General features: G+C 71.9%; 62 protein-coding genes (2 of these 62 only partly in view). 28 read left to right on the forward strand and 34 right to left on the reverse strand.

Translation table 11 applies throughout. The annotated features are described in order from the left end of the window. Nucleotides 1-273: the 5' end (the start) of a CHAP domain-containing protein gene (locus BM236_RS01865; RefSeq protein ID WP_139229995.1), read on the reverse strand. The gene continues 1,401 nt to the left of window position 1, outside the view; only the first 273 of its 1,674 coding nucleotides appear in the window; the start codon lies at nt 271-273; the stop codon falls past the left edge of the window. A gap of 127 nt (nt 274-400) precedes the next feature. Between BM236_RS01865 and pepN the strand changes: the two genes are divergently transcribed. After that, nucleotides 401-2,947 (forward strand): aminopeptidase N, encoded by a 2,547-nt coding sequence (pepN, locus tag BM236_RS01870; RefSeq protein WP_091119506.1) that lies wholly within the window; start codon nt 401-403, stop codon nt 2,945-2,947. Between the two features lie 188 nt (nt 2,948-3,135). Here pepN and BM236_RS01875 read toward each other — a convergent pair whose 3' ends face one another. Both BM236_RS01875 and BM236_RS18825 read right to left on the reverse strand, forming a co-directional pair. Then, the gene (locus tag BM236_RS01875) at nt 3,136-3,501 is read right to left on the reverse strand and encodes a DUF5130 family protein (protein WP_175507498.1); all 366 of its coding nucleotides are present in this window, start codon (nt 3,499-3,501) and stop codon (nt 3,136-3,138) included. Continuing rightward, nucleotides 3,488-3,838 carry a hypothetical protein gene (locus tag BM236_RS18825; RefSeq protein WP_175507499.1) on the reverse strand — a complete coding sequence of 117 codons (351 nt, stop codon included), beginning with the start codon at nt 3,836-3,838 and terminating at the stop codon, nt 3,488-3,490. Before BM236_RS18825 ends, BM236_RS01875 begins: the two co-directional genes overlap by 14 nt. Before the next feature lie 73 nt (nt 3,839-3,911). Between BM236_RS18825 and BM236_RS01880 the strand changes: the two genes are divergently transcribed. Continuing rightward, nucleotides 3,912-4,931, forward strand: coding sequence for a mechanosensitive ion channel family protein (locus tag BM236_RS01880; RefSeq protein ID WP_245750080.1), 1,020 nt, complete (start codon nt 3,912-3,914; stop codon nt 4,929-4,931). Nucleotides 4,932-5,015: 84 nt separating this feature from the next. Here the strand turns inward: BM236_RS01880 and BM236_RS01885 are convergent, their stop codons facing one another. Beyond that, entirely contained in the window at nt 5,016-5,441 is a 426-nt protein-coding gene (locus tag BM236_RS01885) for an OsmC family protein (RefSeq protein WP_091119510.1), read from the reverse strand. 96 nt (nt 5,442-5,537) lie between these two features. Between BM236_RS01885 and BM236_RS01890 the strand changes: the two genes are divergently transcribed. The 3 genes from BM236_RS01890 (at nt 5,538) to BM236_RS01900 (ending at nt 7,768) form a co-directional block, all read left to right on the forward strand. Then, nucleotides 5,538-5,927, forward strand: coding sequence for a globin (locus BM236_RS01890; protein ID WP_281247610.1), 390 nt, complete (start codon nt 5,538-5,540; stop codon nt 5,925-5,927). Nucleotides 5,928-6,014: 87 nt separating this feature from the next. Next, nucleotides 6,015-6,542: a hypothetical protein gene (locus tag BM236_RS01895; protein WP_091119512.1), complete on the forward strand. Its 528-nt coding sequence runs from the start codon at nt 6,015-6,017 to the stop codon at nt 6,540-6,542. 680 nt (nt 6,543-7,222) lie between these two features. Next, a complete protein-coding gene (locus BM236_RS01900) occupies nt 7,223-7,768 on the forward strand; it encodes an RNA polymerase sigma factor (RefSeq protein WP_091119514.1) in 546 nt (181 codons plus the stop codon). Nucleotides 7,769-7,770: 2 nt separating this feature from the next. Here BM236_RS01900 and BM236_RS01905 read toward each other — a convergent pair whose 3' ends face one another. Beyond that, nucleotides 7,771-8,628 carry an acyl-CoA thioesterase gene (locus tag BM236_RS01905; RefSeq protein WP_091119516.1) on the reverse strand — a complete coding sequence of 286 codons (858 nt, stop codon included), beginning with the start codon at nt 8,626-8,628 and terminating at the stop codon, nt 7,771-7,773. A 92-nt stretch (nt 8,629-8,720) separates the two neighbouring features. Here BM236_RS01905 and BM236_RS01910 point away from each other — a divergent pair, with 92 nt between their 5' ends. Further along, nucleotides 8,721-9,944, forward strand: a complete 1,224-nt coding sequence (locus BM236_RS01910) for an acetyl-CoA C-acetyltransferase (protein ID WP_091119517.1) — start codon at nt 8,721-8,723, stop codon at nt 9,942-9,944. Nucleotides 9,945-9,966: 22 nt separating this feature from the next. Further along, on the forward strand, nt 9,967-10,461 hold the full coding sequence (locus BM236_RS01915; protein WP_091119520.1) for a MarR family winged helix-turn-helix transcriptional regulator: 495 nt from the start codon (nt 9,967-9,969) through the stop codon (nt 10,459-10,461). Between the two features lie 144 nt (nt 10,462-10,605). Here BM236_RS01915 and ettA read toward each other — a convergent pair whose 3' ends face one another. The 10 genes from ettA to BM236_RS01965 form a co-directional block, all read right to left on the reverse strand. Beyond that, nucleotides 10,606-12,288: an energy-dependent translational throttle protein EttA gene (ettA, locus tag BM236_RS01920; protein WP_091119523.1), complete on the reverse strand. Its 1,683-nt coding sequence runs from the start codon at nt 12,286-12,288 to the stop codon at nt 10,606-10,608. 76 nt (nt 12,289-12,364) lie between these two features. Then, nucleotides 12,365-12,802: a single-stranded DNA-binding protein gene (locus BM236_RS01925; protein ID WP_091119525.1), complete on the reverse strand. Its 438-nt coding sequence runs from the start codon at nt 12,800-12,802 to the stop codon at nt 12,365-12,367. 184 nt (nt 12,803-12,986) lie between these two features. Beyond that, nucleotides 12,987-13,913: an ABC transporter substrate-binding protein gene (locus tag BM236_RS01930; RefSeq protein ID WP_091119528.1), complete on the reverse strand. Its 927-nt coding sequence runs from the start codon at nt 13,911-13,913 to the stop codon at nt 12,987-12,989. 40 nt (nt 13,914-13,953) lie between these two features. After that, on the reverse strand, nt 13,954-14,601 hold the full coding sequence (locus BM236_RS01935) for an ABC transporter permease (RefSeq protein ID WP_091119530.1): 648 nt from the start codon (nt 14,599-14,601) through the stop codon (nt 13,954-13,956). Then, entirely contained in the window at nt 14,598-15,242 is a 645-nt protein-coding gene (locus BM236_RS01940) for an ABC transporter permease (RefSeq protein ID WP_091119532.1), read from the reverse strand. Before BM236_RS01940 ends, BM236_RS01935 begins: the two co-directional genes overlap by 4 nt. Continuing rightward, entirely contained in the window at nt 15,239-16,066 is an 828-nt protein-coding gene (locus tag BM236_RS01945) for an ABC transporter ATP-binding protein (protein ID WP_091119534.1), read from the reverse strand. The genes BM236_RS01940 and BM236_RS01945 overlap by 4 nt, the downstream gene beginning before the upstream one ends. Continuing rightward, complete coding sequence (locus BM236_RS01950; RefSeq protein ID WP_091119536.1) at nt 16,063-16,473, reverse strand: rhodanese-like domain-containing protein; 411 nt, start codon at nt 16,471-16,473, stop codon at nt 16,063-16,065. Before BM236_RS01950 ends, BM236_RS01945 begins: the two co-directional genes overlap by 4 nt. A 171-nt stretch (nt 16,474-16,644) precedes the next feature. Beyond that, entirely contained in the window at nt 16,645-18,306 is a 1,662-nt protein-coding gene (locus BM236_RS01955) for a YfjP family GTPase (RefSeq protein WP_091119538.1), read from the reverse strand. A 9-nt stretch (nt 18,307-18,315) separates the two neighbouring features. Further along, nucleotides 18,316-20,067, reverse strand: coding sequence for a dynamin family protein (locus tag BM236_RS01960; protein ID WP_245750081.1), 1,752 nt, complete (start codon nt 20,065-20,067; stop codon nt 18,316-18,318). Further along, nucleotides 20,064-21,206, reverse strand: a complete 1,143-nt coding sequence (locus BM236_RS01965) for a PrsW family intramembrane metalloprotease (RefSeq protein WP_091119540.1) — start codon at nt 21,204-21,206, stop codon at nt 20,064-20,066. The genes BM236_RS01960 and BM236_RS01965 overlap by 4 nt, the downstream gene beginning before the upstream one ends. 43 nt (nt 21,207-21,249) lie before the next feature. Between BM236_RS01965 and BM236_RS01970 the strand changes: the two genes are divergently transcribed. Genes BM236_RS01970 through BM236_RS01985 form a run of 4 tightly spaced genes read left to right on the forward strand, consistent with a single transcriptional unit; the run spans nt 21,250 to nt 24,620 of the window. After that, nucleotides 21,250-22,689: an aminopeptidase P family protein gene (locus BM236_RS01970; RefSeq protein WP_091119543.1), complete on the forward strand. Its 1,440-nt coding sequence runs from the start codon at nt 21,250-21,252 to the stop codon at nt 22,687-22,689. A 4-nt stretch (nt 22,690-22,693) separates the two neighbouring features. Beyond that, nucleotides 22,694-23,200, forward strand: coding sequence for a polyketide cyclase (locus BM236_RS01975; RefSeq protein WP_091119545.1), 507 nt, complete (start codon nt 22,694-22,696; stop codon nt 23,198-23,200). An 8-nt stretch (nt 23,201-23,208) separates the two neighbouring features. Further along, entirely contained in the window at nt 23,209-23,979 is a 771-nt protein-coding gene (locus tag BM236_RS01980; RefSeq protein WP_091119547.1) for a thioesterase family protein, read from the forward strand. Between the two features lie 38 nt (nt 23,980-24,017). Next, on the forward strand, nt 24,018-24,620 hold the full coding sequence (locus BM236_RS01985; protein WP_091119549.1) for a TetR/AcrR family transcriptional regulator: 603 nt from the start codon (nt 24,018-24,020) through the stop codon (nt 24,618-24,620). Between the two features lie 18 nt (nt 24,621-24,638). Here BM236_RS01985 and paaK read toward each other — a convergent pair whose 3' ends face one another. Genes paaK through paaA form a run of 9 tightly spaced genes read right to left on the reverse strand, consistent with a single transcriptional unit; the run spans nt 24,639 to nt 31,887 of the window. Then, a complete protein-coding gene (gene paaK / locus BM236_RS01990) occupies nt 24,639-25,946 on the reverse strand; it encodes a phenylacetate--CoA ligase PaaK (protein WP_091119552.1) in 1,308 nt (435 codons plus the stop codon). Nucleotides 25,947-25,987: 41 nt separating this feature from the next. Next, nucleotides 25,988-26,407 (reverse strand): hydroxyphenylacetyl-CoA thioesterase PaaI, encoded by a 420-nt coding sequence (gene paaI, locus BM236_RS01995; RefSeq protein WP_245750082.1) that lies wholly within the window; start codon nt 26,405-26,407, stop codon nt 25,988-25,990. Continuing rightward, complete coding sequence (locus BM236_RS02000) at nt 26,404-27,252, reverse strand: 3-hydroxyacyl-CoA dehydrogenase family protein (RefSeq protein WP_091119553.1); 849 nt, start codon at nt 27,250-27,252, stop codon at nt 26,404-26,406. Before BM236_RS02000 ends, paaI begins: the two co-directional genes overlap by 4 nt. Then, nucleotides 27,249-27,998, reverse strand: a complete 750-nt coding sequence (locus tag BM236_RS02005; RefSeq protein ID WP_091119556.1) for an enoyl-CoA hydratase/isomerase family protein — start codon at nt 27,996-27,998, stop codon at nt 27,249-27,251. The genes BM236_RS02000 and BM236_RS02005 overlap by 4 nt, the downstream gene beginning before the upstream one ends. Nucleotides 27,999-28,008: 10 nt before the next feature. After that, complete coding sequence (gene paaE / locus BM236_RS02010) at nt 28,009-29,097, reverse strand: 1,2-phenylacetyl-CoA epoxidase subunit PaaE (protein ID WP_091119558.1); 1,089 nt, start codon at nt 29,095-29,097, stop codon at nt 28,009-28,011. 1 nt (nt 29,098) lies between these two features. After that, nucleotides 29,099-29,605 (reverse strand): 1,2-phenylacetyl-CoA epoxidase subunit PaaD, encoded by a 507-nt coding sequence (gene paaD, locus BM236_RS02015; RefSeq protein ID WP_091119979.1) that lies wholly within the window; start codon nt 29,603-29,605, stop codon nt 29,099-29,101. A 2-nt stretch (nt 29,606-29,607) separates the two neighbouring features. After that, nucleotides 29,608-30,561, reverse strand: a complete 954-nt coding sequence (gene paaC, locus BM236_RS02020) for a 1,2-phenylacetyl-CoA epoxidase subunit PaaC (RefSeq protein WP_091119560.1) — start codon at nt 30,559-30,561, stop codon at nt 29,608-29,610. A 7-nt stretch (nt 30,562-30,568) separates the two neighbouring features. Continuing rightward, entirely contained in the window at nt 30,569-30,859 is a 291-nt protein-coding gene (gene paaB / locus BM236_RS02025; RefSeq protein ID WP_091119563.1) for a 1,2-phenylacetyl-CoA epoxidase subunit PaaB, read from the reverse strand. Continuing rightward, entirely contained in the window at nt 30,856-31,887 is a 1,032-nt protein-coding gene (paaA, locus tag BM236_RS02030; protein ID WP_245750083.1) for a 1,2-phenylacetyl-CoA epoxidase subunit PaaA, read from the reverse strand. The genes paaB and paaA overlap by 4 nt, the downstream gene beginning before the upstream one ends. Nucleotides 31,888-32,015: 128 nt before the next feature. Here paaA and paaZ point away from each other — a divergent pair, with 128 nt between their 5' ends. From paaZ to BM236_RS02080, 10 genes are all read left to right on the forward strand, one after another. Then, nucleotides 32,016-34,043, forward strand: a complete 2,028-nt coding sequence (paaZ, locus tag BM236_RS02040; RefSeq protein ID WP_245750102.1) for a phenylacetic acid degradation bifunctional protein PaaZ — start codon at nt 32,016-32,018, stop codon at nt 34,041-34,043. After that, nucleotides 34,043-34,339, forward strand: a complete 297-nt coding sequence (locus BM236_RS02045) for an EthD family reductase (protein WP_139229996.1) — start codon at nt 34,043-34,045, stop codon at nt 34,337-34,339. The genes paaZ and BM236_RS02045 overlap by 1 nt, the downstream gene beginning before the upstream one ends. A 3-nt stretch (nt 34,340-34,342) precedes the next feature. Then, complete coding sequence (locus BM236_RS02050) at nt 34,343-35,131, forward strand: enoyl-CoA hydratase/isomerase family protein (RefSeq protein WP_091119569.1); 789 nt, start codon at nt 34,343-34,345, stop codon at nt 35,129-35,131. A gap of 32 nt (nt 35,132-35,163) precedes the next feature. Further along, entirely contained in the window at nt 35,164-35,319 is a 156-nt protein-coding gene (locus BM236_RS18830; protein ID WP_175507500.1) for a hypothetical protein, read from the forward strand. Between the two features lie 86 nt (nt 35,320-35,405). Beyond that, on the forward strand, nt 35,406-36,317 hold the full coding sequence (locus BM236_RS02055; RefSeq protein ID WP_091119571.1) for an SDR family NAD(P)-dependent oxidoreductase: 912 nt from the start codon (nt 35,406-35,408) through the stop codon (nt 36,315-36,317). A gap of 85 nt (nt 36,318-36,402) precedes the next feature. Further along, nucleotides 36,403-37,365 (forward strand): non-homologous end joining protein Ku, encoded by a 963-nt coding sequence (gene ku / locus BM236_RS02060; RefSeq protein ID WP_091119573.1) that lies wholly within the window; start codon nt 36,403-36,405, stop codon nt 37,363-37,365. Then, nucleotides 37,366-37,995, forward strand: a complete 630-nt coding sequence (kynB, locus tag BM236_RS02065) for an arylformamidase (protein ID WP_091119576.1) — start codon at nt 37,366-37,368, stop codon at nt 37,993-37,995. Continuing rightward, nucleotides 37,992-39,251: a kynureninase gene (gene kynU / locus BM236_RS02070; protein WP_091119578.1), complete on the forward strand. Its 1,260-nt coding sequence runs from the start codon at nt 37,992-37,994 to the stop codon at nt 39,249-39,251. The genes kynB and kynU overlap by 4 nt, the downstream gene beginning before the upstream one ends. Next, complete coding sequence (locus BM236_RS02075; RefSeq protein ID WP_091119581.1) at nt 39,251-40,042, forward strand: tryptophan 2,3-dioxygenase; 792 nt, start codon at nt 39,251-39,253, stop codon at nt 40,040-40,042. The genes kynU and BM236_RS02075 overlap by 1 nt, the downstream gene beginning before the upstream one ends. A 25-nt stretch (nt 40,043-40,067) precedes the next feature. Then, entirely contained in the window at nt 40,068-40,547 is a 480-nt protein-coding gene (locus tag BM236_RS02080) for a DUF2505 domain-containing protein (protein WP_091119583.1), read from the forward strand. Here BM236_RS02080 and BM236_RS18620 read toward each other — a convergent pair. The 4 genes from BM236_RS18620 to BM236_RS02095 form a co-directional block, all read right to left on the reverse strand. Beyond that, nucleotides 40,504-40,725 (reverse strand): hypothetical protein, encoded by a 222-nt coding sequence (locus BM236_RS18620; RefSeq protein WP_139229997.1) that lies wholly within the window; start codon nt 40,723-40,725, stop codon nt 40,504-40,506. The two genes, BM236_RS02080 and BM236_RS18620, sit on opposite strands and share 44 nt — an antisense overlap. Before the next feature lie 50 nt (nt 40,726-40,775). Next, nucleotides 40,776-41,498 carry a hypothetical protein gene (locus BM236_RS02085; protein WP_091119584.1) on the reverse strand — a complete coding sequence of 241 codons (723 nt, stop codon included), beginning with the start codon at nt 41,496-41,498 and terminating at the stop codon, nt 40,776-40,778. Nucleotides 41,499-41,620: 122 nt separating this feature from the next. Then, entirely contained in the window at nt 41,621-41,968 is a 348-nt protein-coding gene (locus tag BM236_RS02090; protein ID WP_245750084.1) for a DUF6912 family protein, read from the reverse strand. Further along, a complete protein-coding gene (locus BM236_RS02095) occupies nt 41,968-43,425 on the reverse strand; it encodes a WS/DGAT/MGAT family O-acyltransferase (RefSeq protein ID WP_091119587.1) in 1,458 nt (485 codons plus the stop codon). Before BM236_RS02095 ends, BM236_RS02090 begins: the two co-directional genes overlap by 1 nt. A 124-nt stretch (nt 43,426-43,549) precedes the next feature. Here BM236_RS02095 and BM236_RS02100 point away from each other — a divergent pair, with 124 nt between their 5' ends. Both BM236_RS02100 and BM236_RS02105 read left to right on the forward strand, forming a co-directional pair. Beyond that, the gene (locus tag BM236_RS02100; RefSeq protein WP_091119589.1) at nt 43,550-43,927 is read left to right on the forward strand and encodes a hypothetical protein; all 378 of its coding nucleotides are present in this window, start codon (nt 43,550-43,552) and stop codon (nt 43,925-43,927) included. Nucleotides 43,928-43,934: 7 nt separating this feature from the next. Then, complete coding sequence (locus BM236_RS02105; RefSeq protein WP_091119591.1) at nt 43,935-45,266, forward strand: hypothetical protein; 1,332 nt, start codon at nt 43,935-43,937, stop codon at nt 45,264-45,266. Between the two features lie 4 nt (nt 45,267-45,270). On the opposite strand, the gene BM236_RS02110 is transcribed toward BM236_RS02105, so the two are convergent. From BM236_RS02110 to BM236_RS02120, 3 genes are read right to left on the reverse strand one after another with little or no spacing between them, the layout of a single operon-like run. Beyond that, nucleotides 45,271-46,263 carry an NAD-dependent epimerase/dehydratase family protein gene (locus BM236_RS02110; RefSeq protein ID WP_091119594.1) on the reverse strand — a complete coding sequence of 331 codons (993 nt, stop codon included), beginning with the start codon at nt 46,261-46,263 and terminating at the stop codon, nt 45,271-45,273. Between the two features lie 42 nt (nt 46,264-46,305). Beyond that, the gene (locus BM236_RS02115; protein ID WP_091119596.1) at nt 46,306-47,580 is read right to left on the reverse strand and encodes a CpaE/TadZ family protein; all 1,275 of its coding nucleotides are present in this window, start codon (nt 47,578-47,580) and stop codon (nt 46,306-46,308) included. Continuing rightward, nucleotides 47,577-48,245, reverse strand: coding sequence for a hypothetical protein (locus BM236_RS02120; RefSeq protein ID WP_091119598.1), 669 nt, complete (start codon nt 48,243-48,245; stop codon nt 47,577-47,579). Before BM236_RS02120 ends, BM236_RS02115 begins: the two co-directional genes overlap by 4 nt. A 101-nt stretch (nt 48,246-48,346) precedes the next feature. Here BM236_RS02120 and BM236_RS02125 point away from each other — a divergent pair, with 101 nt between their 5' ends. Next, entirely contained in the window at nt 48,347-48,583 is a 237-nt protein-coding gene (locus BM236_RS02125) for a helix-turn-helix domain-containing protein (RefSeq protein WP_091119600.1), read from the forward strand. On the opposite strand, the gene BM236_RS02130 is transcribed toward BM236_RS02125, so the two are convergent. Genes BM236_RS02130 through sigE form a run of 3 tightly spaced genes read right to left on the reverse strand, consistent with a single transcriptional unit; the run spans nt 48,580 to nt 50,896 of the window. After that, nucleotides 48,580-49,827, reverse strand: coding sequence for a S1C family serine protease (locus tag BM236_RS02130; RefSeq protein WP_091119602.1), 1,248 nt, complete (start codon nt 49,825-49,827; stop codon nt 48,580-48,582). The genes BM236_RS02125 and BM236_RS02130 overlap by 4 nt on opposite strands. A gap of 35 nt (nt 49,828-49,862) precedes the next feature. Then, nucleotides 49,863-50,312, reverse strand: coding sequence for a hypothetical protein (locus BM236_RS02135; RefSeq protein WP_091119605.1), 450 nt, complete (start codon nt 50,310-50,312; stop codon nt 49,863-49,865). After that, nucleotides 50,309-50,896 carry an RNA polymerase sigma factor SigE gene (gene sigE, locus BM236_RS02140; protein WP_091119606.1) on the reverse strand — a complete coding sequence of 196 codons (588 nt, stop codon included), beginning with the start codon at nt 50,894-50,896 and terminating at the stop codon, nt 50,309-50,311. The genes BM236_RS02135 and sigE overlap by 4 nt, the downstream gene beginning before the upstream one ends. 142 nt (nt 50,897-51,038) lie before the next feature. On the opposite strand from sigE, the gene BM236_RS02145 reads away from it, so the two are divergent. The 4 genes in view from BM236_RS02145 to BM236_RS02160 are tightly spaced (at most 23 nt apart) and all read left to right on the forward strand, a layout consistent with a single transcriptional unit that may run on beyond the window. Next, a complete protein-coding gene (locus BM236_RS02145; RefSeq protein WP_091119609.1) occupies nt 51,039-51,704 on the forward strand; it encodes an O-methyltransferase in 666 nt (221 codons plus the stop codon). Between the two features lie 23 nt (nt 51,705-51,727). Then, nucleotides 51,728-52,792 (forward strand): succinyl-diaminopimelate desuccinylase, encoded by a 1,065-nt coding sequence (gene dapE / locus BM236_RS02150; RefSeq protein ID WP_091119610.1) that lies wholly within the window; start codon nt 51,728-51,730, stop codon nt 52,790-52,792. A gap of 10 nt (nt 52,793-52,802) precedes the next feature. After that, entirely contained in the window at nt 52,803-53,528 is a 726-nt protein-coding gene (locus BM236_RS02155; RefSeq protein WP_091119613.1) for an LOG family protein, read from the forward strand. Beyond that, nucleotides 53,525-53,777: the 5' portion of a DivIVA domain-containing protein gene (locus BM236_RS02160; RefSeq protein WP_091119614.1), read on the forward strand. The gene runs 44 nt beyond the window's last position; 253 of the gene's 297 nt are visible here — the first part of the coding sequence; it begins with the start codon at nt 53,525-53,527; its stop codon lies beyond the right edge, outside the window. The genes BM236_RS02155 and BM236_RS02160 overlap by 4 nt, the downstream gene beginning before the upstream one ends.

Consider the following 53,777-nt stretch of genomic DNA (forward strand, 5'->3'; position numbering starts at 1 on the left):
CATGCGGTAGGCGACGTAGTTCGTGCAGTTCACGCCGGAGTACATGTTCCAGTACATCTTCGACTTCGCCGTCTTGTAGCCCTGGTGGGACAGGCCCTTGCCCTGGCAGGAGTCGAAGCCCTTGCAGATGAACTCGGAGGTCGCCACCCGGGTCGCATCGGTCTGCACAGCGGTGCTGACGCCCGCGGGCAGCACGAACGTCAGCAGCGCCCCGACGAGGAGTACTGTCAGGGCCTGGAGTGACCGGTGATACCGATGTGACTGGAGTGGCACGCGAGCACTCTAGGGAAAGAAATGTCAACGCGACACGCCGACGCGATAACTACAACCTTGTAGTTATCGGAGCCCCGCTCAGGAGGCCGGAAAACTCCGGTTGCACCCCCGTGGAAGGATGCGGGCCATGCCAGGAACCAACCTCACTCGGGCCGAGGCCGCCGAACGCGCCGCCCTCTTGGACGTGACCTCCTACGACGTCTCCCTGGACCTCACCACAGGTCCGACCACCTTCGCCTCGACGACCACCATCGTCTTCACGGCGAGCGCGCCCGGAGCGACCACGTTCGTCGACCTCGTGGACGCCGAGGTCCACGAGATCACCCTCAACGGGACGTCGCTCGACCCGGCCACGGCATACGCCGACAGCCGCATCGTCCTCTCGGACCTGGCTGCGCAGAACGAGCTGGTCGTCCGCGCCGACTGCCCCTACAGCCACACCGGCGAGGGCCTGCACCGCTTCGTCGACCCGGTCGACGACCGCGTCTACACCTACACGCAGTTCGAGGTCCCCGACGCCCGGCGTGTGTTCGCCACCTTCGAGCAGCCGGACCTGAAGTCGGTCTTCAGCTTCCACGTCACCGCGCCGGAGGGTTGGACCGTCGTCTCCAACTCCCCCACGCCGACGCCGGAGCCCGCCGGTGACGACAAGGCGGTGTGGCACTTCGAGCCGACCAAGCGGATGTCGACCTACATCACCGCGATCATCGCCGGCGAGTACCACGGCGTCTTCGACACCTACGAGGGTCGGTTCGGCGCCATCGAGCTCGGGCACTACTGCCGCCAGTCGCTGGTGCCCTACCTCGACCGCGAGGACATCGTCCGCACCACCAAGCAGGGCTTCGAGTTCTTCGAGGAGGTCTTCGACTTCCCCTACCCGTTCGGCAAGTACGACCAGCTCTACGTGCCGGAGTACAACATGGGCGCGATGGAGAACGCCGGCGCCATCACGCTGCGCGACGAGTACCTCCCCCGCTCGCGGCAGCCGCGCTCGTTCTACGAGTTCCGGACCAGCGTCATCCTGCACGAGATGGCGCACATGTGGTTCGGCGACCTCGTCACGATGAAGTGGTGGGACGACCTCTGGCTCAATGAGTCCTTCGCCGAATGGGCGTGTTACCACGCCGAGGCCCAGGCGACCGAGTTCACCGACGCCTGGACCGGCTTCGCCAACGCGCGCAAGATCACCGGCTACACCCAGGACCAGCTGCCCACCACACACCCGATCGCCGCGGACAACTACGACCTGCAGGCCGTCGAGGTCAACTTCGACATGATCACCTACGCCAAGGGCGCGTCGGTGCTCAAGCAGCTCGTCGCCTGGGTGGGGCTCGACCCCTTCATCGCCGGGCTGCGGACCTACTTCAAGGAGTTCGCCTTCGGCAACGCCACCTTCGCCGACCTGCTGCGCCACCTCGAGGCCGCCTCCGGTCGGGAGCTGCAGAGCTGGGCGCAGGAGTGGCTGCAGACCGCCGGGGTGAACACGCTCGCCCCCGAGTTCTCCCTCGACGCCGACGGGCGCTACGCCTCGCTCGCGGTGCGGCAGACCGCCCACCCGGACTGGCCGACGCTGCGCCGCCACCGGCTGGGGATCGGCTTCTACTCCTTCACCGACAGCGGTTCGCTCTCCCGGACGGACTACCTCGAGGTGGACGTCGACGGTGAGCTCACCGAGGTCGCCGAGGCCGTCGGCAAGCAGCAGCCCGACCTGCTGCTGCTCAACGACCAGGACCTCGCCTACGCCAAGATCCGGCTCGACGACCGCTCGCTCGAGACGGCACTCAAGGGCCTCTCCACGATCGACGACTCGCTGCCGCGTGCGCTGGTGTGGAGCGCCGCCTGGGACATGACCCGCGACGCCGAGATGTCGGTCAGCGACTACGTCGAGATCGTGCTCGGCCACATCGGGGCGGAGACCGACGCCTGGGGCGTGACGCGCATCCCCGCCAACACGGCGCTGGCCGTCGCGACGTACGCCGCCCCCGACCGGCGCGCCGCCCTGGCCGCCCGCTGGGAGCAGGGCCTGCGTCAGCTCCTCGGCGAGGCCGCTCCGGGCGGCGACCACCAGCTGACCTTCGCGCGCTCGTTCGCGGCCGCCGCCCACACCGAGTCCGCGATCGCGGACGTGAAGGCGATCCTGGACGGCAGCCTGAGCTTCGACGGGCTCGAGGTCGACCAGGACCTGCGTTGGTCGCTCATCGTCGGCCTGGCCCGCGCCGGCGCCTTCGGCGAGGCCGAGATCGCTGCGGAGCTCGAGCGCGACAAGACCATCTCCGGCCAGGAGAAGGCCGCCGCCGCGCGCGCCTCACGGCCCGACGCGGACGCGAAGGAGGCCGCCTGGGCGGCGGCCGTCGTCAGCACCAGCACGCCGAACGAGACCGCGCGCGAGATCTCGCTCGCGTTCAACCAGCCGCGGCAGGACGGCGTCCTGGCTCCCTTCGTCGACCGCTACTTCGAGGCCGCCGACACGCTCTGGGAGCACCTCGGGACGCACAAGGCGTCGGTCGCGCTGGCCGGCCTCTTCCCGAAGTACGCCGCCTCGCCAGCCCTGCTCGAGAAGGCGGACGCGTGGCTGGAGAGCTCGCAGGCCGAGCCCGCCGCCAAGCGCTACGTCCGCGAGGGCCGCGACGCCGCTGCCCGCGCGCTCGCCGCCCAGGCCAAGGACGCGGAGTAGCCGCTCGCCGGTCGAGTAGCCCGAGCCGCTAGGCGAAGGCGTATCGAGACCATGCCGCCATGGTCTCGATACGCTCGCCGGCGCTCGTTACTCGACCAGCGAAGCAGCGAGAGTGGCGGACCAGGCCTGTCGTCGGTCGAGTAGCCGGAGCCGCTAGGCGGAGGCGTATCGAGACCAGCGAGGTCGGATCAGTTACGGGCGTGGTCGGCCAGCAGGGCGATGCCGGCCCGGAGGCCACCGACGAGGTCGTCCTCGGCGAAGGAGGAGCGCATCGTCTCGGCCGCCAGGGCCGTCTCGGTGTCGCTCAGCGTGCGGCGGACCCAGGCGCCGGTGATGATCTCGATGATCCGGCGATCGGGGTCGACGACGATCATGATGCTGCGCGTGGGCGCGACCAGCGTGTTGTGCAGCTGGGTGGCGTAGGCGCGCGGGTCGGGACCGGTGACCGGGCCGACGTAGACGGAGAACTCCGCCCGCGACAGCAGCTCGGCCTTGCGGATGGCCTCTTCGACGGCGTTGCGCTGGCCGGCCGTCAGGCGATCACCAGCGGGCACTTGCGCCACCGGCCTTCGAGTTCTCGTCGTCGGGCCCGGCGAGCTCGCTCGTGCCGCGGCGTGGGCCGCCGATCCACTGGCCCTCGACGTGGCCGCCACCGGTGAGACCCTCGCCCTTGACCAGGCCAGGGAGGGAGACGACCAGGCTGATCACCAGGGCGAGGCCGGCCGGGATGGCGAGGATGAGCACGAGCAGGTGGCCCCAGCTCATGTGGGTGTCGGGCGCCCAGCCCTCGGGGACCTCGGCCATGGCCGGCCCAGCGAGGACGACGGAGGCGGCGACGAACGAGCCGGCCGTCACGGCGGCCCGGCGGATGAGGGTCTGCGGCGTGGTCACGACGCCACGATATCGGCTGACGGCGTGTGCGGCGGAACCGGGGACTTGATCAGGCACGGCCATACTGGGCCGCATGTTCACGACGGCCGACACCGCCATGACCACGGCTCTCCCCCTGCAGCTGCCCACCGGATGGTTCGACAGGTCGACCTCGTGCGGCGACGACGAGGACATCTGCCGCCAGGTCTTCGACTGGACCGGCAACCAGAGCACCGCCAACGCCGCCGACCTGATCATCGGCCGGCCGCTGGCGATCCTCGGCCTGGTCCTCCTCGCGCTGGTCCTGCGCTGGGTGCTCAACAAGCTGGTCGACCGCGTGGTGAGCAGGGCAGGGGCGGGCGTCCTCCCGGACCGGCTCAGCGACCGGTTCGCCAGCGCGAACGCGACCCGTCGGGTGCAGCGCGCCAAGACCATGGGCGACCTGCTCAAGAGCATCATCACCGGAGTCCTGATCGCCGTCTTCGGCACGATGATCCTCTCCGAGATCGGGGTCAACATCGCCCCGATCATCGCGAGTGCGGGCATCGTGGGCGTCGCGCTCGGCTTCGGCGCGCAGTCGCTCGTCAAGGACTTCCTGTCCGGCATCTTCATGATCTTCGAGGACCAGTACGGCGTCGGGGACGTCGTCAACCTCGGGGAGGCATCCGGCACGATCGAGGCGGTGTCGCTGCGGGTGACCCGGCTGCGCGACGTCAACGGGACCGTCTGGTACGTCCCGAACGGCGAGATCCTGCGCGTCGGCAACATGAGCCAGAACTGGGCGCGGGCCGTGGTGGACGTGACGGTCGGCTACCGCGAGGACCTCGGGAAGGTGATCCGGACGCTGCGCGACGTCGCCGAGGACCTGTGGCAGGACGACGAGTTCAGCGGCGTCATCATCGAGGAGCCGGAGGTGACCGGCGTGGAGACGCTCGGCCCGGAGTCGATCGGCGTGCGGGTGATGGTGAAGACCGAGCCGATGGAGCAGTGGCGGGTCGCCCGCGAGCTGCGCTCGCGGATCAAGTCCCGCTTCGACCACGAGGGCATCTCGATCCCGGTGGCGCAGCGGGTGCTGTGGCAGGACGGCCCGCAGGCCGACGAGCACCGATCCTGATTGCTGGACCCACGCCGGCACCGACGCCGGCATCCACGCCGCCCGTCCCGCGCTGCAGCCCGCAGCGCGGGACGGCGTACGTCGTCAGCCGAGTGCGGCGTCGAGGGTGATCGTGGTGCCGGAGAGCGCCTGGGAGACCGGGCAGTTCGCCTTCGCGTCCTCGGCGAGTGCGACGAACTTGTCGTTGTCCACGCCGGGCACGTCACCCCGGACGGTCAGCTTGATGCCGGTGATGCCGGTGCCGGGGGTGAACTCGACGTCGGCGTTGACGGTCAGTCGGGTGGCGGGCGTGTCGTTGCTCGCCAGGCCGTTGGAGAAGGCCATCGAGAAGCACGCCGAGTGGGCCGCCGCGATCAGCTCCTCCGGGCTGGTCTTGCCGTTCGCCTGCTCGGCGCGGGACGGCCAGGAGACGTCGTAGGTGCCGAGGCCGGACGAGTCGAGCGTGACCTTGCCGGCGCCCTCGAAGAGGGTGCCCTCCCAAACGGTCGTGGCGGTGCGGGTCGTGGGCATGTGCGATCTCCCTTGATCAGTGGGGAAACGGGTCGTCCTCGATCCTTCCACGGCCCCGAAGGTGCCGACAGAGTCGGCGGGCGGGACAATGGCGTGGTGACCGATCAGCAGGCAGCCAGCTTCTACGACGCGATCGGCGGCCACGAGACGATGCGACGCATCGTCGCGAAGTTCTACGAGGGCGTCGCCGACGACCCGGTCCTCCGCCCGATGTATCCCGAGGAGGACCTAGGCCCGGCCGAGGAGCGCTTCCTGCTCTTCCTCACGCAGTACTGGGGCGGGCCGACGACCTACTCCGAGCAGCGGGGACATCCGCGCCTGCGGATGCGGCACGCACCCTTCGCCGTGACCGCCGAGGCACGCGACCACTGGCTGATGAACTTCCGCGCCGCGCTCGACGCCGTGGCCCTCCCACCCGAGCAGGACGCGCAGTTCTGGGACTACGTGACGCACGCCGCGCAGTTCATGGTCAACGCGCCCGGGTGAGCCTCGTGCCGAGGTGATGTAACACCTCGGCCCCTCCGTGACAGGTACGGCACGAAAGATCTCGAACGCTGTCTCGGAGGAGAACCCATGCAGAGCATCAAGGCTGTCGTCGCGACCGGCGCGGTCCTCGCGTCCACCGTCGGCGGCGCGTACGCCGCCGGCGTCGTCAACAAGAACGGCCACGAGGTCGACGACCACGCGGCCCACGGCCAAGCCGTCGCGGCCGCTGCCCGCGCGCACGCTGCGTCCGACACGCCGTCCGACACACCGTCCGACACCCCGTCGGAGGGGCCGAGCGGCACCGCCACCGCCGAGCCCACGGAGACCGTCACGGCCCAGCCGAGCGAGAGCGCCACCGCCGAGCCCACGGAGACCGCCACGGCCGAGCCGACCGACACCGCCACCGCCGAGCCGACCGGGACGACGACGCCGACGGCCGCCCCGCAGAAGCACCTGGGCTGGACCCAGGGCCAGCACCGCGGCTGGGCCAAGAAGGGCAAGCACTACGGTGTCGGCCACGGGACGGGCAAGCCCTCCGGTGTCCCCGGCAAGCACGTCAAGCCGGCCAAGCCCACCAAGGCGCCGCACCCGGCCAAGCCCGAGACCGCGCACTGACCGCGGTCCCCTTCCCCTGGACCCCGACGAGAATGGCCCCCATGGACGACCTCCCCGAGCTGCGCGCCACCGTCCCGGCGCTGGAGCCCGATGCCGTCCTGCTCGGGCAGCTCGCGGAGCTCAGCGCAGCGAGTACGGCGGCCGCCGGTCGCCGTCCGCTGCGACCCGTCCGAGCGCTGGCCGTGGGAGCGGCGGCGTTCGGACTGGTGGCGACGACGACGTGGATCGCAGGAGCGCTGCCCGGGGTGCCTTCCCCCCTCGCACCACACCAGGCACCCCCACCAGCGCCCACCGCGCCCGCGACGCCGAGCCACGGCCCCCACGTCCGGATCCCTGGAGCGGGCGTCGACCCCTCGTCCGGCGCCTCTCATCCCCCCACCGGGGCGCCGGACGTGGTCGGCTCCACCGGACCCCTGGGTCCGAAGCGGAACCAGCACGGTGGGCCGTCGACTCCTCCGGGCGCGCAGGGCAGCCCGGCCGAGGGTCGCGGCCAGAACGCGCACTCGGGCGAGCACTCGGACAACGGCAGGCGGACGCGGCCAGCACCAGCAGGGCGGGCAGCAGCGCGGCCGCGGGAACCGGCCCGAGGGGTCGCCCGGGCGCAGGCAGCATCACGGAACAGCGCCCTCGCCGCCGGGCCATCGCGCCGCCACGCCGTCGAGCGGTGACACGACCGGTCCGTGAGCGCCGACGACCCCACTGTCGCCGCGGCGAAACGCGGCGACCCCGACGCCTGGCGTGAGCTCTACCGAGCGCACGCCGGGCGCCTGCTCGTCTGGCTCCAGCGCCGGCCGCTGGCCGACGGTGCGATCACTGCCGACGATCTCGCCGCCGAGAGCTGGCTGACGGCGGCGAGCAAGGCGGCCGACTTCACCGGCTCCTCCGACGACTTCGCGGGGTGGCTCTTCGGCATCGCCCGCCACCTCGAGGCCAACGCGCGGCGACGCGCGGGCCGCCGCCGCACCGCGCCGCTCGCCGAGGTCGAGCCCGACCCGGTGGCCGGTCCCGAGCCGGCGTACGTCGCCGCCGAGTGGGTCCGCTCCGCCCTGGCCGGCCTGCCCGAGCGGGAGCGCGACGTGGTCACCTGCCTCGACGTGATCGGGCTCGACGTCGCAGGGACCGCGCGGGCGCTCGGGATGAGTCAGGTCGCCGTGCGCGTGGCGCGCCACCGCGGTCTCAAGCGCCTGCGCGGACACCTCGGCGTGGTCGCCGGAACCGCGGGTTGAGCTCAGCCCGCCGCAGTCGCGGCCAGCATCGCGCGGACGTCGGCCGGCGGCTCGACGCTGCGCTCGGTGGCCCGGTCGAAGAAGACCATCGCGTAGCGCGCCCGCGAGAGCACCTGACCCTCGGCGAGCAGCTCCGACTCCATCACCAGTGACGTCCGGCCGACACGGGCGACCCAGGTGTTGACGTCGTAGGGCTCGGGCCGGAACAGGATCGGACGGCTGTAGACCACGTCGGCCTGGGCGACCACCATCGACGGGAACGCGTCGACCCCCGCCTGCCGGCTCAGGGCGGTCACGCAGGCGAGCCGCGCCTCCTGGAAGTACTCGAAGTACTTCACGTTGTTGACGTGCCCGTAGGCGTCGACGTCGGAGAAGCGCACGTGCAGTGGGTAGTGGCCCACCTCGGTATGGCGCGGCTCGCCGAACGACACCTTCGGCGTCCCGGACGGCTCGAGGTAGGGCTCGAGGGAGGCCCGCTCCTCGGCAGTGAGCCGGCGCGGCCGCTCGGTGGCGAAGACGTACGGCGCGAGCACGCTCGTGGCGCGCAGGTAGACGGTGCGCTGTCCGGCGACCTCCCGGAACACCTCGTAGGCGAGGGTGAAGCTGGCCGCCCGCACCTCCGTCGCCCAGACCTCGACCAGGACCGGCGTGAAGTCGAAGGTCAAGGGCGCGACGTAGTGCACCTGATGGCTGGCCACGACGACGCCCTCGGCGAGGTTGTCGGTCTGCCGGCTGCGGGCGTGGACGCGCAGCATGTCGACGCGCGCCTCCTGGAGGTAGTCGACGTAGGTGACGTTGTTGACGTGACCGAGCATGTCCAGGTCGGCCCAGCGCATCGGGCACTCGTAGAGATGGCGCACGTCGCGAGTCTTTCATCCCCTCGTATCGTGTGCAGCGAGGCCCGGTAGGCTGCTAGGGCGTCATTACCCACGAGTAATCAGGGAGTCCCGTCATGCCCGAGGCCGTCATCGTCTCTGCCACCCGTACGCCGATCGGCCGGGCCAACAAGGGGTCCCTGAAGGACTTCCGGCCCGACGACCTGGCCGCCTTCATCGTGAGGGCCGCCGTCGAGAAGGTGCCCGGGCTCGACCCCAACACCATCGACGACCTGCTGCTGGGCTGCGGCCTGCCGGGTGGTGAGTCGGGCAATAACATGGGCCGGGTCGTGAGCGTCCTCAACGGCTGGGACCAGGTGCCGGGCACGACGATCACGCGCTACTGCTCCTCCTCGGTGCAGACCACACGGATGGCCTTCCACTCCATCAAGGCCGGCGAGGGCGACGTCTTCATCTCCGCGGGGGTGGAGACGGTCTCCCGGTTCGCCAAGGGCACCTCCGACCACCTCCCCGACACCCGCAACCCGCTGTTCGACGACGCCCTCGCGCGGACGAAGGCCACTGCCGAGGCCGGCAGCGCGGCCGGCGCCTGGCACGACCCCCGCGAGGACGGTCTGCTGCCCGACATCTACATCGCCATGGGCCAGACCGCCGAGAACGTCGCGACCCTGCGCGGCCTGGACCGTCGCGAGCTCGACGAGTTCGCCGTCCGCTCCCAGAACCTCGCGGAGAAGGCGATCGCCGACGGCTTCTGGGCCCGCGAGATCACGCCGGTCACCACCCCCGACGGCACCGTGGTCACCGGCGACGACGGCCCGCGCGCCGGGGTCACCTACGACGCCATCGCCAGCCTCAAGCCCGTCTTCCGCGAGGACGGCGTCGTCACCGCCGGCAACTGCTGCCCGCTCAACGACGGCGCCGCCGCCGTGGTGATCATGTCCGACACCAAGGCCGCCGAGCTCGGGGTCACCCCGCTGGCCCGGATCGTGTCCACCGGCGTCTCCGGCCTCTCCCCCGAGATCATGGGCCTCGGCCCCGTCGAGGCGTCCAAGCGGGCGCTGGCAGGAGCCGGCATGTCGATCGGGGACATCGACCTCGTCGAGATCAACGAGGCGTTCGCTGCACAGGTCGTGCCGTCCTACCAGGATCTCGGCGTCGACATCGACCGGCTCAACGTCAACGGCGGCGCGATCGCGGTCGGCCACCCCTTCGGCATGACCGGCGCGCGGCTGCAGAACACGATGCTCAACAGCCTCGAGTGGCACGACAAGACCACCGGGCTGATCACCATGTGCGTCGGCGGCGGCATGGGCATGGCCCTCATCCTCGAGCGACTCTGAGAGGGTCTGGAAGAATCGACCTGTGACTGAGCAGACGCGCTGGCTCGACGAGGACGAGCAACGGTCGTGGCGAGCGCTGCTCATGGGGATGACGCTGCTGCGCGACCGGCTCGACGCCGACCTGCGCCGGCTCTTCGACCTGTCGCTGCCCGAGTACGAGATCCTCGTCCGGCTCTCCGAGAACGACGGCCGGCTGCGGATGGCGCAGCTGGCCGACGCCATGGCGCACAGCCGGTCGCGGACCACCCACACCATCACGCGGATGGAGCACGCCGGCCTCGTCGAGCGGGCCGACTCCGCGGAGGACGGGCGCGGCAAGGTCGCGATCCTGACCGACAAGGGCATGGACCTGCTGCGCACCGCCGCGCCCTTCCACGTCACCGGCGTCCGCGAGTACCTCGTCGACCTGGTCGCGCGCGAGGACTTCGCCGCGGTCGGCCAGGTCTTCAACGCGGTGTCGGACTACCTGGTCGGCTGCCACCCGGCCATCGAGATGCGCGAGCCGCCGGCGTCCTGACGGCCGCCTCGGGAGCGACGTCGGGTTGGGTCGCTGCTGCCCCACCGACTGTGGGCCGAGAGAACAGATGGGTGGGGCGCCCTCCGACCGGCGTCAGGGCCGCCCCAGTCATCTGTCTCCATCATCGGCCTCCGGCCGGCGCGGTCAGTCGCGGGTCAGCCGGCGGTGGGTGACGCGGTGCGGCCGGGCGGCCTCGAGGCCGAGGCGCTCGATCTTGTTCTCCTCGTAGGACGCGAAGTTGCCCTCGAACCAGAACCACTCGCCCTCGTTCTCCTCGGTGCCCTCCCAGGCGAGGATGTGGGTGGCGATCCGGTCGAGGAACCAGCGGTCGTGGGAGGTGACCACGGCACAGCCCGGGAAGTCGAGCAGCGCGTCCTCGAGCGAGGAGAGCGTCTCGACGTCGAGGTCGTTGGTCGGCTCGTCGAGGAGCAGCATGTTGCCGCCCTGCTTGAGCGTGAGCGCCAGGTTGAGCCTGTTGCGCTCACCACCGGAGAGGACGCCGGCCTTCTTCTGCTGGTCGGGACCCTTGAAGCCGAACGACGCGACGTAGGCGCGGCTGTTCATCTCGAAGTTGGCGACCTTGATGAAGTCCAGGCCGTCGGAGACGACCTCCCAGACGTTCTTGTTCGGGTCGATGCCGCCGCGACTCTGGTCGACGTAGGAGATCTTGACCGTCTGGCCGACCCGGAGCTCACCGGAGTCGGGGGTCTCGCCGCCGGTGATCATCCGGAACAGCGTGGTCTTGCCGACGCCGTTGGGGCCCACGACGCCGACGATGCCGGCGCGCGGCAGCGTGAAGCTGATGTCGTCCCACAGCGTCCGGTCCTCGAAGCCCTTGGTGAGGTCGCGCGCCTCGAGGACAACGTCACCGAGGCGCGGGCCCGGCGGGATGTTGATGTCGGCCGCGTCGATCTTGCGGGCCTTGTCGGCCTCGGCGGCGAGCTCCTCGTAGCGGGCCAGCCGCGACTTGGACTTGGTCTGTCGGGCCTTGGCGTTGGAGCGGACCCACTCCAGTTCCTTCTCGAGCATCTTGGCGCGCTTGGCGTCCTTGGCGCCCTCGACCTTGAGGCGCTCCTTCTTGGTCTCGAGGTAGGTCGAGTAGTTGCCCTCGTAGCCGTGGATCGAGCCGCGGTCGACCTCGGCGATCCACTGGGCGACGTTGTCGAGGAAGTAGCGGTCGTGGGTGACGGCCAGGACGGCGCCGGGGTAGGACTTGAGGTGTCCCTCGAGCCACTGGACCGACTCGGCGTCGAGGTGGTTGGTGGGCTCGTCGAGCAGGAGCAGGTCGGGCTGCTGGAGGAGGAGCTTGCACAGCGCGACGCGGCGACGCTCACCACCGGAGAGGTTGTCGACGAGCGCCTCCGGCGGCGGGCAGCGCAGTGCGTCCATGGCCTGCTCGAGCCGGGAGTCGAGGTCCCAGGCGTTGGCGTGGTCGAGGTCGGTCTGCAGGTCACCCATCTCGGCGAGGAGCTTGTCGAAGTCGGCGTCGGGGTCCGCCATGAGCTCGGAGATCTCGTTGTAGCGGTCGAGCTTGCCCTTGATCTCCGCGACCGCCTCCTCGACGTTCTCGAGCACGGTCCGGCCCTCGGTCAGCGGCGGCTCCTGCTGGAGCATCCCGACGGTGGCGTCGGGGTCGCGGACCACGTCGCCGTTGTTGGGGTGGTCGAGCCCGGCCATGAGCTTGAGCAGGGAGGACTTGCCCATGCCGTTGGGGCCGACGACGCCGATCTTCGCCCCGTGCAGGAACGACAGGGTCACGTTGTCGAGGACGACCTTGTCACCGTGAGCCTTGCGGACGTTGCGCAGGGAGAGGATGTATTCCGCCATGGGTCACAAGCCTAGTGGCGGAACCGCCGCGCGGCCCGATCGGGGTCGCCGGTTGCGACCCCGATCGACGCCCGGCTCAGGCGGCCGCCTCTGCTCCGCCGACCGCGGGCGCCTCCGGACCGGCGACGGGAGGCGCCTCCGGGCGGTCGGCCGGCTTCTCGTTGCGGGACAGACGGGTGGTGCCGTGGCGCAGGTCGTGGCCGACCGAGGTCGCATCGATCTCCAGCGTCGTGCGCTCCGTGCCGTCCTGGGCGGTCCATGTGGTGACGTTGAGCCGGCCCACGACCGTGACGCCGTCGCCCTTCAGCAACGACTCGGCGACGTTGCGCGCCAGGCCGCGCCAGGCGTTGACCGTGTACCACTGCGTGGGGGCGTCGACCCACTCGTTGGTCCGGCGGTTGAGGTAGCGCGGCGTGCTGGCGAGCCGGAAGGTCGCCACCTCGGTGTCGCCGGCCTTCTTGAGGCCCGGCGTGGCGCCGACGAAGCCCTGCACGGTGATCTGGGTGTCGTTCATGGTCTTCTCCTCGGATCGGGTGCGGACCCCGGCGGGTCCGCTCGACCCGACCCTGCGCGGAGCGGCCGACACTCCCCCGTGCCCGGTCAGCCGGCTGTGGAGAAGACCGCTGCGGGCCGCCCTGTGGAGACAGAGCGGCCCGCTGTGGGACTGATGTGGTCCGGCGGACCGGATCAGTGGAGGGTCAGACCAGACCGTTCTTCTGCAGCCAGTCCTTGGCCACGTCGGCGGCGGTCGGCTTGGAGTCGGCCGCGAACGCCGTGTTGAGCTCCAGCAGCGCGTCGGTCGTCAGCTTCTCCGAGACGGCGGCCAGCGTCGACTTCACCTCGTCGCTCTGGGCGTCGTCGCGGATCAGCGGGACGACGTTCTGGGCGGCGATGAGGTTCTTCGGGTCCTCGAGCGTCACGAGCTTGTTCTGCGTGATCGACGGGGTCGTCGAATAGATGTCGGCCACGTCCACCTGACCGCTGGTGAGGGCCTTCAGCGTGGCCGGTCCGCCGCCGTCGCTGATCGCGGTGAAGGAGACGTCCTTGATCCCGTAGATCTTGTCCATGCCGGGAAGCCCGTAGGCCCGGGTCTTGAACTCCGGGTTGGCGGCGACCTTCAGCCCCTTGATCTTGGCCAGGTCGGCGATCGAGGCCACGCCGTTCTTCTGCGCGAACTCCGACGTCACGTTGAGCGAGTCCTTGTCCTCGCCCGGCGCCGGGTCGAGCACCGCCAGGCCGTCGGGGAGTGCTCCCTGCAGCGCGCTCTCGACATCTGCCGGCGCCGTCGCGGTCGCGTTCTGGTCGAAGTAGAGGAGCAGGTTGCCGGTGTACTCGGGGATCAGGTCGATGGTGCCGTCCTTGATGGCGCCGATGTAGGCCTCGCGCGCCCCGATGTCGAGCTTGGTGGAGGCGTCGACGCCCTTGGCCTTCAGCGCCTGGGCGTAGACCTCGGCGAGGATCTCGCTCTCGCCGAAGGCCGCGGAGCCGACCACGATCGACTTCGACGAGGACGTCGAGCCCGAGTCCGAGCCGGAGCTCGTGTCGGTCGGGTCGCCGCCGCAGGCCGCGAGGCTGAGGGCCAGCGCAGCCGCGGACAGGACGCCGAGCGTGCGGTTGAGCTTCATGGTCGTTCTCTTTTCTCGGTGTGGGGTCAGGGTCAGCAGGTCAGGTGGGCGAGAGCCGTTGGAGCAGGGCGAACGCACCATCGAGGAGCAGAGCGAGTACGACGACGACGAGTGAACCACCGAGCATCTGCGGATAGTCCCGGACCGCGATGCCGTCGAGCAGGTAGCGACCCAGGCCCCCGAGCCCGATATAGGCCGCGACGGTCGCGGTCGCCACCACCTGCAGGACCGCCGAGCGCAGCCCGCCCAGGAGCAGCGACAGGCTGAGCGGCACCTCGACACGCGTGAGGACCTGCCACTCGGTCATGCCGATGCCGCGCGCGGCGTCGACGGTCCGCCGGTCGACCGACTCCACCCCGGCGTACGCCCCGGCGAGCAGCGGGGGGATGGCGAGCACGACGAGCGCGGCGATCGGCGGGGTGAGCCCGATGCCGCGCCAGAGCACGACGAGGGTGAGCAGGCCGAGCGTCGGCAGCGCCCGCAGCGCCCCGGTGACCGCGATCGCGAGGCCGCGGAGCCGGCCGGTGTGCCCGATCCACAGGCCGAGAGGGATCGCGATGGCGGAGGCGATCACGACGGTGAGGGCGGTGTAGCCCAGGTGCTCGAGGACGCGGTGCGGCACGCCGTCCGGGCCGTGCCAGTTCGTCGAGGTGGACAGCCAGTCGAAGGCTTCGCTGAAGACGCTCATCCGGCGCCTCTCAGCCGGGTCCACGGCATCAGCAGCCGCCCCAGCAGCACCCAGACCGCGTCGAGGACGAGCGCCAGGATCACGACGAGCACGATGCCGACGGTGATCTCGGTGCGGAAGTCGCGCTGGAAGCCCTCGGTGAACAGCGAGCCGAGGTTGCTCACCCCGACCAGCGCACCGACCGTGACGAGGCTGACGGTGCTGACCGAGGCGACCCGGACGCCCGCCAGCAGCACCGGGCCGGCCAGCGGCAGCTCGACGCCGCCGAACCGCTGCCACCACGAGTAGCCGCTGGCGGTCGCGGAGTCGAGCACCTCGGCGGACACCTGCGCGAACGCGTCCGCCACGATCCGGACGAAGAGGGCGAGGGCGTAGAGGGTCAGGACGATCGCGACGTTGATCGGGTCGAGGAAGCTGGTGCCGATGAGCCCCGGGATGATCACCAGCAGGGGCAGCGACGGCAGCGTGTAGAGGATCCCGCCGGCAGCGAGCAGCACCGCGCGCGGCCGGGCGAACCGGCTCGCCCACCAGCCGATCGGCAGGGCCAGCAGGAAGCCGACCACGACCGGCACGACGCTGAGCCACAGGTGCTGCAGCATCAGGTCGACGAGCCGGTCGGAGTTGGCTCGGGCCCAGGTCATGTCCGGTCCAGCGTGGGATCGAGTACGCCGGCCGGGCGCCCGTGCTCGTCCACCACGACCCGCTGGCCGTCGAGCTCCGCGATGCGCAGCCGGCGGCGGCCCTTGTCGAGGCCGACGAAGCTGCGCACGAAGTCGTCGGCCGGCGCGGCCAGGATCTCGGCCGGCGAACCGGCCTGCGCCACCACGCCGCCCTTCCTGAGGATGACGACCTGATCGCCGAGGAGGAAGGCCTCCTCGATGTCGTGGGTGACGAAGAGGATCGTCTTGCCGAGCTCGTGCTGGAGCGTCTGCAGCTGGCGCTGGAGGTCGGCGCGCACGATCGGGTCCACCGCGCCGAACGGCTCGTCCATCAGCAGGATGTTCGGGTCCGCGACCAGGCCGCGGGCGACGCCGGCGCGCTGCTGCTGGCCGCCGGAGAGCTGGCGGGGGTACTTGTCGGCCAGGTCGGCGCCGAGGCCGACCTTGGCCAGCGCGTCCATCGCGCGCTCCCGGGCCTCGCGTCGAGGCACGCCGGCCAGGCGCAGCGGCGTCGCGACGTTGTCGACGATCCTGCGGTGCGGCAGCAGGCCGGCCTGCTGCATGACGTAGCCGATGCTGCGACGCAGCTCGACGGGTCCGCGGGTGGCGATGTCGACGTCGTCGATCAGCACCTGGCCGTGGGTCGGGTCGACCATGCGGTTGACCATGCGCAGCAAGGTCGTCTTGCCGCAGCCGGACGAGCCGACGAGCACGGTGGTCGAGTGCGAGGGGATGACGAGGCTGAAGTCGTCCACGGCCGGCGACCCGTCGTCGTAGGTCTTGCCGACCGATCGGTACTCGATCACCCGCGGACCATCTGCTCGATCGGGGTGGGCCCCGGCACGACCGGCAGGCCCGCCTCCTGCCACGCGACGATCCCGCCCTCGACGTCCGCGGCGTCGAGACCGAGGGAGAGCAGCGCACGCGCGGCGAGCGAGGAGGTGTAGCCCTCGGTGCACGCGACGATCCAGCGGCGCCGGGTGTCCGCCTGGGGAACCCGGGCGGTAGACGTCGGGTCCAGCCGCCAGAGCAGGTGGTTGTACTCGATGATCAGCGAGCCGGGGATCTCCCCGAGCTCGCGGCGCTGCCACTCCGGCCGGATGTCGACGATGAGGTCACCGCCCTGGACCGCGTCGGCCGCCTGCTGCGGAGTCAGCCGGGGCAGCCCGTCGCGGGCCGCCTCCAGCAGCTCGTCGACACTCGAGAACGTCACGATGCCGCACGCTCCTCACGCGCCGGAGCCGGCGCCTCGGGGTCGTCGGTCCAGCTGGATGCACGTCGCACCAGCCGGTCTGCGTCGACATCCTAGTAGTGCATGAGGTTGAGCGGCGGGGAGTAAACGTGCACGCCGCCGCGGCGTGGCGCCACTCCCGGACGCCCTGGGCTACGCCAGAGCGCGGTCGAGCCCGGTGCGGACCTCGGAGTACGCCGCCAGCTCCGCTTGGACCGGGGTGACGACCAGCTCCTGGGAAACCTCGGAGACGGCGCTGCGCAGCCGCTGGTCGGCCCTGGCGGCCCGGGAGCGGGCGGTGGCAGCGACGAGGAAGCGACAGACCAGCGCCAGGACGACGCCGAGCGCCACTCCCCCGATGAGCAGGACGAGCGGCAGCGCGATGCCGGCGACGTGGGGGATCGAGTCGTCGTCGAGGCCACCGGACAGCAGGGCCGCGAGGGACCAGACGCCTCCGCCGACGGCGGCGAGGATGAGCAGCCACTGGAGGACGCGGACGAGACCCGCCCAGACGGGGAGCCTCGAGGCGCCGAGGTCGGTGTCGCCGAGCGCGGCGTCGAGGCGGTCGTTGAGGTCGTCGATCCGGGAGACCGACGCCTGCCGGATCGACTCCTGCCACGCGTCACCGAGACCGGTCGACGCGTCGTCGGCGAGCGCGCGCACCTCGCTGTCGACACGAGCGCGCTGCACGGCGGTGGCCGTGGGGACCGACGTCCGGGAGCGACCCGTGAGCTCTTTGCCCGCCGAGCCGAGGTCGAGGTGGAGGCGCTTGAGCGGGTCCGGCTTCAGCGAGGAGACCCACGACACGAGCGGCCAGCCGGTCGCCCGGTTGGCCCGCATCCGGGTGGCGCGCTCGACCGCGTCCACGATGGTCGGGACGCCCGCCGCCTCGGCGATCGCGTCGTCGAGCGCCTCGACCCGGGCAGGAGCGAGGGAGCGGGCCTTCGCCGAGCCGGACTCGGCCGCGACCTTGCCCGCGACCGTCCTGATGTCGGCCTCGAGCCGGCCTCGGGTCGCCTTCTTCTCGGCGACGCGTCGGCCGATCTCCGCCTTGAGCTCCTGGACGCCCCAGCCCAGCTTGGCGCTGACGGGGATGATCGGGACCTTCTGCAGTCCGTCGAGATCGAGCAGCCGGCGCACGTCGGCGACCATCGACTCCCGCCGCTCCTCGGGGACCGTGTCGATGTGGTTGAGCACGACGACCATCACCTCGTCGTGGGTCTTGAGCGGCTCGAGGTAGCGGTCGTGGATCGCCGCGTCGGCGTACTTCTGCGGGTCCAGGACCCACACCAGCATGTCGACGAGCACGACGAGGCGGTCGACCTCGAGGTGGTGGGCCACCTCGGTGGAGTCGTGGTCCGGCAGGTCGAGGAGTACGACGCCGTCGAGATCGTGCCCCTCGCGGCGGGTGTCGAGCATCGAGTCGCGGGTGGTCTGGTGGCGATCGGGGATCCCGAGCCACTCCAGCAGCTCCCGGGCGCCCTGGGTGCCCCAGACGCACGCGGTCGCCCACGAGGTCGTCGGGCGTCGTACCCCGACCGCCGAGAGCTCGAGGCCGGTCAGCGCGTTGAACGTCGAGGACTTGCCCGAGCCGGTGGCGCCGGCGATGCCGACGACGGTGTGGTCGGCGGAGAGCTTGAGTCGTCCCTGGGCCCGCTCGACGACGGCCTGCGCCTCGCCGACGACCTCGTCGCTGAGCCGGCCGCCCGCGGCGTCCACCGCAGCAGCGAGCCCGTCGATCCGCTCGACGATGCCCGACCGGTCCGCACCCGAGGAGACCATGGCCGTCTTGGAGCTCTTGAGCAGCGAGGTCATGACCTCACCCTATTGCTGCCCGATCCGGGTCGCGTACCTGGCATCGTCGACGCGGCGCGCGGCCTGGCGCAGCTTCTCGGCCGCCTCCGGGTCCACGCGCAGGTTGTCGATGACGTCGAGGTAGCGCACCTGCTCGTCGGCGAAGAGCGTCCGCACCCGCACCTCGAGCGACTTGCGGGCGCGCTCGGAGAGCGTGCGCACCGCCTGGTCGCCGAAGACCGCCTCGAGCAGCTTCTGCCCGACGACTGCGGAGCCGCCCGCGATGCCCACCTCGGCGCCGGTCAGGCCGGCGGTGTTGGCGAAGACGACCACCATCAGCGCGACGGAGAGCCCGTTGACGCCGAAGGCGAGGAACCGTGCAGTGGACTTCTTGTCGGCGCCCTCGGTGCGCACCATGTCCAGGACGTCCTGCTGCCAGTCGCGCACGGCCCGCTCGGCCTTGCGGCGCAGGTCCCGGGAGGCCCGGCCGAGGTCGGTGGGCGAGGACTGGAGCAGGCCGCGGCCCGCCTCGAGCTGAAGCCAGGACGCCTCGGCGTGCTCGGCGGCCGCCTCGGCGTGCTCGAGGATGAGCAGCTCCAGGCCGGACTCGACGGCCACCTGGACCTGCTCGGCCTGCTGGGGCTTGCCCTTGACGGCGCTCACGAGCCGGTCGCGCAGCTTGCTGACCTTCGACTCCAGCGAGCGCAGCAGCTCACCGGTGCCGACGAACTCCTGCCAACGGGCGAGCACCTCGCCGCGCAGCATGGTGCCGTCGGCGGTCGCGGCGAGGATGGCCTGCAGTCCCCGGTCGTACGCCGTCTCGGCGTCGCGTCGCAGCCGGGCCACCGCCTCGGCCTGCGCGACTGAGGCGTCGGCGACCGGGTGGGCCCGGCGCGACACCGTGCGCACCGCACCCTCGAGGGTCTGCCGGACGACCGCCTGGCGGGCGCCGGTGTCGGCGGCGAGCATCTCCAGCCAGCCGCGGACCTCGGCGACGTGCTCGGCCGGGAGCAGGCCCTCGTCGGAGACCTTGCCCTCGTGCACGATGAACAGCGGGCTGTCCTTGAGCCCGCGCGAGGCGAGCATCCGGGCCAGGTGCGTCGCCACGGTCTGGACGGCGTCCGCCGGCGTGCGGTCGAGCACGATGGCGACCGCCGTGGACCGCTCCGCGGCGGAGCGTAGGAAGCCCCACGGCACCTGGTCGGCGTACCGCGCGGCGGAGGTGACGAAGATCCAGAGGTCCGCGGCGGCGAGCAGCTGGGCGGCGAGGAGCCGGTTCTGCTCCTCGACCGAGTCGACGTCGGGCGCATCGAGGATCGCCAGGCCGGCGGGGACGCTCTCGGACGCGACGAGCTGCAGCGCGTGCGGGTCGTTGGTGGAGTGGGACACCCGCTCGAGGTCGGGCAGCAGCCGGTCCTGGCCGAACCACTGCCCGTCGGCGGGGTTGTGCACGAGCACGGGCGACCGGGTGGTCGGCCGGAGGAGGCCGGGGGTCGTCACGCGTGAGCCGACCAGGGAGTTGACCAGCGTCGACTTGCCCGCGCCGGTGGAGCCGCCGACCACGGCGAGGAGGGGCGCCTCGATCGTCGTGATGCGGGGGATGACGTAGTCCTCGAGCTGGGCGACCAGCTCGGTCTGGCTGACGCGCTGCTCGGCCGCCCCGGGGAGGTCGAGCGGAAGTGCGACATCGGTGAGCGCCTGGCGCAGCCGCACCAGTGCGGTCACCATCCGGGTGGTCTCCGTCCCGACGTCGGAGCCACCGGGTGCTTCGTGAGTCGTCATCGCGTGGGTACCACCTGTCCGGGAAATGCGATGGTCGGCCTGACCCTACCGATTCGGGCGACGTACTCCTGCCCCCGCGCGGCGAAGTTCGGCGGCGGTGTTCCGCGCAGGTAGCGGTAGTGGAGGTAGCCGAGCTCGATGGCGGCCTGCTGGTAGTCGCGCATCGCCCGCTCCGCGGCAGCGCCGCCCACGGCCCGGGCGTAGGCGCGGCTGCGGCGGCGGGCGGCCAGGTCGACGACCCAGCCGATGTCGGTCGCGGGCAGCAGCCCGCGGGCGGCGGCGTCGCCCAGCGACCGGGCGAGCATCCTCCGCTCGGAGGAGCGGGCCCACAGGGCGAGCGCCCCGATGGCACAGAGGACGGGGATGATCAGCACGACGTAGACCAGCACGAAGCCCCCGAGGCCGTAGACCGTCGAGGAGTTCCAGAGCGCGTGCGTCACCACTGCACACGCGTACCCGCCCAGCGGGGCGAGCAGTCGCAGGGCGCCCGAGCGGGCGCCGACCGCGATGCCGATGCCGACCCCGGTGAAGGCCGTGAAGAGCGGGTGGGCGAAGGGGCTGGCCAGGCAGCGGACCACGAACGTGCGGGTGAGCGCGTCGAGGCCGCCCGGGCCGATGCCGTCGGTGCCGTCGTAGGCGGCGGCGAGATAGAGGATGTTCTCGGTGAAGGCGAAGCCGATCCCCACCATGCCGGCATAGACGATGCCGTCGAGGATGCCGTCGAGCTCGTCGCGCCGCCACCACAGCAGCGCGAGCAGGAAGGCGCCCTTGCAGGCCTCCTCGACCACAGGTGCGAGCACCGCGCTGGACAGGTCACCGGTGAGGCCGGTGACGACGCCCCCGACACCTTCGAGGACGACCGCGGCGAAGCAGGCGACGAAGGCGCCCCAGAGCAGCCCCAGGGCGAGCAGCCCGTGCGGCTCGGGCTCGTAGCGGTCGAGCCAGAGGTAGCCGGCGACGAGCGGGACGACCGGCAGCGCGGCGAGCAGCGTCGCGATCAGCAGCGTCGTGGGCGCGCCGGAGAAGGCGATCAGGAGCAGCATCGGCAGCGCCGCCAGCACGACGACGATCGACACGACGACGGTGAAGACCGTGCCGCTCGCCCGTCTGCGCCGCGTCAGCCGCGTACCTGCCCCCATGGGGGCCACCCTATCGGCGCGACACGCGGCCTAGAGTGTGCCCATGGGTGAGGAGACTCCGGTCACGACACAGCGTCCCGCGAAGCCTGCGACCGAGTCGCACGACCCCTCCGTCCCGGAGGCGTGGTCGGCGTTCATGCGGCAGGGCTGGGGCGACCGGGAGCTGGACCTCCCGGCACACCCCGTGACGGCGTACGCCGCCGCGCGGCGGGCCCGGCTGGCCGACGCGTTCCCGGGTGAGCGCCTGGTGCTGCCCGCGGGCGGCTTCAAGGTCCGCTCCTACGACACCGACTACCGGTTCCGGCCCGACACCGCGCACACCTACTTCACCGGCAACCAGACCTCCGACGCCGTCCTGGTGGTCGAGCCGGACGGCTCCTCGGTGCTCTACGCGCGGCCTCGCTCCTCCCGGGACACCGACGAGTTCTTCCGCGACCGCGTCTACGGCGAGCTGTGGGTCGGCCGGCGTCCGTCGGCGCGCGAGATCTCCGACTCGCTCGGCATCGAGGTCCGGCACATCAGCGACCTGTCCTCCCTCCTTCAGACCAAGGCGACCACCAAGACACGCGTGCTGAGGGGCAGAGACTCCTACGTCGACGCTTTGGTCTCCCCCGACGAGACCCGTGACGACGAGCTCTCCCGGGTGGCCTCGGAGCTGCGGCTGGTCAAGGACGACTGGGAGATCGCCCAGCTCCAGGAGGCGTGCGACATCACGGCGTACGGCTTCGAGGACTCCGTGCGTGAGTGGCCGCGGGTGCTCGAGTTCGGCGAGCGCTGGATCGAGGGCACGTTCTTCCGCCGTGCCCGGGCCATGGGCAACGACATCGGCTACGACTCGATCGTCGGCGGCGGCTCGCACGCCACGACGCTGCACTGGATCGACAACACCGGGCCGATCACGCCCGGCACGATGGTGCTGCTCGACATGGGTGTCGAGGGCCGCAACCTCTACACCGCCGACGTGACCCGGACGCTGCCGGTGTCGGGCACCTACACGCCGCTGCAGCGCGACCTCTACGACCTCGTCTTCCGTGCGCAGGAGGCCGGGCTCGCGGCGGTCCGGCCCGGCGCCGCCTTCCGCGCGGCGCACCACGCCGCCGTCGACGTGCTCGCGCACGGCCTCGACGACCTGGGCCTGCTGCCGGTCCCGGTCGACGAGGCGCTCGACGAGGACAGCAAGGTCTACTCGCGCTGGACCCTGCACGGCGTGAGCCACATGCTCGGCCTCGACGTGCACGACTGCGGCGTCGCCTCGAAGGAGGCCTACGCCGAGGGCACGCTCGCCGAGGGGATGGTGCTCACCGTCGAGCCCGGCCTCTACTTCCAGGAGGACGACCTGCTCGTCCCCGAGGAGCTGCGCGGCATCGGCATCCGCATCGAGGACGACGTGGTGGTACGCGCCGACGGCGCCGAGAACCTGTCCGGCTCGCTCCCCCGCTCCTCGGCCGACGTCGAGGCCTGGATGGCGTCGCTGACCGGCTGAGCAGATGATCGGCGATCGGTGGGGCGTCACCGACGCCGACGTACGCCGGCCCTATCCGTGCGACGCCCTGGTCGACTCGCCGACGTTGCAGGCGTGGCGGGGCGTGTCGGTCGCCGCGTCGCCGGAGGCGGTGTGGCCCTGGCTGGCCCAGGTGCGGCTGGCGCCGTACTCCTACGACTGGATCGACAACCGCGGCCGTCGCTCGCCGCGATCGCTGGTCGGGCTGGCCGAGCCGACGGTCGGCGAGCCGTTCACGGCCGTCGGAGGGCGGCCGCAGGGCAGGATCCTCTCCGTCGACCCGGGTCATCAGCTGACGGCGACGATCATGGGCGCGCTGATGTCCTACGTGCTGGAGCCGTCCGCCGCCGGTTCCACGCGGCTGCTGCTGAAGGTGGTCGCCTGCCCGTCACGCTGGGCGGCGCCGCTGCTCGCCGTCGGCGACCTGGTGATGGCGCGCCGGCAGCTGCTCAACCTCAAGGGCCTCGCGGAGCGCCCGGCACCCACTGGATAGCCTGCCGCGTGCCTTACTTCCTCCGCACCGGCGACAACGCCTTCACCCCGACCGAGCACGTCAGCGGCGCGTGGCGGACCGACGAGCAGCACGTCGCACCCGCGCTCGGCGTGATGACGCACGCCGTCGAGGGGGACCACCGTCAGCGCCGCGGTGGCGATGCCCTGGCGGTCTCGCGGCTCTCCTTCGACATCCTCGGTGTGCTGCCCATGGCCGAGTGCGAGGTGGACGTCCGGGTCGTCCGGCCGGGCCGGACCATCGAGCTCGTCGAGGCCGTGCTCAGCCATGCCGGCCGGCCGGCGGTCGTCCTGCGGGCGTGGCTGCTGGCGCGCGGCGACACCACCGACCTCAGCGGCACCCACCTGCCGGCTCTGCCGGAGCCCGGCTCGCTGCCGGCCTGGGACCCGACCACGGTGTGGCCGGGCGGTTTCATCGCCTCGGCGCAGCTCCGGCGGGACGAGACCGCGCCCGGCCGGGCCCGCTACTGGGTCCGCACCGACGTCCCATTGCTCGACGAGGAGACCAGTCCGCTCGCCAGCGCCGCCGGGCTCCTCGACATCGCCAACGGGATGACGGTGCGAGCCAGCCCGTCCGAGGTCCTCTTCCCCAACGTCGACCTGACCGCGCACCTCGTCCGGACGCCCGCGCCCGGATGGCTGGGCTTCGACACGACCGTCACGTTCGGCCCGGACGGCCACGGGTTGACCAGCAGCGTCCTCCACGACTCCGGCGGCCCGCTGGGGACGCTCGCCCAGACGCTCACCGTCCGGCCGCTCTGACCGGGTGCGCCAGCCCGGCGGTGTGACAGGCTTCGGCTGTGACTGAAGCGATCACACGCTCTCGACGCGGCCGACCGGGGCACGACCGGGACGCCGTGCTGCGGGCTGCGGTCGCCCTCTTCATCCGCAAGGGGTACGACGCCACCAGCATCGACGACATCGCGAAGTCGCTCAACGTCACCAAGTCGGCGGTCTACCACCACGTCAGCAGCAAGGAGCAGCTGCTCGCCGAGGTGCTGGACGAGGCTCTGGACGAGCTCGACAGCGCCGTGGACGCCGCCACCAGGGGCACCGGCCCGGCCTCCGAACGGCTGCGCGACGTCGTACGCCGGAGCGTGGAGGTGCTGGTCGCGCACCAGTCGGCCGTCACGCTGCTCCTGCGCGTGCACGGGAACAGCGACACCGAGGTGGCCGCACTGAGGCGACGGCGCCGGATCGACCGTGCCCTGGCCAGTCTCGTCAACGAGGCGGTGGAGGAGGGAGCGCTGCGCGCCGACCTCGACCCGGACGTGCTGAGCCGGCTGCTGTTCGGCATGGTCAACTCGCTCGTCGAGTGGTACCGCCCGAACGGCGAGATCTCGGCCGATCAGCTCGCCTCGACCGTCGCCGCCCTGGCCTTCGACGGGCTCGTCAGGGCCTGAACCGACGGGACCCAGCGCTCAGCGCGGCGGCCGCTGGTCGACGATCCGGCGCATCTTCCCGACCGACCGCTCGATGCCGGCCGGCTCGACCACGTCGACCGCGACCGTGACGCCGATCGAGTTCTTGATCTGCCGCTGGAGGAGCGCGCCCGCCTGCCGCGCATCCTCGGCGGACGCCGACTCGCGGCGCTCCACCCGGACGGTCATGTTGTCCAGGATCCCGTCGCGGCCGAGCACGCACTGGAAGTGCGGCGACAGCTCGCGCGTCGCCAGGACGAGCTCCTCGATCTGGGTCGGGAACAGGTTCACGCCACGCAGGATGATCATGTCGTCGGTGCGCCCGGTGACCTTCTCCATCCTGCGCATGGTCCGCGCCGTGCCGGGCAGCAGCCGGGTGAGGTCTCGCGTCCGGTAGCGGATGACGGGCATCGCCTGCTTCGTCAGCGAGGTGAAGACCAGCTCACCCACCTCGCCGTCGGGCAGCACCTCGCCCGTGACCGGGTCGATGATCTCGGGATAGAAGTGGTCCTCCCAGATGTGGAGTCCGTCCTTCGTCTCGACGCACTCGCTCGCCACGCCCGGGCCCATGACCTCCGAGAGTCCGTAGATGTCGACGGCGTGCATGTCGAGGCGCTCCTCCATCTCGCGCCGCATGTCGTTGGTCCACGGCTCGGCGCCGAAGATGCCGACCTTGAGCGAGGTGCTGCGCGGGTCGATCCCCTGACGCTCCATCTCGTCGATCACGGAGAGCATGTAGGACGGGGTCACCATGATGATGTCGGGGCGGAAGTCCTGGATGAGCTGCACCTGGCGCTCCGTCATGCCGCCCGAGACGGGGATGACCGTGCAACCGAGCTTCTCGGCGCCGTAGTGCGCCCCCAGCCCGCCGGTGAACAGGCCGTAGCCGTAGGCGTTGTGGAGGAGGTGACCGGCACGGCCGCCGGCAGCACGGATGCTGCGCGCCACGACCGTCGCCCACGCGTCGATGTCGTCGCGCGTGTAGCCGACCACGGTCGGCTTGCCGGTGGTCCCCGAGGATGCATGGATGCGGACGACCTCCTCACGAGGAACCGCGAACATCTTGAACGGGTAGTTCTCCCGCAGGTCCGCCTTCACGGTGAAGGGCAGCATCGCCAGGTCGGACAGGTCCTTGATGTCACCGGGATGCACGCCGGCCCGGTCGAACGACGCGCGGTAGTGCGGCACGTTCTCGTAGGCATGACGCACCGACCAGCGCAGGCGCTCGGTCTGGAGGCTCCGCAGCTCGTCGACCGAGGCGGTCTCGATCGGCTCCAGGTCACCGGGCTGGGGGCTGAGGTCCTGCATGGTCGCTCCTGTCGGTCGAGCTGTCGTACGTGTTCGGGTGCTCAGTCGCGCGCGATGGTCCGGCTGCGGCCGCGGAAGACCGCCACCGTCCCACCGTCGGGCTCGCGGTGGACCGTGACGTCGTAGATCCCGGACCGGCCGCGCAGCGCGGTCTCGTCCGCGGTCGCGACGAGCCGGTCGCCGAGCCGGCCGGCCTCGAGGAAGCTCACGTCGAAGCCCGACGCGACGGTCATCCGCCCGCGCGAGTTGCACGCGAGGGCGAAGGCGCTGTCGGCGAGTGCGGCGACCAGGCCACCGTGGGCGATCCCGTAGCCGTTGACCATGTCCTCGCGGACCGTCATCGCGACCACGGCGCAGCCGGGCCCGAGGTCGAGGAGCTCCATGCCGAGCGCGCGCGAGGCCGGGTCGTCGGCCCACATCGTGCGGGAGGTGTCGAGCGGGTCGGGCAGCGCATCGGTCACCACCGGTAGAACCCCTCTCCGGTCTTGCGGCCGAGCTTGTCGGCCGCGACGAGGTCGCGGAGGATCTGCGGCGGCTCGAAGCGGGGGCTCACCTCGCGGGCGAGGTGCTCGGCGATGGCCAGGCGTACGTCGAGCCCGACGATGTCGCTCGTGCGCAGCGGCCCGACGGGGTGGCGGTAGCCGAGGGTCATGGCGGTGTCGATGTCGGCGGCGGACGCGACGCCCTCCTCGAGCATGCGCATCGCCTCCAGCGCGATGGCGACGCCCAGCCGGCTCGACGCGAAGCCGGGCGAGTCGGTGACGGTGATCGCGGTCTTGCCCAGTGCCTCGACCCAGCCCTGCGCCCGGCCGACGAGGCCGGCGTCGGTCGTGGCGCCGACGACGATCTCGACCAGCGCGCTGGCCGGGACGGGGTTGAAGAAGTGCAGGCCGAGGAACCGGTCCGGACGGGCCAGCCGCCCGGCGAGCCCGTCGACGGAGAGCGAGCTGGTGTTGGTCGCGAGCACCGCCTCCGGAGCAGCGGCCTCGATGCCGGTGAGGACCTGTGCCTTCAGGTCGACGTCCTCGGGGACCGCCTCCACGACGAGCTCGGCCGTGGCCAGCGCACCGGCGTCGTCGCTGACCCGCAGCCGCGCGGTGTAGCTGCCCAGGTCACCGCCGAGCTTGCCGCGCTCGCGGGCGGTGGTCAGGCTGTCGAGCACCCGCTGCCGCGCCTGCTCGGCGGCGTCGGCGGTCGCCTCGATGACGGTGACGGACGAGCCGGAGACGAGGAAGGAGTGGGCGATGCCCGCACCCATGCGTCCTCCCCCGTAGACGCCGACCTCGCTGGGGAGGGTGGAGGTCATCGCTGGGAGTCCTTTCGGCGGTCGAGGAACGCGGTCATCCGCTCGTGCTTGTCGGCGGTCTCGAACAGGATGGCCTGGGCGAGGTCGTCGACGAAGGGGTGCGCCTCCCGTGGCGCGTGGAAGACGGCCTTGGTGAGGCGTACGGCGAGCGGCGCCTGCTTCGCGATCGAGTCGGCCCAGCGGTGCCCGGCCGCCAGGAGCTCGTCCCGCTCGACGACCTCGTTGAGCAGCCGCACGGCCCGCGCCTCGTCGGCGTCGAGCACGCGGCCGGTCAGCAGGATCTCCTTGGCGAGCGGCTCCCCCACCAGCTCGGCGAGCCGCCAGGCCGCGCCGGCGGAGGCGAGGATGCCGAGCCCGGTCTCCGGGTTGCCGATCCTGGTGGTCGGCGTACCGATGCGGAAGTCGCAGGCGTAGGCGAGCTCGGCTCCCCCGCCCAGCGCGTAGCCGTCGACCAGCGCGATGACCGGCATCGGCAGGCGGCGGATGCGGTCGAAGAGACCGGAGTTGATGCCGCGCAGGGCGTCGTCGCGGCGCCGCTCCCGCAGCTGGCCGATGTCGGCGCCGGCAGCGAAGCCACCGCCCTCACCGACGATCAGGGCGACCCGCGGCTCGGCCTCGAGGATCGCGCACGCCCGGTGCAGCTCGTCGACCATCTGCTGGTCGATGGCGTTGCGGACCTCCGGCCGGTTGAGGCGGAGCAGCACGCGGTCGGGCTGCTCCTCGAGCAGGACGGCAGTTCCGGTCACGTCGTTCCTCTCAGGCGTCGAAGTCGACGGTGACGCAGTCTCCGACGGGGTAGGACTGGCAGGTGAGCACGAAGCCGGCGTCGACCTCGGCGGGCTCGAGGGCGTAGTTGCGCCGCATGTCGACCACTCCGTCGGTGACCTTGGCGCGGCAGGTGCCGCACACGCCGCCCTTGCAGGCGAAGGGGAGGTCGGAGCGGGACGCCTGTGCGGCGTCGAGGATGCTCTGGTCGCGCGGCAGGGCGGCGGTGGCGGAGAGGCCGTCGAGGACGATGGTGACGTCGGTGGTGGCACCGTCGTAGACGCGGTCGAGGCGCTTGAGCTCCGGCGGCGGCTCGTCGACGTAGAAGAGCTCGAAGTGGATCCGGTCGGCCGCGACACCGAGCTCGGTGAGCACCTCGCGCGCGTCGTTGATCATGGCGAAGGGGCCGCAGAGCCAGACGTCGTCGAACTGCTCGACGGGCAGCAGGACGTCGAGGATCCGCCGGATCCGGTCGGCGTCGAGGCGACCGGAGAAGAGCTCGGCGTCCCGGGGCTCTCGGGAGAGCACGTGGACCAGCTGCAGCCGCGACCCGAAGGCGTTCTTGAGGTCACCCAGGTCCTCGGCGAACATGACCGACCCGCTCGTCCGGTTGCCGTAGAGCAGCGCGACCTCGGCGTCGCCGTGCGTCAGCAGCGAGGTCGCGATCGACAGCATGGGCGTGATGCCGGAGCCGGCCGCGATGCACAGGTGTCGACCACCGGCGCGCGGGTCGGCGGTGAAGCTGCCGGTCGGGACCTGCACCTCGATCTCGTCGCCAGGCCGGACGTCGTGGACCAGCCACGTCGAGAACAGCCCGTCCGGGATCTCGCGGACGCCGATCCGGGGACGGGCGCCCACGGGCGCGCAGATGGAGTAGGAGCGCCGCTCCTCGCGACCGCCGACGGTGCGCCGCAGCGTGAGGGACTGCCCGGGCAGGAAGGCGTAGTCCTCGGCCAGCTCCGGGGGCACGTCGAAGGTGACGGCCGCGGCGTCCTCGCAGAGCGTCTCGACAGCTGCCACGGTGAGGGTGTGGAAGGCGGCCGTCCTGGCGGAGCGAGGGGCGGTCTCGACGACGGTCATCTCAGATCTCCTTCACGTGCTCGAACGGCTCGAGGCACGCCGTGCAGCGGTAGAGCGCCTTGCAGGCGGTGGCGCCGAACTCCGAGGTCAGCTCGACCTGCGCGGAGCCGCACCGCGGGCAGGTCAGCCGGCGGCGGGTCGGCGACAGGTTCAGCGCGATCGGGCCGTCGGCGCTGGGCGCCCTGCCCGGCGCCGACAGCCCGTGCGCACGGAGAGCCGCCCGTCCGCGCTCGCTGATCCAGTCGCTGGACCACGCCGGGCTGAGCGCCACCTCGACGCGGGCGTCGTACCCGGCGTCGGTCAGCTTGTGCACGAGGTCGTCGCGCATCGTCGCCATCGCGGGGCACCCGGAGTAGGTCGGCGTGATGGTGACGACGACCCGGCCGCCGGACTCGCGGACGCCACGGAGCACCCCGAGGTCCTCGAGGGTCAGCATCGGCATCTCGGGGTCGGTGACCGAGGCCGCGATGTCGTACGCCGTCGTGGCGGTCGCGGTCGCGGTCGGCATGCTCACCACTTCCCCATCGGGTGGGCGCGGGCGACCACCTGCATCTCGGCGAGCATCCGGGAGAGCGCCTCGGTGTGCAGCCCGTCGCGGCCGGTGCGCCCCTGGACGCCTGCGAGCGGCGCGGCGCCGGGCCGGTCGACGCCGCTGACGGCGAAGACCTGCTCCAGCACGACGTCGACCTCGTCGGCCACGGCGGCCGGGTCGACACCGACGCCGGCAGCGGCGACGCCGGCCTCGACGGGGTGGGTCGAGAGCGGCTCGCCGAACAGCGGCCACAGCTCGGCCAGCGCGGCCGTGAGCCGGCGGCGCGACTCGTCGGTCCCCTGGGCGAGGGTGAGGAACCAGCGACCGGCGTAGTCACGGTGGTAGGTCAGCTCCTTGACCCCCTTCGCCGCGATGGCGGCGAGCACCGGGTCGCGACTCTCGGCCAGCCGGGTGAACAGCGAGAGCCGGACGGTTGCGAACAGCAGCGTCCGCACGACCACGTGGGCGAAGTCACCGTTCGGCACCTCGGTGATCCGCAGGTTGCGGAACTGGCCGGCGTCGCGGAAGAAGGCGAGCGCGTCCTCGGCCGGGACGGGCGACCCCTCGGGCAGGGTCGGGACGACGGAGGGGTCGGCCGCGGCGGCCCGCGCCAGGAGCAGCCGCGCCTGGCCCAGGAGGTCGAGGGCGATGTTGGCCAGCGCGATGTCCTCCTCCAGGTCCGGGGCGTTGCTGCACCACTCGGAGATGCGCTGGGAAAGAACGAGCGCGTCGTCGCCGAGCATCAGGCAGTAGGTCGCCAGCTCGTGGGCGTCGACGTCGTCGGGGACGGTGGTGTCGACGCCGGCGAGCGGGTCCTCGAAGTCGGTGCCGAAGGCCCACTGGGAGTCGTCCCCGGCGACGTCGTGGTGCTCGAGCAGGCCGTCGTAGACGTTGCCCGCGGCGGCGTTGGGGTCGGGGGTCGAGTGCGACATCAGCTGCTCACATGTGGGGGACGTTGTCGGGGATGTCGTAGAAGGTGGGGTGTCGGTAGACCTTGTCGCCCGACGGAGCGAAGAGCGGATCCTTCTCGTCGGGGCTGGACGCCGTGATGTCGGCGGACCTCACGACCCAGATGCTGACGCCCTCGTTGCGGCGGGTGTAGACGTCACGGGCGTGCCGGATGGCCATGTCGTCGTCGGGCGCGTGGAGCGAGCCGACGTGGACGTGGTTCAGACCGCGCTTGCCGCGCACGAACACCTCGTAGAGGGGCCACTCGCGCCTGTCGCTCATCGGACCTCCTCCGTTTCGCTGGTCGAGTAGCCCTCGCGAGGAACGAGCGCGGGTGTGTCGAGACCACCCGACTTGTCCGCGAACGCGAGCGCCGCCTCACGGACCCACGCGCCGTCCTCGTGGGCGCGGCGGCGGTGCGCGAGCCGCTGGGCGTTGCACGGGCCGTTGCCCTTGACGACCTGCATGAACTCGTCCCAGTCGGGCTGGCCGAAGTCGTGGTGGCCGCGCTCCTCGTTCCAGCGCAGCTCCGGGTCGGGCAGCGTGACGCCGAGGGCCTCGGCCTGCGGGACGCTCATGTCGACGAAGCGCTGGCGGAGGTCGTCGTTGGTGTTGCGCTTGATGCCCCAGGCCATCGACTGGGCGGTGTTCGGGGACTCGTCGTCGGGCGGCCCGAACATCATCAGCGCCGGCCACCAGAACCGGTTCACCGACTCCTGCACCATCGCGCGCTGCTCGTCGGTGCCCTGCATCATCGTCATGAGCAGCTCGTAGCCCTGCCGCTGGTGGAAGGACTCCTCCTTGCAGACGCGGATCATCGCCCGGCCGTAGGGGCCGTACGACGTCCGGCACAGCGGCACCTGGTTGCAGATCGCGGCACCATCGACGAGCCAGCCGATCGTGCCGACGTCGGCGTAGGAGAGCGTCGGGTAGTTGAAGATCGAGGAGTACTTCTGCTTGCCGGCCAGCAGCATCTCGGTGAGCTCCTGGCGGGAGGGGCCGAGGGTCTCGGTCGCGGAGTAGAGGTAGAGCCCGTGGCCGGCCTCGTCCTGCACCTTGGCGAGCAGGATGGCCTTGCGGCGCAGCGACGGCGCGCGGCTGATCCAGTTGCCCTCGGGCTGCATGCCGATGATCTCGGAGTGGGCGTGCTGGGCGACCTGTCGGATCAGCGTCTTGCGGTAGCCCTCGGGCATCCAGTCGCGAGGCTCGACGCGGTCGTTGCGCTCGACGATCGCGTCGAACTGCTCGAGCAGAGCGCGCTCGGCGGTCGGGTCTGGCGCCATGCCGGTTTCGGTGTCCGTGGTCGGCACGATTCCTCCTCGTCGCAGGGTTTACTGACCGAGCGGTCTGTTATACCTTGACACGCGTACGCCGGGCCACGCAAGGGCGTGACGCCGTCCTGCCCGGAAGCCGAGGGATGGAGCCACCTGTGACTGGAATGCTGGAGAGCTACGCCGCCGGGCGCTGGTTCCGGGCCGACGACGAGGGCCGACCCGTCCTCGACGCGGTGACCGGCGAGGAGATCAGCCGGATCAGCTCGACCGGGCTGGACCTCGGCGCGATGGTGCAGCACGCCCGCACGGTCGGCGCGCCGGCCCTGCAGGCGCTGACCTTCCACGAGCGGGCCGCTCTGCTCAAGGCGGTCGCCAAGGACCTGATGACGCGCAAGGACGAGTTCTACGAGCTCTCCTACTCCACCGGCGCGACCGCCCGGGACTCCGCGGTCGACATCGACGGCGGCATCGGCACGGTGTTCTCGATGGCCAGCAAGGGCACCCGCGAGATGCCCAACGACACCGTCTACCTCGACGGCGGCACCGAGCGGCTGGGCCGCGCTGGAACCTTCCTGGGCCAGCACATCTACACGAGCCGCCCCGGCGTAGCCGTTCAGATCAACGCCTTCAACTTCCCCGTCTGGGGCATGCTCGAGAAGCTCGCCCCGGCCGTCCTGGCGGGTGCGCCGACCATCGTGAAGCCGGCCGCCCAGACGGCGTACCTCACCGAGGCCGTCGTACGCCGGATCATCGACGCCGGCCTCCTCCCGGAAGGCGCCCTCCAGCTGCTGTGCGGCAGCCCCCAGGGCCTGCTCGACGAGCTGACCGTGCAGGACCAGGTCGCCTTCACGGGCTCCGCGCACACCGCCGGCCTCCTCCGCAACCACACCAACGTCCTGCACGGCGGCGTGCAGCTGGGCGTCGAGGCCGACTCCCTCAACTGCTCGATCCTCGGGCCCGACGTCGCCGTCGACGACCCCGAGTTCGACCTGTTCGTCATGGGCGTCGTCACCGAGATGACGGTCAAGGCCGGCCAGAAGTGCACGGCGATCCGGCGCGTCCTCGTGCCGCGCGACCGGGCCGACGCCGTCGCCGAGGCGATCTCCGCCCGGCTCGCGAAGGTCACCGTCGGCAACCCGCGCGCCGAGGGCGTCCGGATGGGCGCCCTGGTCAGCCTCGACCAGCGCGAGGAGGTCCGCAAGGCCATCCAGTCGCTGCGCGCCTCTGCCGAGATCGTCTTCGGCAACCCCGACCGCGTCGACACCGTCGACGCGGACCCCGAGCGGGGCGCCTTCATCTCCCCCGTGCTGCTCAAGGCCGCCGACGGCGCCGTCGAGCCGCACGACGTCGAGGCGTTCGGGCCGGTCAGCACGCTCATCGCCTACGATGACGTCGACCACGCCGTCCGGCTCGCCGCCCAGGGCAAGGGCAGCCTGGTCGGCTCGCTCGCCACCCACGACCCCGACGTCGCTCGCCGGGTGGTCCTCGGCGCGGCACCGTGGCACGGCCGCATCCTCGTGCTGGACCGCGACGACGCCGCTGAGTCCACCGGCCACGGCTCCCCGCTTCCCGTCCTCGTCCACGGCGGGCCCGGCCGGGCCGGCGGCGGCGAGGAGCTGGGCGGCGTACGCGCGGTGCTCCACTACATGCAGCGCACCGCGATCCAGGCCTCACCCGACATGCTGACCGCGATCACCGGCCGTTGGACCGCCGGGTCGGCGCGTAACGACGACGGCGTCCACCCGTTCCGCAAGAGCCTGGCTTCGCTGCGGATCGGCGACACGATCGCCTCCGCGCCGCGGACCGTGACCCTGGCCGACATCGACCACTTCGCCGAGTTCACCGGCGACACGTTCTACGCCCACACCGACCCCGAGGCCGCAGCGAAGAACCCTCTCTTCGGTGGCATCGTCGCCCACGGCTACCTGGTCGTCTCGCTCGCCGCGGGCCTCTTCGTGGAGCCGAACCCGGGGCCGGTGCTCGCGAACTTCGGCGTCGACAACCTGCGGTTCCTCACGCCGGTGAAGGCCGACGACTCGATCGCCGTCACGCTGACGGTCAAGCAGATCACCCCGCGGACCAGTGCCGACTACGGTGAGGTCCGGTGGGACGCCGTCGTCGTCAACCAGGATGGCGAACCGGTGGCGACCTACGACGTCCTGACGCTCGTGAGCAAGGAGTGGACCGACTGATGCAGCGCGTCACCGTGCAGTACTTCGACCCGTCCGACGGGCCGTCCTTCGAGGCGACCTACCGCGAGCGGCACGTCCCCCTCGTCAAGGCGATCCCGGGGCTCGAGCGCTTCACGCTCACCCGTCCGCGCGGCGGCGAGGACACCCCCTACCTGGTCGCCGAGCTGTGGTTCGCCGACCTCGACGGCTTGAAGGCCGGTCAGGCGTCGGAGGAGATGGCCGCGACCCGCGCGGACGCCGAGACCTACGACGTGGCCCGGCGGACGATGTTCTCCGGCTCCGTGGAAGAGGTCTGAGGCGTGCCGTCGAGCCTGGTCACCCGTGACGGCGACGTCGCCACCGTGACGCTGAACCGGCCCGCCCAGCGCAACGCCCTCGACGAGACCCTCAAGACCGCGCTTCTCGCGGCGGTCACCGAGGTCGGCGGCGACGACACGGTCCGGGCCGTCGTGCTCGCCGCCGAGGGCCCGGCCTTCTGCGTGGGGCAGGACCTGGCCGAGCACGCCGCCCGGCTCGCCGCGGACGGGGCGGAGGGCGCCTTCCGCACCGTCGAGGAGCACTACTCCCCGATCGTCGAGGCCCTCGCCACGATGCCGAAGCCGGTGGTGGCGGCAGTTCACGGCACCTGCGTCGGCGCCGGGCTCGGCCTGGCGCTGGCCTGCGACCTGCGCGTCTTCGCCGAGGACGCCACGCTCGGGACCGCCTTCACCGGGATCGGCCTCACCTGCGACTCCGGGCTGTCGGCGACGCTGACCCGCTCGGTCGGCGAGTCCCGTGCTCGCGAGCTCGTCCTGCTCGGCACCACCTTCAAGCCCGCCGACGCCGTCGGGTGGGGCATCAGCGGTCAGGTGGTCGCCGCGGAGGAGGTCGCGTCGACGGCGGCCGCCCTGGCAGCCCGGCTCGCGTCCGGTCCCACCACGGCGTACGCCGAGTCGAAGCGGCTCCTCGCCGCGGCGTCCCAGCTCAGCCTCGCCGAGACCCTGGCCGCGGAGGCCGAGGCCCAGGTCCGGTGCGGCGCGACGGAGGACCACCGCAACGCCGTCGACGCCTTCATGAGCAAGGCGAGGCCGACCTTCACCGGTCGCTGAGCCGCACCCGGCCGGCTCGGCTCCTGGAGCAGGTGCGCGCCGAGCGCGACGCCGACGCGGCCCGCCGCGCCATCGTGCGCGAGCGCGCGTCGCGGTTCCATCCGCTGGTCTGCACCGACAACGGCGGACGCTTGCTCGGGATCGTCCGCATCGAGCGGGTGATCGAGCGGCTCGCCGGAGGCGCGTGAGCCGGGCCTTCGTTTGCCCCGCGCGACCACGGGCTACCGCTTCGGGACGGAGCTGAGTTCGGAGGACCTGTGGCGGTGGCGACCTGATGGGCGACCCGAGGAACGGCGCGGGGGAACGAGCGAGGCGCGTCCTGATCACCGGCGCCTCGTCGGGCGTCGGTCGAGCGACGGCGCACCGACTGGCCGGTGAAGGCGCACGCCTGGTCCTCGCGTCGAGGTCGCAGGACGTCCTCGAGGAGGTCGCCGACGAGTGCCGGGCGCGGGGTGCCCGCGACGTGCTCGTGTGCGCGACCGACGTCGGTGAGCGAGAGGCCGTCGAGCGACTGTTCGCCGAGGCGGAGAGCAGGTACGGCGGCCTGGACGCCGTCATCCACTCGGCGGCGGTGGTCGCCTACGGGCGGTTCCAGGACGTGCCGGCGGAGGTGTTCGACCGAGCGGTCCGCACCAACTTCATCGGCACCGCGAACGTCGCGCGCTGCGCCCTGCTGATGTTCGACCGCGCCGGCGGAGGGTCGCTCGTGCTCGTCGGATCGGTGCTCGGGAAGATCGTGACGCCGCTGATGAGCTCCTACTGCGCCACCAAGTGGGGCGCCTACGGGCTGGCCCGCGTGCTTCAGATCGAGGCCCGCACCAGTCCGGACGTGCACGTCAGCGTCGTCTCCCCCGGCAGCGTCAACACGCCGATCTACGACCAGGCGGCGAGCTACTCGGGTCACGGAGGCACCCCGCCGCCGCCCATCGTGAGCGCCGACCGGGTCGCCGCGCGCTGTGTCGACGCGATCGACCGCCCGCGACGCGACCGCAACGTCGGGATCTTCAACGCCGTGATGGTCGCCGGCTACCGCCTGGCACCGCCGCTCTTCGACCGGATGGTCAGCCCGCTGCTCACGACGTTCGGACTGGGCCGGGCAGAGGTGGCACCCAACCCGGGCAACGTGCTCGTGCCCAACGCGGACGGCGAGGCCGTCGCCGGTCGGTGGCCGCACTTCTGGGGCTGAGCGCGCTCAGGCCCAGGGGTGCGGCCGGCAAGCCACGCGTGCCCGGAACAAGCACGCTGGACGCCGTAGCGGGATACTGGTCCGCATGCGAGCGATCTGGAAGGGCGCGGTCTCCTTCGGCCTGGTGAGCGTGCCGGTCAAGCTCTACGCGGCGACCGAGTCGCACGACGTCTCCTTCCGTCAGGTCCACGTGACCGACGGCGGACGGATCCGCTACCAGCGGGTCTGCTCGATCGACGGCGAGGAGGTGCCCTACTCCGACATCGCGAAGGGCTATGAGACCGAGGACGGCGAGATGGTCGTCCTCTCCGACGACGACATGGCGGCCCTGCCCTCCACGTCGAGCCGGGAGATCTCGGTCGAGAAGTTCGTGCCGAGCGACCAGATCGATCCGCTGCTGTTCGAGAAGGCCTACTACCTCGAGCCCGAGAACACTGGCAAGAAGCCCTACGCGCTGCTGCGCGAGGCGCTGCGCGAGGCAGACCGGATGGCCGTCGTCACCGTCGCCCTGCGCAACCGGACGACCACTGCCGTGCTGCGGGTGCGCGAGACCGAGAAGGGCGACGTCATCGTGCTCCAGACGATGATGTGGCCCGACGAGGTCCGCGTCCCGGACTTCTCCGTCGATCTCGAGGGCGAGGTGAAGCCGGCCGAGGTGAAGATGGCGCAGATGCTCGTCGAGACGCTGGCCGGTGACTTCGACCCCAGCGAGTTCGAGGACGACTACGCCGAGGCCGTCGAGACGATGGTCAAGACGAAGGTGGAGGGCGGCGAGGTCAAGCGCACCGAGACCTCCACCAAGTCCGCCGGCGAGGTCGTCGACCTGCTGGCAGCGCTGCAGCGGTCGGTGGCCGCCGCCAAGAAGGGCCGCGGCGAGGACGCCGACGACGCCGACGACGCCGACGAGAAGCCGGCCAGGACGAGCACCGCGAAGAAGTCCGCGGGCAAGGCCACGGCGAAGAAGGCGGCGACCAAGAAGACCGCGAGCAAGAAGACCGCCAAGAAGACGACGGCCAAGAAGGCCGCGCCGAAGAAGAAGGCCAGCTGATTGACCACGCTCTGGGACATCACCCCCACGGTCGACGTGGACTCCCCCGTCTTCCCCGGTGACCAGACCTACGACGCCGGCTGGACCTTCCGCATCGGTCCGGGCTGTCCCGTCAACGTGGCCCGCCTGACGCTGTCGCCGCACACGGGCGCGCACGCGGACGCCCCGCTCCACTACGCCCCGGACGGTACGCCGGCCGGCGCGCTCGACCTGACGCCGTTCCTCGGCCCCTGCCGAGTCGTCCATGCGACCTCCGCACGCCCGCTCGTCACCCCGGCCGACGTCGCCCACGCTCTCGACGAGGCGATGCCGCCGCGGCTGCTGATCCGCACCTACGACCGCCAGCCGACCGCCTGGGACGACGACTTCGCCGGCCTCGAGGCGACCCTGCTCGACGAGCTCGGCAGCCGGGGCGGCATCCTTGTCGGCACCGACGGCGCCAGCCTCGACCCCGCCGACAGCAAGACGCTCGACGCGCACCGGGCGGCCCACCGACATGACCTACGGATCCTGGAGAACCTGTTGCTCGACGACGTTCCCGAGGGTGACTACGAGCTCATCGCGCTCCCCCTCAAGCTCGCCACCGCGGACGCCGCACCCGTCCGGGCCGTCCTCCGGGAGCTCGTGTGACGACCCGGAACGACGCCGAGAAGCGCGACGCCGACGACCCGCTGGCCCCGCTGCGCGACCTCTTCGACCTGCCCGAGGGCACGATCTACCTCGACGGCAACTCGCTCGGTGCACTCCCCCGTGCGACCGCGGCCCGGGTCCAGGAGGTCGTCACCGGGGAGTGGGGCGACGCCCTCATCGAGAGCTGGAACAGCGCGGGCTGGATCGCCCTGCCGCACCGCGTCGGCGACAAGATCGCGCGTCTCGTCGGCGCCGGAGCAGGTGAGCTGGTCGTCGCCGACTCCACCAGCGTCAACGTCTACAAGGTGCTGAAGGCGGCCCTCGGCCTGGCCGAGCCGGGCCGCGACGTGATCGTCAGCGAGCGCACCAACTTCCCGACCGACCTCTACATCGCCCAGTCGGTCGCCCGCGAGCACGGCTGCGAGCTCGTCCTGCTCGAGCCCGGCGAGCAGCCGGCCGACCGGCTCGACGAGCGCGTCGCCGTGCTGATGCTGACCCACGTCAACTACCGCACGGGCGCGATGTGGGACATGGCGGGCATCACCGCGCAGGCCCACGAGCGCGGCGTCCTCACCGTGTGGGACCTCTGCCACTCGGCCGGGGCGGTCCCCGTCGACCTCACCGGCGCCGGGGCGGACTTCGCGATCGGCTGCGGCTACAAGTTCCTCAACGGTGGGCCGGGCGCCCCGGCGTACGTCTGGGCGAGCCCGCGGCACGCGGACCGCTTCGCCCAGCCGCTGTCGGGCTGGATGGGCCACGCCGCGCCGTTCGCGTTCACGACCGACTACGAGCCCGCGCCGGGCATCGCCCGCTACGTCTCCGGCACGCCGGGCGTGATCGCCACCGCCGCGCTCGAGTGCGGGGTCGACACGCTCCTCGCCGCCGAGCCGTACGGCGGCCTCGCCGCCCTCCGCCGCAAGTCGCTCGAGCTCACCCGGCTCTTCGCCGACCTCGTCGAGGAACGGGTCCCCGGGTTCGCGATCGAGTCGCCCCGCGACGACGAGCGTCGCGGCAGCCAGGTCTGCCTGTCCCGGCCCGAGGGCGGCTACGCGATCGTGCAGGCGCTGATCGCCCGCGGTGTGGTCGGCGACTTCCGCGTCGGGAGCGACGGCCTGCCCGACATCCTGCGCTTCGGCGTGACCCCGCTCTACACGCGCTTCGTCGACGTGTGGGACGCGGTCGAGCAGCTGCGTCAGGTGATGGAGAGCGCCGAGTGGCGCGACGAACGGTTCGACCAGAGACTGGCGGTGACGTGATGGACTACGGCGACTACCTGCACCTCGACGAGGTGCTGGCGGCCCAGCACCCCCTGTCCGGGGAGCACGACGAGCTGCTGTTCATCGTGCAGCACCAGACGAGCGAGCTGTGGATGAGGCTCCTGCTCCACGAGCTCGACGCGGCCACCGTGGCCGTGGCCGGCGACCAGCTGCCGTTCGCCTTCAAGACGACCGCCCGGGCGTCGAAGATCATGGAGCAGCTCGTCCACGCGTGGGACGTCCTGGCCACGATGACACCGACGGACTACAGCAAGTTCCGCGACGTCCTCGGCTTCGGCAGCGGCTTCCAGTCCTGGCAGTACCGGTGCATCGAGTTCGCCCTCGGTAACAAGAACGCGCGCTGGGCGGACTCCGTCTCGGGGCCGCACGCCCAGCAGGACACGCGGCTCTCAGCCGTACGCCAGGCGCTGGAGCGGCCCTCGCTCTACGACGAGGCGCTGCGCCTGCTCGACCGACGCGGCTTCTCGATCCCCGAGTCGCGGCTCGACCGCGACTGGACGCAGCCCTACGAGGCCGACGACCAGGTCGAGCACGCCTGGCTGGAGGTCTACCGCGAGCCCGAGAAGCACTGGGACCTCTACCAGCTCGGCGAGGAGCTCACCGACCTCGAGGACGCCTTCCGGCTGTGGCGGTTCCGCCACGTCTCCACCGTGCAGCGGATCATCGGCTCGAAGACCGGCACCGGTGGCACGAGCGGCGTCGGCTACCTGCGCACCCGGCTCGACGTCGTGCTCTTCCCCGAGCTGTGGGGGCTGCGCACCGAGCTCTGATCTCGGCGACCGGCAGAATGAGCGCATGAGCACGTCCCTCAGCCACGAGCTGACCTACGACGCCCCTCTCGCCGACGTGGCCGCGATGCTGGCCGACCCCGCCTTCCGGGAGCGGGTCTGCGACGCCCAGCACGCGATCTCGCGCAGGGTGACCGTGACCGGCTCGACCGGGAGCGGGAGCGTCGCGATCGACTACTCGCAGGCGTCGGCCGGGATCCCGTCCTTCGCCAAGAAGATCGTCGGCGACACCATCGACATCGTCCAGCGCGAGCAGTGGAGCCACGACCGGGCCGCTCTCGACATCACCATCCCCGGCAAGCCCGGGGACATGAAGGGCAGCATCACGCTCGCCGAGCGAGGCGGCATGACGATCGAGACCGTCTCGGTGGAGATCCGGGTCGGGGTGCCGCTCGTGGGCGGCAAGCTCGAGCGGCTGATCGAGGAGATCCTCGTCAAGGCCTTCAAGAAGGAGAACCAGGTCGGCCGCGAGTGGCTGGCTCGCTAGCGCCCTCGCCCGGTTCCTGGGCCGCCTCGGCGGCGGCGTCCTCGGCGGCGTCCTGCCGCCGGCGTACGGCGACCACGATCCCGAGCAGCACGAACGGACCAAACGCCAGCAGCAGCGTCAGGACCTTCTCGTAGGGATGCAGCGCGCCCAGGTGGAGCGCCACGATGTCGAGGAACACACGTCCACTCTAGATCGCGACGCCCGCACCTGGGCGTGCGGGTCATCCGGTCAGTAGCGCCAGATCTTGAAGCCGTAGGTGAAGCCGTCGAGGCCCCGCGTCGTCGGCAGGACCAGGCGGTAGTGACCGGTCTTGCCGAATCGACCGACGAACCGGCCGTTGGCGTGGAACTTGATCTTCTTGTACTTCTTCCAGTGCTTGCCCTTCTTGATCTGGACGGGCACCTTGAGGCCGGCGACCGAGGCCGCGGGCTTCACCGTGAAGGTGGTCTTCACGCTGCCGTGGCCGCCGCGGAACTTCATGTCGACGGCGCGGTAGACGCCGAACCGGACCGGCGCGGAGGCAGCCGCCGGGAACTTCAGCACGTCGCTGCCGTCGGTGTAGGTGCCCTCCGGCCGGTAGGCCCGGATGAGGACCGAGCCGGTCGCCGGGACGCTCGCATAGGCCGAGCCGGCCGACGTGTTGCCGCCGACCGTGGCCCAGTTCACGCCGTCGGCGGACGTCTGGATCAGGAGGTTGCCGGTGGTGCCGTACGGGAGCCGCCCGGTCGTGTACCCGGGACACGAGCCGCTCGCCGTGGCGTCGACGCTGTTGGTGCGGCCGAACTCCAGCGTGGTGTAGCTGGGCGCGACCTGGACCGTGTCGGTGCACTGCACGGTCGCCGTGGTCGCCGCGCTCGCAGGTGTGGCCGTTCCGACCGCCGCGAGCGTCGCCGTGCCCAGCCCGAGCGCGACGACGGCCCCGCCGACCCTGGACAGGAAGGTCCTCTTCATCGATGTGTCCCCTTGAGATCGTGACTTCCGGATCCCCAGATCCGGGCGGGCAGGTCCTGCCCGTGCCAGCGACAGCCAAGCAGGGAGAGGTGGAGAAGTCGATGGGGACAAGTCCCCAACTCTCACGTGATCAGGTCGGGGATCTCCTGCGTCGCGAACCAGCCGAGGTCCTCGTCGGGATCGGCGCCTGCGGGGCGCTCGGCGAGGTCGGCGTGCACCGCCGCCCAGCTCCGGGCAGGGACCGGCTGGGAGGGCGACGCCGCCTCGACCACGAGCACCACCCGCCGGCCCGGACCGGCGAGCAGGTCGGCCGACACGTCGGCCGCGGACATCAGGGCGGTGTACTCCCCGTCCTCGGTGTCGTCGGGCGGCTCGAACGCGCCGAGCACCCCGGGGTCGGACGCAGGGACCTCGCCGGCGGTGTGCCAGCGGGCGAGCAGGTCGATGGTGGCGGGGACGTAGAGCCGCATCAGGAGCCCGCCTGACCGCCGCGGCCGCTGCCGCGTCGACGACCCCGGGGCGCCCGGCCGCGGCCGCCGCTCGCGGTGTCCTGCAGCTCGGCGAGCGCGTCGGCGAAGCACTGGCAGAGGATGTCGGCGTCGGGGACGAGGTCGCGGTCGGCGGTCATCCCGAGGAACACCCTGCCGTGGTAGGAGGTCACGCCGATGGCGAGGGCGTGCCCCGGCGTCAGCGGCGGGACCGGAAAGCTGGCCACCATCTCGGCGCCGATCGCGTAGCGCGGCGACTGCGGGCCGGGGACGTTGGTGACCGCGATCTGGTAGCTGCCGCCCGGCTGTGCGGCCGCGGCGCGCGACCCGACGGCGTGGAAGGTGGTCGGCGCGAAACCGGCGATCGAGACGAGCCGGCTCGCGGCGACCCCGCGGCCGGTCGCCTTGTGGGACTCGAAGGAGTAGGACACCTGGTGCAGCCGGACCACCGGGCTGGCCTCTCCGACCGGCAGGTCGACGAAGTGCACGGCGATCTGCGAGCCCAGGGAGGTCTCCTCCTCGTTCTCGTCGATGACCGAGACGGGTACGACGGCCCGCACCTGCCGCAGCCCGGCGAGGGACTCGGCCCGGGTCATCAGCCAGGCCCGCAGCCCGCCGGCGATCACGGCGAGCACGACGTCGTTGATGGTCCCGCCGTGCACCGCCCGGATGGCGCGGAGGTCGTCGAGACGCGCCTCGAGGGTGACGAACCGCCGCTGCTGGGAGAGCCGGCCGTTCAGCGGCGTGGGCCGCTCGGGGCGGCGGCCCGTCATGAGCTCGGCGGCGCCGACGCCCCGTCGGACGGCACGGCGCGCCTCCCGGGCGAGGTGGGAGCCGGTGCTGCGCGCGGTGTCGAGCACCGTCTGGGGCTCCGCCAGCGCATCGCGGAGCGCGGAGACGACCAGGCCGGCGGGCGTGGGGGCACGCCCCGGCACCCAGTCGTCGGGGTCCATCGGCCTGGTCTCGGGGCTCACGTCGAGCAGCAGCTGGCCCAGGTCGACGGTCTGCACTCCGTCGACCAGGGCCTGGTGGGCCTTCGTGAGGAGGGCGACGCGCCCACCCTCGAGGCCCTCGACGAGATACATCTCCCACAGCGGGCGGTGGCGGTCGAGCGGCCGGGAGACGATCCGCGCGACGAGGTCGCGGAGCTGGTCGGCCGTGCCAGGGCGCGGCAGTGCGGAGCGGCGGACGTGGTACTCGAGGTCGAAGGTGGAGTCGTCGGCCCACACCGGGTTGGCCAGCCTCCCGGGCACCAGCTGGACCTTCTGCCGGTAGCGCGGCACGAACGAGATGCGGTCGGCGATGAGAGCCAGCAGCGCGTCGTAGTCGAACCCGCCCGGGCCCGGCTCGAAGATCTCGACCGTCGCGTTCTGTCGCGGCGCGGTGGGACGCTCGTCGGTCAGGAAGGCGAGGTCACGCGGTGTGAGGCGGTCCCCCATGTGACGCACCCCTTTCCGGGGCCTCTTGGGCCCCTCTCAGCAACGCGTGGGATTCTTCCAGAGGTGCGACGGGCGTGGACCGTCCGTCGTCGTCCGTGTGTCGAACTCAACCAGAGAGGCAACGATGCGCAAGCTGCGCCACCTCACCGTCGTCGTCGCAGTCCTCGCCGGCGGCCTCACCCTCACCGCGTGCGGCAGCGACAGCGACGCCCCGGCCTCCTCGAAGGTCAGCACCAAGAGCATCGACGTCACCATCGAGGGCGACAGCGTCACGCCGAACGGCGACCGTGTCGAGGTGTCCGTCGGCCAGCCGGTCGAGTTCGTCGTCAAGGCGGACGCTCCCGGCGAGATCCACGTCCACTCCGACCCGGAGCAGGAGCTGGAGTACACGAAGGGGACCACCATCCTCAAGCTCCCCGCCTCCATCTTCGACCGCGCCGGGATCATCGAGGTCGAGTCGCACGCGCTCGAGAAGACGATCGTCCAGCTCGAAGTGAAGTGATCCGCCGGTGATCTCGGCCCACGGGATCGGTGGCGCGCGCGACCTGCCGATCCCGCCGGAGCTCGCCATCGCCGGTGCGGTCGCCGCCCTGACCGTCTCCTTCACCGTCCTTGCTGTCGCGTGGCGCAACCCGCGCTACGACGCCGCGACGTCGGGGCGCGCCGCGCCCGCCTGGCTCGGCCGGGTCGTCGACGCCCCCTGGTGGCGGGTGCTCTGGCGCGTCGTCGGGTTCGTGCTCTTCCTCTACACCGCGATGGTCGCCGTCTTCGGCAAGGACCTGCTGACCAACCCGCTGTTCGGGATCTTCTACGTGTGGTGGTGGGTCGCCCTCGTCCCGCTGTCGCTGCTGTTCGGCCCGGTGTGGAAGGCGATCAGCCCGGTCCGCACCATCAACCTCTTCTTCGCCAAGCTCTCCGGCGGTGACCCGGAGACCGGCCTCTACCGCTATCCGGAGCGGCTCGGGCACTGGCCGGCCGCCGTCGGCCTCTTCGCGTTCGTCTGGATGGAGCTGGTCTATCCCTACTCCACCGAGCTGGGCCCGGTCCGGCTCTGGTGCGCGATCTACGTCGCGGCGATGCTCGTGGGCGGGGCGATGTTCGGCAACACGTTCTACGAGCGTGCGGACCCGTTCGAGGTCTACAGCTCGCTGGTCGCCAAGCTGTCGGCGTGGGGCCGCCGCGACGGCGTCCTGCTCGTCCGCAGCCCGCTCGCCAACCTCGACACGGTGACGCCGCGCCCGGGGCTGGTGGCGGTGACCGCCGTGCTCTTCGGCTCGACCGCGTTCGACTCCTTCAAGGACTCCTCGCACTGGGTGCGGTTCGTCCAGAACAACGACTTCATCGGCACCCACAGCTATGGCCTGACGCTGGCCAACAACCTGGCGCTGATCGCCTTCTGCCTCGCGGTCGGCGCGATCTTCGCGACCGGCACGATGCTGACCGGCGTCGAGCCGGGCTTCCAGCGGCGCACGCTCCCGGGGCTCTTCACCCACTCGATCGTGCCGATCATCGTGGGCTACGTCGTCGCGCACTACCTCTCCTACCTGCTCGAGGCGGGCGAGGCGACGCTGATCAAGGCCAGCGACCCGTTCTCCGACGGCTCCAACTGGTTCGGCACCGCCGACTGGAAGATCGACTACTTCTTCGCCTACCACCCGACGCTGCTGGCGACCACCAAGGTCCTCGCCGTCGTGATCGGCCACGTCGTCGGGGTGGTCGCCGCGCACGACCGGGCGGTCAGGCTGCTCCCGCGCCGCCACCAGCTCACCGGGCAGCTGCCGCTGCTCTTCGCGATGGTGGCCTTCACCGTCGGCGGGCTCTGGCTGCTGTTCTCGGCCTGACGGCCTACGACGCGAGCGGCGCCGTGTCGACCTCCTGCGGGTGCGCGAGCCCTTCGCGCAGCGCGGTGAGCGCCTCGACGGCGGTCCGCCCGGGCCGCCAGCCCAGCTCGCGCTCGGCCCGGTCGTAGGACATCAGCGGCATCTGCAGGAGGTAGTCGAGCAGCTGGGGCGGCGCGGGGATCAGGTGGGCGTGCCACGCGGCGGCCGCCAGGTCCCGGGCGACCCGGCCCGGGAACGGGATCGTCCGGCCACCGAACACCTCGGCCAGCACGGCTGCGTCGACGATCGGCTCCGTGGCCAGGTTGAACGCCCCGCGGGCGTCGGCGAGCACGGCGTCGGCGAAGGCCCGGGCGGCGTCGTCGGTGTGCATCGCCTGGAAGACCAGCCCGGGCAGCGCCGGCACGAGGGGTACGCCGACCCGGCCGATCAGTCGGGTCGGCATCCAGCTCCCGCCGAAGATCCGCAGCTGCTCGGGCGAGGACGGCGCCTTGAACATGAAGGCGGGCCGCATCCGCGCCACGCGGATCTCCGGGTGCGACTGCTCGAAGCCGTCCAGCATCCGCTCGACGTACGCCTTCTCGCGGCAGTAGGCGGCCGGTGACCAGCCGTGCGTCGGCCAGCTCTCGTCGATCCGCTCGGTCTTGCTGCCCGGCGAGTAGGCGCCGACCGACGACGCCACGACGACGGCCGAGACACCTGCCTGCGCCGCCGCGTCGAGCACGCGCGACGTGCCGTGGACGTTGACGCCCCAGGTGACGTCGGGGTGGTGGCTGGGCTGGAAGGCCCACGCCAGGTGGACGACGGCGTCGACCTCGTCGAAGAGCCCGACCAGGTCGTCGTACCGCACGTCGCAGGGGCGCCAGGTCACGCCGTCCGGCTGCCACCGCGGCCTGCGCCGGGCGATGCCGACGACCTCGTCGACCTCGGACCTGCGCGCGAGCTCGGCCACGACGCTGGTCCCGACGTTCCCCGTCGCTCCTGTCACCACGATGCGCATCCCTCGCACGTACCCCTGCCGCGGGGCGGCATGCGACACGCGTCAGCGGCGGCGAAGCGGCGTCAGGCGGCGCCGCGTCCGGTCGGCGCGGCGTCCGACGACCGGAGGCGCGAGCTCGTCGACGAGCCCGGCGACGGCCCGAGCGAGCGCGGTGTCCGGCGCCGTGTCGAGCAGCGACCGGCCGGCCACCGCCGCCTCGTCGACCGTCGCCCGGTCGTCGGGCAGGAACCGCACGCCCGCCGTCCGAACCACACCGTCGAGCATCCCGGTGATGTCCCGCTCGGACCATCCGAGCGTGGGCCGCATCCGGTTGACCACCACGTGCGCCGGCAGGGGCGTGCGCTCCCGCAGGTCGACCAGGGCGCGAGCCAGCCGAGGCAGACCGACGGGGTCGGGGCCGCCGACCACGACCAGCGCGTCAGCGGCCTCGAGCGCGTCGAGGGTGAGCTGGTTGCGGGTGGTGCGGCCCAGTGACTGGGCGCCGTCGTCCTCGATGCTGAAGCCGGTGTCGACGACGACGTAGCCGCTCGTCCGGGCGCAGTCGGCGATCTCCCCGACCAGGCCCGGGCGCAGCTCGGCCCACCGGTCGGCCCGCGGCAGTCCGGTCACCACGCCGAGGTGGGGCGCATAGCCGCGCAGCACCGTCGAGAAGCGCTCCGTGAGCTCGCCCGCAGCCGACAGGCGGGCCGCCGACAGCAGGCCGGAGACCTCGTCGAGGACGCCCAGGAGCGGTGCGACGGCGCCGCCGTAGGGGTCGGCGTCGACCAGGACGGTGGACAGCTGGCGGTGGGCGAGCTCGGCGGCGACGGCGGCCGCGACCGTCGTCCGGCCCGGAGCGCCGGGCGGCCCCCACACGACCACGACCCGGCCGCGCAGCGGCTCGCGTGCGCCGGCGTCCGACGGTGCCGCCGCCGGTGGCTCCGGCGCCGGGGCGCGCCCGCCCGCCGCCTCGACGGGTGCGGTGAGCGCCGCGGGCAGCTGGCCGAGGGCGTCCTCGCCGACGAGCTGGCCCAGCCCGGCGCGGGCGGCCCGGGCGCGGGCGGCGTCGCCCGCCGCGGCGGCCGGGACGACGGCGATCGGGCGCACTCCGAGGCGGCGCAGCTGGTCGGCGGCAGTGGCGTCGAGGCCCGGCAGGTCGGCGGCCACGACGGCGGCGTCGGCCTGCCCGGAGGCAGCGGCGGCGAGCAGGTCGTCCAGGTCGACGCAGCGCTTGAGCACGACGACACCGGGGCTGCGCTCGAGCACGCCGAGCGCGGCGGGCTCCCAGCCGGCGCCGGCCGCGGCCAGGAGGACGACGCTGGTCGGGGGCCCGATCATGAGCGCCGTACGACGGTCAGGGTCGGTGAGTCGGCCGCCCCGACGAGTCCGAAGAACCGGTGCGCGTCGTCCTCGGGGACCGCCAGGACGAGCTGCCGCTTGCCCGACGCCACGAAGCTGTCCTCGACGGCGGGCGCGTCGACGACGCTGACCCCGGCCAGCACCGGCTCGGCGTCGGCGTCCCGGGCTCCGTCGACGGGACCGCCCAGCAGGTAGACGTCGACGACGCTGCCCGTCCCGACCGAGGGCGGCACCTGCTCCGGGTCGACGGCGAGCGGCACCTGGACGGTCCCGTTCTGGTCGGCCGCGCCCACCGCCGAGCGCGGAACCAGCTCGCCGGCGCCGACGCCGCGCAGGAGGACACCGTCCGGCGGCTCGGTGGCGCGGAAGTAGCCCCCGACGTCGTCGCCGTCGGCGAACCGCACCCGGTGCTGCTCGAGGTCGGCTGCGGTCACCGGCGCGCCGGCCGCCAGGTCGTCGCCGGCCGCCCAGACCCTGACCGTGTCGTCGGACGCCGCGAGCAGCCGGGCGCCCGCCACCACCGAGACGGCGACCAGCGCGGCCCCGACCCACAGCCGCGGGTCGCGCCACCCGGCGCGCGGCACCCGCTGGGCCGGAGGCGCACCGGCAAGACCCGACGACGAGGTGTCCAGCCCGAGATTCACCAGGACATCATGGGACGGCGACAGGTCCCTCGTCACCTGTCTCTCCACAGGCCGCCGACTCAGCCGACCGCCGCGCGGGCCTGGGTGCGATCATGTCGGGCATGGCCGACAATCCGCGCTTCCTCACGCTGACCGACGTGGCCGAGGTGCTCAACACCTCGAGCGCGCAGGTCTACGCGCTGGTGCGGCGTGGGGAGCTCCCGGCCATCAAGCTCGGCGGTCGCGGTCAGTGGCGGATCGAGGCGACCAAGCTGGAGGACTACATCCAGAGCCTCTACGAGCAGACCAAGGAGTTCGTCTCCGACCACCCCTTCGTGGACTCGGAGACCGAGGGCTAGCCGACCTGGCCCGCGAGGGTGATCTGCACGTCCCGGTCCTTGCCGGCGTGGTTGACGGTGAACGTCACCGCCTCGCCCGGCTGGTGGGTGCGGATGGCGACGATGAGCCCAATGCCGTCGGTGACGCGCTGGCCGTCGACCGCCTTGACGATGTCGCCCTTCTCCAGGCCCGCCTTCGCGGCCGGGGTTCCCTTGTCGACCGAGCTGATCTCAGCGCCGTCACCGTCGCTCTCGCCGCCGGTGGCGACCTTCGCACCGATGATCGGGTAGCGGGCCTCGCCGGTGTCGAGGATCTGCGCCGCCGTCGTGCGCACCTGCTCGATCGGGATGGCGAAGCCGACCCCGATGCTGCCGGCCTCGTCCTGGATGCCGCCGGTCGTGGCGATGGCGGAGTTGACCCCGACCACCTGGCCGAGCAGGTTGACCAGCGGGCCGCCGGAGTTGCCCGGGTTGATCGCCGCGTCGGTCTGCACCGCGTTGATGTAGGACGCCTCGTCGGCCGAGTCGCCGGTCGTGACCGGGCGGTCGAGCGCGCTGACGATGCCGGCGGTCACCGTCGAGCTCAGCCCCAGCGGCGAGCCGATCGCGACGACCTGCTCCCCCACCCGGAGCGCGCGAGCGGCGCCGAGCGAGGCGGGCTTGAGCCCCTGGGCGTCCGGCGCGCTGATCACGGCCAGGTCGTAGACGGGGCTGCGGCCGACGACGGTCGCCTTGGTGCGGCGGCCCTCGGTGTCGACGACCCAGATCGGGCCGTCGTCCTTGGCCGCGTCCGCGACGACGTGGTTGTTGGTGACGATGTCGCCCTTGGTGTCGAGGACGAAGCCCGAGCCGGTGGCGCCGTTCTCCTTGCCGTCGTACTCGGCCTGGATCTGCACGGTCGACGGCAGCAGCGCGTCGGCGACCGCGACGACGCTCGCCTCACCCGCCTTGATCGGCGCCTGGCTCACCGTGGTGGCGCCCAGCCCCGCCGAGGCGTACGCCGACCCGTTGTCGTCGTCGCCGTAGTGGTCCCACAGCGCGGAGCCGCCGACGCCGCCCGCGGCACCGACCAGCAGCGCGAGCACCGCGACGGCCAGCCACGTCCAGCGGCTGGGCCGGGCGCGCACCGGTGCCGCTTCGGCGGCGGGCTCCACGCGGAGCGGCTCGGTCAGCGGCGGCAGCCAGGAGTCGCCCGGTCGGCTCGCGGGAGGGGGGAGCGCCGGACCCGGCATCGGCTGCGGTCGGGTCGGCTCCTGGTTGCTCACCAGGTCATTCTGTCAGGCATCGCCAGCGGAGCCGGTCACCGCGCGGACGCGCGGTCGCGGTGCACGACGACGGTCGTGCCCGTGCCGGACACGGAGACCACGGGGGTCGGTCGGTCGGTCGTCGGCGCGGAGGCGGGGGCCGCGCCGAGCGCGAGCACGCCCATCACCGCAGCGCCCACGGCACCGCCACCGACGGCCGCGAGGGCGAGGTTGCGGCGCTGGTGGTCGACGGCGAGGAAGCACTCCCCCGGGGTCAGCTCGGAGGCACCGAGCAGCGAGCCCTTGAGCCCGTCGGAGGCGGACGTCGCGGCGTCGAAGGACAGCCCGGCGAGGCGGCGCTTGATCCAGCCCTCGCGCTCCACCCGATCACGGCAGACGTGGCACTCGTGGACGTGCGCCCACGCCCGCTCGGCCTCGTCGACGGGCAGCTGCCCGTCGAGGAGGGCGCTGGTCCGGTTCCCGAGGTGTCCGCCCAGCAGGCTCATCGTGACGTCCAGCCGAGCACCTTGGGGCCGGAGTAGCGCAGCCGACCCTGGTTCGGGGCCCGGTGCTTGAGCGCCTCCCGGAGCATCGCGCGGCCACGGTGGATGCGCGATCGCACGGTGCCGAGCTTGGCCCCCATGATCTCCGCGATCTCCTCGTAGGTGAGGCCCTCGACGTCGCACAGCACGACGGCCGCCCGGAAGTCGGGCGGCAGCGCCTGGAGCGCTCGCTCGACGTCGTCGTCGAAGCGCTGGTCGGTGAAGGCGATGTCGGGCGTCGGCTGGTTGCTGCTCAGCCGGTCGGCCCGCTCGTCGGAGAGCGCGTCGAAGCGGATCCGCTGCTTGCGGCGGGCCTGGTCGAGGAAGAGGTTGGTCGTGATCCGGTGCAGCCAGCCCGCGAAGGTGCCGGGGGTGTAGGAGTCCAGCGACCGGAAGACACGGACGAAGACCTCCTGCGTGAGGTCCTCGGCGTCGTGCTGGTTGCCGGTCAGCCGGTAGGCCAGCCGGTAGACGCGGTCGGAGTGCTGCTCGACGATCTCGTCCCAGGTCGGCACGCCGGCCTGGTCTGTCGCCGTCTCCTCGCCCATGCGGGTCGCTCCCTCCGTTCGCGGATCCCTCACGCTAGACGCCCCACCTGAGCGCAACCTGTGAGGTTCCTCGTCTGACCCAACGGTCCGAGCGCGGGTTTCGTTCCCCCGCGCGGGGGCGGGGCCGCGTTAGGTTTCTCCCGTGAGCACCCAGCCGAACCCCAGCCCCGTGTCCGCACCGTCGTGGACCTATGCCGAGGAGTTCGTGGGCGAGGATGAGATCCTCGCTGCCGCACGCGCCCGGGCCACCGAGGTCGGCGTGGTCCCGATCGGCCCCGGCGGCGGCGCGGCGCTCCGGTTCCTCGCCTCGGTCCTCGACGCGCGGGCGGTCGTCGAGATCGGCACAGGCACCGGCGTCTCGGGCCTGTGGCTGCTGCGCGGCATGCGCGCCGACGGCGTGCTCACCACCGTCGACATCGAGACCGAGCACCAGCGTCTGGCCCGGCAGACCTTCACCGAGGCCGGCATCCCCACCCAGCGCGCCCGCACCATCTCCGGCGCCGCGCTCGACGTCCTCCCCCGGCTCACCGACGGCCACTACGACCTCGTCTTCTGCGACGGCGACAAGCGCGAGTACGCCGACTACCTGACCGAGGCGCTGCGCCTGCTGCGCCCAGGCGGTGTCGTCGCGTTCGACAACGCGCTCTGGCACGACCGGGTCGCCGACGCCGCCCAGCGCGACGAGGAGACCACCGTCATCCGCGACCTCGGCCGCACCGTCGCCGCCCACGACGAGCTGGTGCCGCTGCTGCTCCCCGTCGGCGACGGGCTCCTGGTCGCCAAGAAGGAGTGGAAGCCGGAGGCCTGAGGCCGTTTGGGAGACTGGCCCGCATGCCTCCGCTCGACCTGACCGCCGACGTCGTCGCGCTCACCCGCCAGCTGGTCGACATCGAGTCGGTGTCCGGCGAGGAGGGGCCGATCGCCGACGCGGTCGAGACGGCCCTGCGGGCACTCCCCCACCTGACGGTGCAGCGGTTCGGCCACACGCTCGTGGCGCGGACGTCGTACGGACTGGGCGAGCGGGTGGTCCTCGCCGGCCACCTCGACACCGTGCCCGTGAACGACAACCTGCCGAGCCGGCTCGAGGACGGCGTGCTGCACGGCCTCGGCACGTGCGACATGAAGGGCGGGGACGCGGTCATCCTGCGGCTCGCCGCGACCCTCGAGCGGCCCGTGCGCGACGTGACCTACGTGCTCTACGAGGCCGAGGAGGTCGAGGCGGACCGCAACGGCCTCAACCTGCTCTGGCAGTCCGACCCCGACCTGCTCGCGGCCGACTTCGCGATCCTGATGGAGCCGTCGAACGCCGGGGTCGAGGCCGGCTGCCAGGGCACCCTCCGCGTCGAGGTGCGCACCCGCGGCGAGCGCGCCCACTCCGCCCGCAGCTGGATGGGCGTCAACGCCATCCACCGGGCCGGTGAGGTCCTGCGCCGGCTGGACGACTACGAGCCGCGCCGGCCGGTGATCGACGGACTGACCTACCACGAGGGGCTCAACGCCGTGCTCGTCTCCGGCGGGGTCGCGGGCAACGTGATCCCCGACGAGTGCGTGGTGACGGTCAACCACCGCTTCGCGCCCGACCGCAGCGAGGACGAGGCGCTGGCGTTCGTGCGCGACTTCTTCGACGGCTTCGAGGTGACCGTCACCGACTCCGCCCCGGGTGCCCTGCCCGGCCTGGACCGGCCGGCCGCCCGGGCGTTCGTCGAGGCGGTCGGCGGGCAGGTCGGCCCGAAGTTCGGGTGGACGGATGTCGCCCGGTTCACCACGCTCGGCGTCCCGGCGGTCAACTTCGGGCCCGGCGACCCGACCTTCGCCCACAAGCAGGACGAGCACGTGGCAGTCTCGGAGATCGAGCACTGCGAGCAGGTGCTCCGAGCATGGCTCTCACGAGACTGATGAGGATCCGATGACGAGGCGAAGCAGCGGCGGCCCGCGGCCCACGGAGAACCGCCCGGAGGGCAGCACCAACGACCAGCGGCTGCTCGACAGCCGCGGGAGCGGCGACTGGGTGCACACCGACCCGTGGCGGGTGCTCAAGATCCAGGCGGAGTTCGTCGAGGGGTTCAACGACCTGGCCGAGGTCGGCCCGGCGATCTCCGTGTTCGGGTCGGCTCGGACACCGGTCGAGAACCCGTCGTACGCCTTGGGCGAGAAGGTCGGCGCCGCCCTCGCCAACGCCGGCTTCGCGGTCATCACCGGAGGTGGCCCGGGCGCGATGGAGGCCGCCAACAAGGGCGCGAACGAGGCGGGCGGGCAGAGCATCGGGCTCGGCATCGAGCTGCCGTGGGAGTCCAGCCTCAACCCCTACGTCACCTTCGGGCTCAACTTCCGCTACTTCTTCGTGCGCAAGACGATGTTCGTGAAGTACTCGCAGGGCTACGTCGTGCTCCCGGGTGGGCTCGGCACGCTGGACGAGCTCTTCGAGGCGATGACGCTCGCCCAGACGCAGAAGATCACGCAGTTCCCGATCGTCCTCATGGGCGTCGAGCACTGGAGCGGCCTGATCGACTGGATGAGCCAGTCGATGCTCTCGGACGCGCGGATCAAGGCGAGCGACATCGAGATGCTCACCCTGACCGACGACGTCGACGAGATGGTCGAGCTGATGGTCAGGGCCCGGGACGCGCGATGATCTGGGTGTTCGGGATCGTCATCGTCCTGGTCCTCGGAGGGGTGGCGGCGGTCGCCGCGGGACGCGGCGAGCCGATGTCCGAGGCGTACGACGACCGGCCCGATGCCCTCGTGCCGGCCGACCGGCCGCTGACCGCCGCCGACCTGCGGAGCGTGCGCTTCTCGGTGGCGCTGCGCGGCTACCGCATGTCCGAGGTGGACGCCCTCCTCGCCCGCCTCGGCGCGGAGCTGGAGGCCGCGCGCGAGGTTG

It is taken from the genome of Nocardioides terrae (assembly GCF_900112345.1).
GTDB lineage: Bacteria > Actinomycetota > Actinomycetes > Propionibacteriales > Nocardioidaceae > Nocardioides > Nocardioides terrae.

Excerpts from the sequence above, each read along its gene's own strand:
- pepN (WP_091119506.1), top strand. The coding sequence starts at position 401 with ATGCCAGGAACCAACCTCACTCGGGCCGAGGCCGCCGAACGCGCCGCC.
- BM236_RS01880 (WP_245750080.1), top strand. The coding sequence starts at position 3,912 with ATGTTCACGACGGCCGACACCGCCATGACCACGGCTCTCCCCCTGCAG.
- BM236_RS01885 (WP_091119510.1), bottom strand. The coding sequence starts at position 5,441 with ATGCCCACGACCCGCACCGCCACGACCGTTTGGGAGGGCACCCTCTTC.
- BM236_RS01895 (WP_091119512.1), top strand. The coding sequence starts at position 6,015 with ATGCAGAGCATCAAGGCTGTCGTCGCGACCGGCGCGGTCCTCGCGTCC.
- BM236_RS01910 (WP_091119517.1), top strand. The coding sequence starts at position 8,721 with ATGCCCGAGGCCGTCATCGTCTCTGCCACCCGTACGCCGATCGGCCGG.
- ettA (WP_091119523.1), bottom strand. The coding sequence starts at position 12,288 with ATGGCGGAATACATCCTCTCCCTGCGCAACGTCCGCAAGGCTCACGGT.
- BM236_RS01925 (WP_091119525.1), bottom strand. The coding sequence starts at position 12,802 with ATGAACGACACCCAGATCACCGTGCAGGGCTTCGTCGGCGCCACGCCG.
- BM236_RS01930 (WP_091119528.1), bottom strand. The coding sequence starts at position 13,913 with ATGAAGCTCAACCGCACGCTCGGCGTCCTGTCCGCGGCTGCGCTGGCC.
- BM236_RS01935 (WP_091119530.1), bottom strand. The coding sequence starts at position 14,601 with ATGAGCGTCTTCAGCGAAGCCTTCGACTGGCTGTCCACCTCGACGAAC.
- BM236_RS01940 (WP_091119532.1), bottom strand. The coding sequence starts at position 15,242 with ATGACCTGGGCCCGAGCCAACTCCGACCGGCTCGTCGACCTGATGCTG.
- BM236_RS01955 (WP_091119538.1), bottom strand. The coding sequence starts at position 18,306 with ATGACCTCGCTGCTCAAGAGCTCCAAGACGGCCATGGTCTCCTCGGGT.
- BM236_RS01960 (WP_245750081.1), bottom strand. The coding sequence starts at position 20,067 with ATGACGACTCACGAAGCACCCGGTGGCTCCGACGTCGGGACGGAGACC.
- BM236_RS01965 (WP_091119540.1), bottom strand. The coding sequence starts at position 21,206 with ATGGGGGCAGGTACGCGGCTGACGCGGCGCAGACGGGCGAGCGGCACG.
- BM236_RS01970 (WP_091119543.1), top strand. The coding sequence starts at position 21,250 with ATGGGTGAGGAGACTCCGGTCACGACACAGCGTCCCGCGAAGCCTGCG.
- BM236_RS01975 (WP_091119545.1), top strand. The coding sequence starts at position 22,694 with ATGATCGGCGATCGGTGGGGCGTCACCGACGCCGACGTACGCCGGCCC.
- paaK (WP_091119552.1), bottom strand. The coding sequence starts at position 25,946 with ATGCAGGACCTCAGCCCCCAGCCCGGTGACCTGGAGCCGATCGAGACC.
- BM236_RS02000 (WP_091119553.1), bottom strand. The coding sequence starts at position 27,252 with ATGACCTCCACCCTCCCCAGCGAGGTCGGCGTCTACGGGGGAGGACGC.
- paaE (WP_091119558.1), bottom strand. The coding sequence starts at position 29,097 with ATGACCGTCGTCGAGACCGCCCCTCGCTCCGCCAGGACGGCCGCCTTC.
- paaD (WP_091119979.1), bottom strand. The coding sequence starts at position 29,605 with ATGCCGACCGCGACCGCGACCGCCACGACGGCGTACGACATCGCGGCC.
- paaC (WP_091119560.1), bottom strand. The coding sequence starts at position 30,561 with ATGTCGCACTCGACCCCCGACCCCAACGCCGCCGCGGGCAACGTCTAC.
- paaB (WP_091119563.1), bottom strand. The coding sequence starts at position 30,859 with ATGAGCGACAGGCGCGAGTGGCCCCTCTACGAGGTGTTCGTGCGCGGC.
- paaZ (WP_245750102.1), top strand. The coding sequence starts at position 32,016 with ATGCTGGAGAGCTACGCCGCCGGGCGCTGGTTCCGGGCCGACGACGAG.
- BM236_RS02045 (WP_139229996.1), top strand. The coding sequence starts at position 34,043 with ATGCAGCGCGTCACCGTGCAGTACTTCGACCCGTCCGACGGGCCGTCC.
- BM236_RS02055 (WP_091119571.1), top strand. The coding sequence starts at position 35,406 with ATGGGCGACCCGAGGAACGGCGCGGGGGAACGAGCGAGGCGCGTCCTG.
- ku (WP_091119573.1), top strand. The coding sequence starts at position 36,403 with ATGCGAGCGATCTGGAAGGGCGCGGTCTCCTTCGGCCTGGTGAGCGTG.
- BM236_RS02075 (WP_091119581.1), top strand. The coding sequence starts at position 39,251 with ATGGACTACGGCGACTACCTGCACCTCGACGAGGTGCTGGCGGCCCAG.
- BM236_RS02080 (WP_091119583.1), top strand. The coding sequence starts at position 40,068 with ATGAGCACGTCCCTCAGCCACGAGCTGACCTACGACGCCCCTCTCGCC.
- BM236_RS02085 (WP_091119584.1), bottom strand. The coding sequence starts at position 41,498 with ATGAAGAGGACCTTCCTGTCCAGGGTCGGCGGGGCCGTCGTCGCGCTC.
- BM236_RS02090 (WP_245750084.1), bottom strand. The coding sequence starts at position 41,968 with ATGCGGCTCTACGTCCCCGCCACCATCGACCTGCTCGCCCGCTGGCAC.
- BM236_RS02095 (WP_091119587.1), bottom strand. The coding sequence starts at position 43,425 with ATGGGGGACCGCCTCACACCGCGTGACCTCGCCTTCCTGACCGACGAG.
- BM236_RS02100 (WP_091119589.1), top strand. The coding sequence starts at position 43,550 with ATGCGCAAGCTGCGCCACCTCACCGTCGTCGTCGCAGTCCTCGCCGGC.
- BM236_RS02110 (WP_091119594.1), bottom strand. The coding sequence starts at position 46,263 with ATGCGCATCGTGGTGACAGGAGCGACGGGGAACGTCGGGACCAGCGTC.
- BM236_RS02115 (WP_091119596.1), bottom strand. The coding sequence starts at position 47,580 with ATGATCGGGCCCCCGACCAGCGTCGTCCTCCTGGCCGCGGCCGGCGCC.
- BM236_RS02125 (WP_091119600.1), top strand. The coding sequence starts at position 48,347 with ATGGCCGACAATCCGCGCTTCCTCACGCTGACCGACGTGGCCGAGGTG.
- BM236_RS02135 (WP_091119605.1), bottom strand. The coding sequence starts at position 50,312 with ATGAGCCTGCTGGGCGGACACCTCGGGAACCGGACCAGCGCCCTCCTC.
- sigE (WP_091119606.1), bottom strand. The coding sequence starts at position 50,896 with ATGGGCGAGGAGACGGCGACAGACCAGGCCGGCGTGCCGACCTGGGAC.
- dapE (WP_091119610.1), top strand. The coding sequence starts at position 51,728 with ATGCCTCCGCTCGACCTGACCGCCGACGTCGTCGCGCTCACCCGCCAG.
- BM236_RS02155 (WP_091119613.1), top strand. The coding sequence starts at position 52,803 with ATGACGAGGCGAAGCAGCGGCGGCCCGCGGCCCACGGAGAACCGCCCG.